The 45,008-nt window shown below is 42.1% G+C and carries 36 protein-coding genes and 1 tRNA gene (1 of these 37 only partly in view); 17 read left to right on the top strand and 20 right to left on the bottom strand.

What is annotated here, in order from left to right:
* Together FXV91_RS11695 and FXV91_RS11690 are read right to left on the bottom strand one after the other, a co-directional pair.
* Positions 1-2,042: DUF11 domain-containing protein (locus FXV91_RS11695; protein WP_229390779.1), on the bottom strand; the 2,042-nt coding region annotated here is incomplete at its 3' end.
* 59 nt (positions 2,043-2,101) lie between these two features.
* Positions 2,102-3,010: a hypothetical protein gene (locus tag FXV91_RS11690; protein WP_229390778.1), complete on the bottom strand. Its 909-nt coding sequence runs from the start codon at positions 3,008-3,010 to the stop codon at positions 2,102-2,104.
* Between the two features lie 678 nt (positions 3,011-3,688).
* On the opposite strand from FXV91_RS11690, the gene FXV91_RS11685 reads away from it, so the two are divergent.
* Positions 3,689-3,901, top strand: coding sequence for a hypothetical protein (locus FXV91_RS11685; protein ID WP_229390777.1), 213 nt, complete (start codon positions 3,689-3,691; stop codon positions 3,899-3,901).
* A 570-nt stretch (positions 3,902-4,471) separates the two neighbouring features.
* Here the strand turns inward: FXV91_RS11685 and porB are convergent.
* The 6 genes from porB to FXV91_RS11655 form a co-directional block, all read right to left on the bottom strand.
* A complete protein-coding gene (gene porB, locus FXV91_RS11680; RefSeq protein WP_229390776.1) occupies positions 4,472-5,362 on the bottom strand; it encodes a pyruvate synthase subunit PorB in 891 nt (296 codons plus the stop codon).
* The gene (porA, locus tag FXV91_RS11675; protein ID WP_229390775.1) at positions 5,359-6,567 is read right to left on the bottom strand and encodes a pyruvate synthase subunit PorA; all 1,209 of its coding nucleotides are present in this window, start codon (positions 6,565-6,567) and stop codon (positions 5,359-5,361) included. Before porA ends, porB begins: the two co-directional genes overlap by 4 nt.
* Complete coding sequence (porD, locus tag FXV91_RS11670) at positions 6,568-6,855, bottom strand: pyruvate synthase subunit PorD (protein WP_229390787.1); 288 nt, start codon at positions 6,853-6,855, stop codon at positions 6,568-6,570. It abuts the gene before it with no gap.
* 41 nt (positions 6,856-6,896) lie between these two features.
* Positions 6,897-7,445 (bottom strand): pyruvate ferredoxin oxidoreductase subunit gamma, encoded by a 549-nt coding sequence (locus tag FXV91_RS11665; RefSeq protein WP_229390774.1) that lies wholly within the window; start codon positions 7,443-7,445, stop codon positions 6,897-6,899.
* 576 nt (positions 7,446-8,021) lie between these two features.
* Positions 8,022-8,993, bottom strand: coding sequence for a tRNA-dihydrouridine synthase (locus FXV91_RS11660; protein ID WP_229390773.1), 972 nt, complete (start codon positions 8,991-8,993; stop codon positions 8,022-8,024).
* Between the two features lie 683 nt (positions 8,994-9,676).
* Positions 9,677-10,234, bottom strand: a complete 558-nt coding sequence (locus tag FXV91_RS11655; RefSeq protein ID WP_229390772.1) for a S26 family signal peptidase — start codon at positions 10,232-10,234, stop codon at positions 9,677-9,679.
* A 957-nt stretch (positions 10,235-11,191) separates the two neighbouring features.
* Here FXV91_RS11655 and FXV91_RS11650 point away from each other — a divergent pair.
* The 6 genes from FXV91_RS11650 (at position 11,192) to FXV91_RS11625 (ending at position 19,447) form a co-directional block, all read left to right on the top strand.
* Positions 11,192-13,162 (top strand): DNA-directed DNA polymerase II small subunit, encoded by a 1,971-nt coding sequence (locus tag FXV91_RS11650; RefSeq protein ID WP_229390771.1) that lies wholly within the window; start codon positions 11,192-11,194, stop codon positions 13,160-13,162.
* Between the two features lie 189 nt (positions 13,163-13,351).
* Positions 13,352-14,398, top strand: coding sequence for a 4-demethylwyosine synthase TYW1 (twy1, locus tag FXV91_RS11645; RefSeq protein WP_229390770.1), 1,047 nt, complete (start codon positions 13,352-13,354; stop codon positions 14,396-14,398).
* Positions 14,399-15,349: 951 nt separating this feature from the next.
* Entirely contained in the window at positions 15,350-16,597 is a 1,248-nt protein-coding gene (prf1, locus tag FXV91_RS11640) for a peptide chain release factor aRF-1 (RefSeq protein WP_229390769.1), read from the top strand.
* Positions 16,598-16,850: 253 nt separating this feature from the next.
* Positions 16,851-18,560 carry an arginine--tRNA ligase gene (argS, locus tag FXV91_RS11635; RefSeq protein WP_229390768.1) on the top strand — a complete coding sequence of 570 codons (1,710 nt, stop codon included), beginning with the start codon at positions 16,851-16,853 and terminating at the stop codon, positions 18,558-18,560.
* Positions 18,557-18,703, top strand: a complete 147-nt coding sequence (locus FXV91_RS11630) for a hypothetical protein (protein ID WP_229390767.1) — start codon at positions 18,557-18,559, stop codon at positions 18,701-18,703. The genes argS and FXV91_RS11630 overlap by 4 nt, the downstream gene beginning before the upstream one ends.
* Before the next feature lie 333 nt (positions 18,704-19,036).
* The gene (locus tag FXV91_RS11625; protein WP_229390766.1) at positions 19,037-19,447 is read left to right on the top strand and encodes a hypothetical protein; all 411 of its coding nucleotides are present in this window, start codon (positions 19,037-19,039) and stop codon (positions 19,445-19,447) included.
* A 573-nt stretch (positions 19,448-20,020) separates the two neighbouring features.
* On the opposite strand, the gene FXV91_RS11620 is transcribed toward FXV91_RS11625, so the two are convergent.
* Positions 20,021-21,790, bottom strand: coding sequence for an asparagine synthetase B (locus FXV91_RS11620; RefSeq protein WP_229390765.1), 1,770 nt, complete (start codon positions 21,788-21,790; stop codon positions 20,021-20,023).
* A 683-nt stretch (positions 21,791-22,473) separates the two neighbouring features.
* On the opposite strand from FXV91_RS11620, the gene FXV91_RS11615 reads away from it, so the two are divergent.
* Positions 22,474-23,517 (top strand): methionine synthase, encoded by a 1,044-nt coding sequence (locus FXV91_RS11615; protein ID WP_229390764.1) that lies wholly within the window; start codon positions 22,474-22,476, stop codon positions 23,515-23,517.
* Positions 23,518-23,683: 166 nt separating this feature from the next.
* Positions 23,684-24,718 carry a methionine synthase gene (locus FXV91_RS11610; RefSeq protein ID WP_229390763.1) on the top strand — a complete coding sequence of 345 codons (1,035 nt, stop codon included), beginning with the start codon at positions 23,684-23,686 and terminating at the stop codon, positions 24,716-24,718.
* Positions 24,719-25,059: 341 nt separating this feature from the next.
* Here the strand turns inward: FXV91_RS11610 and FXV91_RS11605 are convergent, their stop codons facing one another.
* Together FXV91_RS11605 and FXV91_RS11600 are read right to left on the bottom strand one after the other, a co-directional pair.
* Entirely contained in the window at positions 25,060-25,230 is a 171-nt protein-coding gene (locus tag FXV91_RS11605) for a CopG family transcriptional regulator (RefSeq protein WP_048128601.1), read from the bottom strand.
* A gap of 433 nt (positions 25,231-25,663) precedes the next feature.
* A tRNA-Lys gene (locus tag FXV91_RS11600) sits at positions 25,664-25,737 on the bottom strand.
* A 554-nt stretch (positions 25,738-26,291) separates the two neighbouring features.
* Between FXV91_RS11600 and FXV91_RS11595 the strand changes: the two genes are divergently transcribed.
* The 5 genes from FXV91_RS11595 to FXV91_RS11575 all read left to right on the top strand — a co-directional run bounded on the left by FXV91_RS11595 (position 26,292) and on the right by FXV91_RS11575 (position 28,117).
* Positions 26,292-26,498, top strand: a complete 207-nt coding sequence (locus FXV91_RS11595; protein ID WP_229390786.1) for a TRAM domain-containing protein — start codon at positions 26,292-26,294, stop codon at positions 26,496-26,498.
* Positions 26,499-26,562: 64 nt separating this feature from the next.
* Positions 26,563-26,769, top strand: coding sequence for a TRAM domain-containing protein (locus tag FXV91_RS11590; protein WP_048130082.1), 207 nt, complete (start codon positions 26,563-26,565; stop codon positions 26,767-26,769).
* 64 nt (positions 26,770-26,833) lie between these two features.
* Positions 26,834-27,040, top strand: a complete 207-nt coding sequence (locus FXV91_RS11585) for a TRAM domain-containing protein (protein WP_011033303.1) — start codon at positions 26,834-26,836, stop codon at positions 27,038-27,040.
* Positions 27,041-27,099: 59 nt separating this feature from the next.
* Complete coding sequence (locus tag FXV91_RS11580; protein ID WP_229390762.1) at positions 27,100-27,306, top strand: TRAM domain-containing protein; 207 nt, start codon at positions 27,100-27,102, stop codon at positions 27,304-27,306.
* Positions 27,307-27,688: 382 nt separating this feature from the next.
* Entirely contained in the window at positions 27,689-28,117 is a 429-nt protein-coding gene (locus FXV91_RS11575; RefSeq protein ID WP_229390761.1) for a polymer-forming cytoskeletal protein, read from the top strand.
* Between the two features lie 285 nt (positions 28,118-28,402).
* Here the strand turns inward: FXV91_RS11575 and FXV91_RS11570 are convergent, their stop codons facing one another.
* The 3 genes from FXV91_RS11570 to FXV91_RS11560 form a co-directional block, all read right to left on the bottom strand.
* Positions 28,403-29,167, bottom strand: coding sequence for an ABC transporter ATP-binding protein (locus tag FXV91_RS11570; RefSeq protein WP_229390760.1), 765 nt, complete (start codon positions 29,165-29,167; stop codon positions 28,403-28,405).
* Between the two features lies 1 nt (position 29,168).
* Positions 29,169-29,957 carry an ABC transporter permease gene (locus FXV91_RS11565; RefSeq protein ID WP_229390759.1) on the bottom strand — a complete coding sequence of 263 codons (789 nt, stop codon included), beginning with the start codon at positions 29,955-29,957 and terminating at the stop codon, positions 29,169-29,171.
* 134 nt (positions 29,958-30,091) lie between these two features.
* Positions 30,092-31,114, bottom strand: a complete 1,023-nt coding sequence (locus tag FXV91_RS11560) for an ABC transporter substrate-binding protein (protein WP_229390758.1) — start codon at positions 31,112-31,114, stop codon at positions 30,092-30,094.
* 397 nt (positions 31,115-31,511) lie between these two features.
* Here FXV91_RS11560 and FXV91_RS11555 point away from each other — a divergent pair, with 397 nt between their 5' ends.
* Positions 31,512-32,033: a helix-turn-helix domain-containing protein gene (locus FXV91_RS11555; protein ID WP_229390757.1), complete on the top strand. Its 522-nt coding sequence runs from the start codon at positions 31,512-31,514 to the stop codon at positions 32,031-32,033.
* Positions 32,034-32,165: 132 nt separating this feature from the next.
* Here the strand turns inward: FXV91_RS11555 and FXV91_RS11550 are convergent, their stop codons facing one another.
* The 5 genes from FXV91_RS11550 to FXV91_RS11530 form a co-directional block, all read right to left on the bottom strand.
* Positions 32,166-35,654, bottom strand: a complete 3,489-nt coding sequence (locus tag FXV91_RS11550) for an S-layer protein domain-containing protein (RefSeq protein ID WP_229390756.1) — start codon at positions 35,652-35,654, stop codon at positions 32,166-32,168.
* Between the two features lie 178 nt (positions 35,655-35,832).
* A complete protein-coding gene (gene thiL, locus FXV91_RS11545) occupies positions 35,833-36,846 on the bottom strand; it encodes a thiamine-phosphate kinase (RefSeq protein WP_229390755.1) in 1,014 nt (337 codons plus the stop codon).
* A 634-nt stretch (positions 36,847-37,480) separates the two neighbouring features.
* Entirely contained in the window at positions 37,481-38,263 is a 783-nt protein-coding gene (locus FXV91_RS11540) for an anaerobic ribonucleoside-triphosphate reductase activating protein (protein ID WP_229390754.1), read from the bottom strand.
* Positions 38,264-38,331: 68 nt separating this feature from the next.
* Positions 38,332-40,716 (bottom strand): anaerobic ribonucleoside-triphosphate reductase, encoded by a 2,385-nt coding sequence (gene nrdD / locus FXV91_RS11535; RefSeq protein ID WP_229390785.1) that lies wholly within the window; start codon positions 40,714-40,716, stop codon positions 38,332-38,334.
* Between the two features lie 80 nt (positions 40,717-40,796).
* Positions 40,797-41,051 (bottom strand): glutaredoxin family protein, encoded by a 255-nt coding sequence (locus FXV91_RS11530; protein ID WP_229390753.1) that lies wholly within the window; start codon positions 41,049-41,051, stop codon positions 40,797-40,799.
* A gap of 942 nt (positions 41,052-41,993) precedes the next feature.
* Between FXV91_RS11530 and radB the strand changes: the two genes are divergently transcribed.
* On the top strand, positions 41,994-42,716 hold the full coding sequence (radB, locus tag FXV91_RS11525; protein WP_345945509.1) for a DNA repair and recombination protein RadB: 723 nt from the start codon (positions 41,994-41,996) through the stop codon (positions 42,714-42,716).
* 193 nt (positions 42,717-42,909) lie between these two features.
* On the opposite strand, the gene FXV91_RS11520 is transcribed toward radB, so the two are convergent.
* Positions 42,910-44,010 carry an inositol-3-phosphate synthase gene (locus FXV91_RS11520; protein WP_229390752.1) on the bottom strand — a complete coding sequence of 367 codons (1,101 nt, stop codon included), beginning with the start codon at positions 44,008-44,010 and terminating at the stop codon, positions 42,910-42,912.
* A gap of 666 nt (positions 44,011-44,676) precedes the next feature.
* On the opposite strand from FXV91_RS11520, the gene FXV91_RS11515 reads away from it, so the two are divergent.
* Positions 44,677-45,008, top strand: the 5' end (the start) of a protein-coding gene (locus FXV91_RS11515) for a transposase (protein ID WP_229390751.1). It continues 838 nt past the right edge of the window; the window shows 332 of its 1,170 coding nt (coding positions 1-332); it begins with the start codon at positions 44,677-44,679; its stop codon lies off the right edge, out of view.

Raw genomic sequence — 45,008 nt, 5'->3', positions numbered from 1 at the left:
GTGTTTGTTACATTAATCTGGTAGCTGATCACATCTCCAGCTTTTGTCACATTTCCTGTTGGTCCGTTTCCTGCAACATCTGTCACTATTTTATCAATAGTGTAAGAAGCGTTCTGCTGAATTGGCACCTCTTCACTGTCTTCCTGTGGAGGTAACTCTTCCGAATCAACCGTAGCTGTGTTGTCGATGTCTCCATCTCCATTACCGTTACTGTTTATGTCCTGCTGAGTTACCGTGTAAGTTCCAGTGTATGTCCAGGTTTCTCCAACATTGAGAATGTTTAGTGGTTCATTATCTCCTGTTGGACCTGTAAGATTTCCAATCAGAGTATCTGTAACGCTTACATTAGTCAGATCAACATTTCCAGTGTTTGTTACATTAATCTGGTAGCTGATCACATCTCCAGCTTTTGTCACATTTCCTGTTGGTCCATTTCCTGCAACATCTGTCACTATTTTATCAATAGTGTAAGAAGCGTTCTGCTGAATTGGCACCTCTTCACTGTCTTCCTGTGGAGGTAACTCTTCCGAATCAACCGTWGCTGTGTTGTCGATGTCTCCATCTCCATYACCRTTACTGTTTATGTCCTGCTGAGTTACCGTGTAAGTTCCAGTGTACGTCCAGGTTTCTCCAACTTCAAGAATCTCATTTGAATTTATAGATTCAACTGGACCTGTAAGATTTCCAATCAGAGTATCTGTAACGCTTAAATTAGTCAGATCAACATTTCCAGTGTTTGTTACGTTAATCTGGTAGCTGATCACATCTCCAGCTTTTGTCACATTTCCTGTTGGTCCGTTTCCTGCAACATCTGTCACTATTTTATCRATAGTGTAAGAAGCGTTCTGCTGAATTGGCACCTCTTCACTGTCTTCCTGTGGAGGTAACTCTTCCGAATCAACCGTAGCTGTGTTGTCGATGTCTCCATCACCACCACCATTACTGTTTATGTCCTGCTGAGTTACCGTGTAAGTTCCAGTGTATGTCCAGGTTTCTCCAACTTCAAGAATCTCATTTGAATTTATAGACTCAACTGGACCTGTAAGATTTCCGAGCAGAGGATCTGTAACGCTTACATTGGTCAGATCAACATTTCCAGTGTTTGTTACATTAATCTGGTAGCTGATCACATCTSCAGCTTTTGTCACATTTCCTGTYGGTCCGTTTCCTGCAACATCTGTCACTATTTTATCRATAGTGTAAGAAGCGTTCTGCTGAATTGGCACCTCTTCACTGTCTTCCTGTGGAGGTAACTCTTCCGAATCAACCGTWGCTGTGTTGTCGATGTCTCCATCTCCATTACCGTTACTGTTTATGTCCTGCTGAGTTACCGTGTAAGTTCCAGTGTACGTCCAGGTTTCTCCAACTTCAAGAATATTATCGTTATTCAGAGACTCAACTGGACCTGTAAGATTTCCGAGCAGAGGATCTGTAACATTTACGTTAGTCAGATCAACATTTCCAGTGTTTGTTACATTAATCTGGTAGCTGATCACATCTCCAGCTTTTGTCACATTTCCTGTTGGTCCGTTTCCTGCAACGTCTGTCACTATTTTATCAATAGTGTAAGACGGATTAGGCAAGAATGCCGACAAAACATTCGTCGGCTGGTAGTAGGTATTGTTAGCAGGAGTGGGATCATCGGTGATAGCAGTCACTGAGACGAAATTAAGCAGGTCATACGGTATAGTAGGTGGAGTTGCAGAACCTGCCTCCGGGTTTGTAGATATGTCGTTCTCAGTTGGGGCTGTATCGGAGACCGTAGTGACAATAGTGAGAGTCATCGATTCACCTGGGCTCAAAGAACCAACAGTGAAGGTTATAGTATTTCCACTAATTGTGTAAGGAGCACCTGAAGCTGAAACAAAGTTTGTATTGGCATCGAGAGTATCTGTGACCACAACATTATTTGCAACGGCAGGACCATTGTTTGTAACTATAAGGCTATAAGTAAGCTGATCTCCCTGGGTTACAGGGTCAGGGCTGTCGGTCTTTGTAACTGAGACATCGGCATCTGCTGAGAAAAATTCCTGTACTCTCAAAAGAGGAATTGTCTGTTGACCGGTCCGTATTGTATCGTTAGTTGCAGTTTGTGCGCTGACTAAGCTTGTCTGAACGTTACCTGTGGCCCTTTCGGGGATCTGATCTTTGAGTACAACCCATACTCAACGATCACGTTATCGCCATCATCGAGACCCGAAACGGTAAATGTGCCCTGTATAGCTTCGTTTGATGTACCTGGATTAACAAGTGTGGAAGTGAAAGAATCTACTTTCGCATTCTCTCCAGGATCATAGGTTCCGGCATCTGCGGTATCAACGAAAGCACAGTACACCATGTATGCTGGGTCGTAGCCGAAATCATCACCTGTTGTTGTTTTTGTTAACCATTCAGCGGTGAAATTAATGGTACCGTTCTCTGGACTTATGCTGCCGTCGACATTAATCTCTACCTCGAAAGGCACAATCTGTCCGAGAGCCATATACTCTGGTGCCAGTGAAGCCACAGCATCAAAATCAGAAGAACTGTTAGTAGGTCCATAAGCCACAGCATCCTTAAGCGGATCTGGATATCTCCCATCATTTCCTGGACAGGCTAGCTGGGCTGGCGTTAGCTTCTCATAGGTAGGCAAATATGGAGCTTTGCCCGCTTTAGGGTCTGCAGCGGACCATTTCAATGTATATGAGCCTCCAGAAGCTGCTGCTACTGGCACAAACGGAGCTGCAGTAGACATGCAAATCATTAATGAAAACATAAGTGAGAATATCTGACGCTTTAGAGGCTGTCCGATCCTGTGCTGTCTGTTCTTCAATGTATTCCTTGGTGTGATATTGAATATTTTTGGAATCCTATCCAGCAGTTTTAATGTCTTCTCCACAAGGTCTGTATTATTCTTTCTCATTTTTTCACTTCCAAATTTCCTCCCCAAAAATTTGAATCCATATTTCAGAAGTGAAATCAAAAAAATTAGCATTTGTCGAAAAGGTAACCTAAGCTGGACAAATACCAATCTTTAATCCCCCACTCCCCATTGAATATATTTTATAAATAATACTGATAGTAAATGAATTTGGAAACTCGGCTTTTTTAAACCGTAAAGCCTGAGATAAACAAATTCTAAATTTTTACTCTTTTTTCCCTTCCCATTGAGTCTTTAATTGCCAGACTTATTGCATTTACTGGTACAATACTCCTGACAATATTACTATTAGATTCTCAGTGATATATATCTTAGAATCGGAAGTATTTGAAGGAATTTAGCCTGTTATTTAATGCTCAAAAACCCTTATTTTTGATTTCTAAAGCTTATTAATGTTTTTCAAAAAATCATTTTTTTATTATGTGTATTTTTTTTTGTCTTAAATGCTCTTAATTTAATTCACATTGTCTATGGAGGAGAAAATAAATATTTTTTTAAATGAAATTTCCAGACTAAAACATTAAAATTTTATTACAGTTCAACAGCATTCTGCGCATAAAAATACATGAATTCCAAAAAATGATATTAACTCTTCAAATATCCCAATGGGATAAAATAAGAGATATAAAAGAGATATGATCAAAAAAGTATTATCTGGAAATAGTATGCTGAAAACATAAAAATCTAAAAGACCTGCAAAACCCAATAAAAAAATAAAAGAAAAATTAAAGATCAAAATCCTATTTTTTAATAAAGTTTGCATATTTCATGTTCCAATACGCAAAGATTTCCGAATCTCCTGATTCCCGCGTCTTTCTTATTTCTTTCGCCTTTTTCCCTGGCGAAGAGGTGGTTGAAGCGCTTCCGGGTTCTAAGGTATCCCTCACGGCCCCGGACGACCCCGGATACCTGACCTTTCTTACCCAGGAGTTCAAAGACCATCTATACGAAAATTACTTATGGCTGATCAGACCTCCATGAGTTTTTAGTTGATTTTTATAAAAGAAAAGAGGCTCAGGTAGGGCCTGAGTCTGCTTTCATGCTTTACATGGGCTGTTTATTTCTTTGGTACAAGGTCAATACTGTCTTCGCTCTCAATACTGTCTTCGCTCGTAAGGATAACATTGCCATTGAAAGACGCCACGAAAGTATAGTCGATGGTGTTGCTGGCTTAAAGCCCTGCAGGCTACTTAGAGAATACTTAATGCCTAAGTAGTAAAAGTGCTGCGGGCAGATTATCCGCATGAAGGTTGACCTTGGAGCCTCCGAGTGTTACCGTCACACCAGTGATCTTGTCGCAGCTGGCTTCTGACTTTTGTTTCATAAGTTTATCAAATTTAAACAGTAGCCAACTTGTGAAGAAATGGGTGCATCAAAAAAGATGAACTCACGTTAATTAGATCACGTTATTTCCTAAGATTTGGAACCTTCAAGAAGATTAAATCTAAAAACAGTGACATCACGAAATAATATCATGCGAGCTAAAAATAGAAGAGATAAAAAACTTGAAAAGGAAAATTAAAGAAAATTAAAAAGTAGAACTTCAGTTTTTTACTGAAGTCCGAAATGTTTTATGTTCCAGTCTGCGGTAGCCTGGATTTTCTTTATTTCTTCTTCGCCGCCTTCCATTGTGAAGAGGTGTTTGAAGCGTTTCTGAACTCTCAGGTAATCCTCTACAGGTCTCGGATCCTTGACCTTTCTAACCTGCGTGATTTCTCCGTTTTCCATTTCATACATGGGCCAGAGACATGTCTCTACTGCAAGTTTGGCAACTTCCAGGGTCTTGGAGGTATCAAAACCCCAGCCTGTGGTACAGGGGGCATGGGCGTGGATATAAGTAGGGCCCACAATTTCGGTGCCTTTCTTCACCTTGCGCATCATATCTCTCGGGTAGCCGATTGACGTTGTAGCCACGTATGGAGACCCATGGGCTGCCATAATCGCAACCATATTCTTTTTTGGACGCTGGTTCCCGAAAGAGAATTTTCCAGGGGGAGTCGTTGTGGTGCTGGCATCGAAAGGAGTTCCGCTGCTGCGCTGGATTCCCGTGTTCATATAGGCTTCGTTGTCCATACACACATAGGTAAAATCATGGCCGCGCTCAAAAGCTCCTGAGAGGGACCTGATTCCTATATCCATAGTAGAACCGTCGCCTCCGATTGCTACAACCTTAATGTCATCTTTCTTTCCAAGGGCTTTTAAGGCTGCTTCCACACCTGATGCCACTGCGCCTGCGTTTTCAAAGAGGGAGTGGATCCAGGGGACCTGCCATGAGGACAGCGGGAAAGGAGTGGACATCACTTCAAGGCAGCCTGTAGGGTTGACTACAATACAGTTGGGGCCTGCGCCCATGAGTGTGAACTTTGCAGCAAAGGCATCACAACAGCCTGCACAGCCGCTGTGCCCGGAGGTAATATATGTTTTCGGTGCGGGTTTACTCATAGCAACTCCTCCCTGAGGTCCAGGAACTGGCTTTCAACCGATATTCCGGATTTTGCAGCTTTCTTGGTTTCTTCAATAACCTTAGCAATGCTTTCCGCGCGGATGTCACGGCCTCCGTGCCCCACAGTATAGCCCATTACAGGTACACGGATCTTACTATTGTAGAGACAGGACTTCGTTTCGGTAAAGAGAGCTCCTTCATTTGTACCTATGGAAATGTTCTTGTCAAGCACGACAACTGCATGGGCATTTTTGATAGCCTCACGGACCTGCTCCACAGGGAAGGGCCTGAAGGACCTGACCTTTAAGACGCCGATTTTTTCTCCTCTTGCCCTGTACTGGTCAACAACATCCTTAATAGTCCCAAGAATTGAACCCATAGACATGACTATAATTTCAGCGTCATCGAGTTTGTACCCGTCAACAAGTCCTCCATGGAACCTGCCGAAGACTTCCTCGAACTCCTTTGCCGCGGCTTCGATCTTCGGAAGAGCTTTCTGCATTGCCTGCTCCTGCAGGTATCTAAACTCTTCATAGGTATCCGGGGCTGCAAAGGCTCCGAAAGTCTTTGGGTCTTCAGGGTCAAGAACATTTTCTGGCTGGAATGCAGGGAGGAAGCTGTCGGTCAGTTCCTGCTCAAGCAGGACAACAGGCTCATAAACGTGAGACAGGATGAAACCATCCATGCAGACCATACCTGGCATCATGATTTCATTGTCTTCTGCAACCTTGTAGAGCTGAGGTAGGGTGTCAGATGCTTCCTGAACATCTTCTACATAGAGTTGAATCCAGCCTGTATCTCTTTGAGCAATTGAGTCCTGATGGTCGTTCCATATATTAATTGGCGCGCCAACAGCTCTATTTGCCACTGTCATTATAATCGGGAGTCTCATTCCTGAAGCGTTAAAAAGCACCTCATGCATGAGCAAAAGCCCCTGTGAAGTAGTAGCTGAATAGGTTCTTGCACCTACTGCGGATGCTCCTACCAGGGCAGAGATTGCCGAGAACTCTGACTCCACGTTAATGTACTCACAGTTGGGGATTTCTCCATCTGCTATAAACTGAGACAGGTCTTCAACAATATGGGTCTGAGGAGTAATCGGGTATGCTGAGATGACGTTTGGACGGCATATTTTTGCTGAATGGGCTACAGCATAGGAGCCTTCCACTACCACCATTTTCCCCTTATGAGCCGGGTTAATCATTTATTTCTCCTCCAGAATCATTTCAATTGCATCTGCAGGACATTCGTTTGCACAGATGCCGCAACCTTTGCAATAATCATAATCATACTCAAAAAAGCCATCTTCTCTGGGCTTGACAGACATGTCAGGGCACACAATCTCACAGATTCCGCACTTGGTACATTTTTCATATATATACACAGGACGGAAGTTTCTCCAGCCTCCGGTCTTGTTCTTAAGGGTTGAGCCGGGCTTACAAATATTGCAGCGTGTGATGTTTAAGCCATCTTTTTCCTGATCGGTTTTCAGGACTTCCGGACGAATCTTGCGGTCCTGTTCGGTTTCAGAGCTCATTCTTCTTCTCCCCTGATAAGTTGATAGGCTTTCTGAATTGCCTGTGCATTCTTTTCTCCAACCTTTCCGGCAAAGCGAGCCCTGATGGCTTTCTGGATGGATTCCACATTAATCTCTCCGGTTGCGCCCGCAAAAGCTCCAAGGAGGACAGTGTTAACGATGGGGATGCCCATAACGTCCATTGCCACCTTTGTAGCGTCCACGGTCATGACCCTGGCTTTTGTGTCAAGCTTCAGGCTCTCCGGCTTTTCTGTGGTGTTAATTATGATGACTCCATCATCTTTTATCCCGCTTGCAACATTAACCGTTTCAAGCAGTGTGGCATCCTGGACAATAACATAATCCGGGGTGTAAATTTGACTTCGGAGCCTGATTGGATTGTCATTGATTCTGGTGAATGCCTGCACAGGAGCGCCTCTACGCTCTACCCCAAAAGCGGGGAAGGCCTGGCTGAACTTTCCGTCTTCAAAAGCTGCAATGGAAAGCATTTCAGCTGCAGTAACAGAACCCTGGCCTCCTCGACCGTGTATTCTGATTTCCTTCATCTGGATTCTCCTTCTTAAATGCGGTTTTTATTTATTGCTTTTTTACGTTTTTCTACGTTTTTTATTGTTTTTCTAATACTTTCGCTGTTCTCGGCAGTCTGTATGGCATACTTATAATTAGTTGTCGGCACACTGCTGTTGATTGAGTTAACCTGATGTTAATCCTATATTTATTCTCGCCAGATTAAGGACCCCGCACCTGACCCCTGTACGGTTCGATCTGGCTTTTTCTTCAGGCACCTCTGAATGTCAAAGGCGGATTTTTAGCAATTCAATATTTTGAACGGCAAGATTGTTAACCTGAACGTATTCATAATTGATGGATCATGGTTATCCCGAGTATAATATATTTTCAATTATATGTTCACACCGTTTGGTGCCTGATAGTTCATGGATAATAGTGTAGATTATTATTAGTTTTTCGGTGAAAGTCGAGAAATCGTTTATAAATACTTATAATTCAAAATTATTTTTTAGATGTCTTATAATTATTATTTTCAGGTTAACCTGTCTATTGATGACGTTTTTTATTAATGTTGATGTAAACAAAGCCCACTTTTAAAAATTCAGGAGATCTTAATATTGTTCCTGGCAGGAACTCCTTATCAGTTCAGTTATGGCCTTTCCATCCTTCAAACCATTAAGTTTTTCCCTAACCTGCCGCGAGCCGCGCAACCCTTTGGTAAACCAGTGGGCGTGCATCCTGAGGTTTATGGATGAGATCAGGTTGTGTTCCTCAAGGAGAGATACATAAGCGTCAAAATCCTCCAGTTGCCTGGACTGCTTATCTACTTCAAGCTTTTCACCGGTTTCCAGATAGTGCCTGATCCTTTTGAAAATGAAAGGGTTTCCCATCGCCGCGCGTCCTATCATCAGCCCGTCGCAGCCTGTCAGTTCCAGCGTCCTTTCTGCCGATTCCTCGTTTCTTATGTCCCCATTTGCAATGACAGGGATCGAAAGCTCATTTTTGACAGCCTTTATACTCATAAGGTCCGAGTTGCCTGAATACATCTGCGCTGCCGTCCTACCGTGCACGGTCAAAGCTGACGCCCCCGCTTCTTCTATCCGGCGGGCAATTTCAAGAGTTTTTTCCTCTCTTCCAAGGAGGCGGATCTTTGCGCTTACCGGGGTTTTCAGGGTGCCTGTCAGTTCCGAGATTATTGTATGGACAAGTTCCGGAGAATTGAGGAGAGCTGAACCACAGCCAGCCCCTATGATGCATCGTGAGGGACAGCCTACGTTAACGTCTATAACCTCAGGCTTGAATTCTTCTTCAACAAAAAGCGCAGCCTCCCTGAGTTTCTCAGGGCAACTTCCTACAAGCTGAACCCCGAAGGGCCTATCGTCTGGTGAACTCAGCCCTTTAATGAAAGATTTCCTGTTCTCATTTAGCAGGGCATCTGCATTGATCATCTCGGTATATGTCAGGTCAGCTCCGTACCGTCTGCAAAGAAGCCTGAAAGCCAGATTTGTTACATCTGCCATAGGTGCAAGGAGAAGGTTTCCAGGAAGTTCTGTCCTGCCAATTTTCAGTTTTTTAAGTCTCATATTTCTTACTATTTTAACCGTTTTATGACCTTTAGCCGTTTTTATAGTTTTTAGTTGTATTTATAACTTTTAGCCGTTTTTTAATTCTTCGCGTTATTCACTTTCTATTTCTGATCTCTTACCTTCACGTATTTAATTTGCTTCTGTTCTCCAGGTTCGTCTTCAATTTAGATTCACCTGCAACCTGCATTACGGTCTACTCTGGTATTTATGGTCTATCCTGATTTGTTGGAGTTCAAAAAGATTTCACAGAAATATCTGGAAAAGAATAGAATGACTGCTTAGAGGGATAATTGCTTAGAGGAATGACTGCTGAGGAGAATGACTGCTAAAAGATGAATTTCAGGTAACTATTAGTAAAGTAAAGTTTTGGGTGATTATTAGAAGGTGAATATTTGAAGACACTATATGAAAGCGAAGAAAAGAGAAACAAATTCAACTGAAAGAATGAATTACAACGATTTGAATAAAAATAAATTAAAAGTAAGATAACTGAACAGGCATTAAAAATCCGGTTCAGGATCTTGATGCAGAGTACGGTAGTTAATTAAAGTTGAATATAGGTCAAACGGTTATACAACTTAAAGAGAATATGTCCCTTAGTCATACAATTTGAAGATATTATTTCCTGACAGTTACTGATTGTTATATGCTCAACGATCTCATGGATATGCTCAACAGTCTCATGAAAAGAGCAGCCTTATGTGTCCAAGATAAGGAATCCTGTATCTTGCAACTCCTATTACCCATTCATCTTTGACAGGCACATAGTAGCTTATCTGTCCTTCCTGGTCATAGTGCCTGTTGGTCACGGGGTTATCTCCTTTGGTAATGTATCCCGAGTAAGGGGCAGCAGGGCCGTTTTCCCACATTGGCTCTCCGGCTTCAACCCTGTACATCGCTCTATGTATTATAGGAGTTATGCTTTCCTGCCCATAGGGTCGATAAAGAATCACGTCCCCGTAGTCGCCAAAGGTCACATAGCCTGAACCTTTTCCTTCTTCATTGGTAACAAGATCAACTCGATCGATATTTTTGATGAAGATAATATCTCCTACCTGCATATGAGGTTCCATACTTCCGGACTCCACTGCGACCATAGGTGTCCAGAGGCCGAACGCCAGTTTGGAAAGAACCATAAAGGCTATCAGGACAGCCGCAACCGACAGCAAATCCTTTCCAAGGGAAACCAGGAAGCTTTCCTCCTCCTGGGCACTGTTTTGTGTATTAGTTTTGCTCATAGTAAGCCTTTATTCTCTTTATCTTATTCTTCCGGTACTGTTTTATATTTCATTCGGTCTGTATTGTCTGTGCCAGCACTTCATCAGCTATGCAATTTATATTTTTGTATAAATCCCGCTATCTCATTTTTAAGTGTACTGGACTCTTTGTTTTACTGTAAAATTCTTTTCAGTATACTTACCTATACGATTTGTCTTTATCCTATATTAATTTACAATTTATCATCGGGCTATGATATTTATATGAGCAACTATTTAAAAAATAGTCTGAAATTCTATAGAATTCGAACAAATTGTTTAGTCAAGTAAATTGTCTAGTCGAATGAGTTGTTTAGAAGCCTAATTGCTGGCATGATCCGGAAATAACAAAGATAAGCTGTTAATTCAGATATAAAATTATCAGTCCTGTCGATAGATTATTCTCACGCAAACAATATGTAATATCAAGGATAGTAGACACTTTTAAATTAACTTTTCAAAATTAACTTTTTAATTGCCGGAAAAATACGAACCACTATGAGGGCATCACACTGCGATTAATATAACAGTGCTACAGGCATTTAAGGGAAAGGTTTTAAAAGTTAATTATAAAGTTTAAATGAATATTGATGCATGAACTCTAAAATTGTCAATAAGTAATCTTATGATGTATAGTCTATAATTATCAGAGTGTTATCAATGCCTATATTAGGGTATTGTCAGTAATCTACTGATAGTTAACTGGTAATCATGAGAATATTCATCAGTTCTCAATCGATTTCGAAACAAAAAACCTTACTAAAACTGTATGATATTATTTTGTTAGCATCAAAGCAGTTTTGTATGTGTTTAGTTTTTATATTTTAAGCGGGTTTTTGCCTTAAATCTTTTTGATCTCAGGCTAATTGATTCGGGTCAAATAAGATTCAACAGACCCTGGCAGTCATAAGGTCAGGTCGAGAAAGTCAGGTCGGAATTATGAATGAAATCGATATTGTACGGGCAGTTACAGAAGAAGGGTATCAGATAAGCCCGCAAGCAGTAGAACTAATCAAATCAAGTAACTCTCCTGAAAGCCTTCTAAAATATATCCTTTCAACTGTTGATGACTGTGTTTTCGTTATTGAATCCGAACATGTTGACCTGAAGGGTTTTGAAGCTTCTAAAACGGTTTTCGGGATGGTTTCTGGAACATCTCCCGGGACAGGTTCCCAGATAGCTTCAGGTAAAACTTCCTCTCCTGCCTTAGAACCTTCAGACCCTTACATGGTGAAAGCTTTTGATCCTTCTCTGGATGCACTTAAAGGATCAGGATTAATCTCAAGAGTTGAATCGGACGCGGCTTCAGCGTTTGAAATATCGGGATCCAATACGAAGATTGAACCGAATATCCTTTCTTCTAAAGATTTTGCTCCTGATTCCATTGCTAATTCTATTACTAATACTGTTCCTGCTTCTATTACTGGTTCTATTGCTGGCTCTGTTGCTGGTTCTGTCGCTGATCCCGTTCCTGGCTCTGTTTCCAATCCGGTTTATTCCTCTTCTTCAAGAAGTGCAGAAAAGCCCCCCTCCGCTTTTTTCGGACATCCAGGCTCTCCTTCTGTTCCTTCTTCTAACCGTGTATCCAGTACAGATTCTCTTTTTTCAAACCAGGGGAATGCTTTTCCTTTAAATTCCAGGGACGAAGGAGTCAGGTATATTCCAGGCCGCAACCCGGTTACCGTTTTTTCTGACATTACCGGGCATTCGACCTGTGTAGGGGAGTATATGCAGTTTGTTCAGTATTTCAGGGACAGGTACAGCAGGCTCTCTGAAATCATCAGGAACAGAATAAATGCACGCCCTATAGAGAGTTTGAAAAGGAAGAGTTTTCGCCGCGGATCAGGCGGAGAAACTGAGGAGCTATCGATTATAGGGATGGTTTCTGATATCAGCAGCACCACCAACGGACACAAAATCCTTTCTCTTGAAGACCCGACAGGTTCTTTTTCAGTTCTCATCCGAAACAGTGACAAGGAACTTTTTGAGCTTGCTTGCCGGCTTCTTCTGGACGAAGTCATAGGGGTAACAGGCTCGGTTACTAACGATGGGAAGCTTATGCTTGCCACAAAGGTGATCCAGCCAGATGTCCCGAACAGCGTTCAGCGCAGAACAGGGAGCCACGGAAAAGCCGTGCTGATATCGGATGTCCACGTGGGCAGTTCCCAGTTCATGGAAGATTCTTGGCTGGAATTTCTGGATTTTTTGAAAGGAGAATCTGACTCGGAAGACATGCGGGAGATTGCGTCCCAGGTCCGTTATCTCGTTGTTGCAGGAGACCTTGTGGATGGTATAGGGATTTATCCTGATCAGGAAATGGAACTGGACATCCTGGATATCTATGAACAGTACAAAAAAGCAGCAGAGTACTTCAGAGAAGTGCCTGAGCACATACATGTGATCATAAGCCCTGGAAACCACGATGCTGTACGCCAGGCCGAACCACAGCCTGCCCTTCCTGAGAGGATCTGCGCGGACTTTCCGGAGAATGTCACCTTTGTGGGCAACCCTGCTCTTGTGGATCTTGATGGCGTTCAGATCCTTATCTACCACGGCAGGTCGATTGACGATCTGGTGGCAAGCGTTCCCGGTGTCTCGTACCAGGAACCTGCAGGCGCAGTCCTTGAGATGCTTAAACGCAGGCATCTTGCTCCAACTTACGGGAGCAGAGTTTCCATATCCCCGGAGAAAAAAGATTACTTTATAATTGACCCTGTCCCGGACATCATTCATACAGGGCACGTCCATACTCTGGGAGTCCAGCGATACAAAAATGTTCTCCTGGTTAATTCCGGAACCTGGCAGGCTCAGACAGAGTTCCAGAAACGTGTGAATCTGATGCCAGTGCCAGCCCGGGTCCCGGTTGTGGATCTTGCGGATTTTGATGTAAAGATCCTGGCATTTGATTAATTCCGGGCCTGAAAATTCAGATCCGGTTAATTCGGGCGACTGTCAGGGCAGCCAAGTTCGTCTCAAAAACTTCTGATCAGTCCTATAGTCCATGAAATTTTCCTTTTCTCTAAATCCTCCAACCATGCGAAGTTCTCTAAAATTATTTTCCGATCCTTATATATACCACAAAGATTTAATATTCGGGAAATGCCTCTTAAAGAAAAAAAGAAAGAGAAAGAAGAAAAGGAATATTTCGGGGAAAGTTTTTCGGAAGTCCAGGAAAAAAACCGGGATAAAGAGCAGACCTCTCTTCCTTTCGATATCCCTGACTTTGCAACTCTCCTGAAGAAACAGGGCTATGCTCTTGCAGGCTCCCATTCAGCAGTAAAGACCTGCCTCTGGCTCAGAAAAGCTATGAATGACGAGGGTTTTTGTTACAAATCGAAGTTTTATGGAGTCCAGTCCCACCGCTGCCTTCAGATGACTCCTACTCTCCTGTGCAATCAACGCTGCCTTTTCTGCTGGCGTCCGACCGAGGTACCGGTTCCTGCGCCTGGGGAATGGGACTCTCCTGAAAAAATAGTAGAGGAAAGCATTGCCTGCCAGCGCAAATTAATTACGGGCTTCGGTGGCTCTCCAAATGCACTCAGGGAACGCTGGCTTGAAGGCAATGAACCCAATAACGTTGCAATCTCCCTGTCTGGAGAGCCGACCTTTTACCCTTACCTTCCGGAACTCATTGCGGAATACGAAAAGAGAGGTTTTACTACCTTTCTGGTAACAAACGGAACGGTTCCTTCGATGCTTGCAAAGGTCAACCCTTCCCAGTTATACATGAGCCTTGATGCTCCGGATCTCGAGACTTACCTCAGGGTCTGCCAGCCAAAATCTCCTGCACTCTGGGACAGGATTAACGAGTCTCTGGACATTATGAGAGAGAAATGCTCAAGAACAGTCATCCGAACTACGCTGGTCAAAGGCGAAAATATGTTCGGTCCGGAAGGTTACGCCGAACTAATCAAAAAAGCTTCCCCAGATTTCGTGGAAATAAAAGCCTATATGCATCTTGGTTTTTCACGCCTTCGCCTGGATCGCTCTGCCATGCCGACACATGCAGAGGTGCTTCAGTTTTCAAAAGAGCTTGCAAAGCACCTTGGGTACGAGGTCGCAGATGAGTCCGAAATCAGCCGGGTTGTTCTCCTCTCAAAGGACGGAAAAAAATCTCCTGTAAAAAAGGCTTCCTGCTTGGATTAAATGCATATTATCTAACCTTTTTTTACTTTACCTTTTTATCTAACCTTTTTATTTAACCTTTTTATTTAACCTTTTTATTTAACCTTTTTACTTTACCTTTTTACTTTACCTTTTTTATTTTACCTTTTTATTTAACCTTTTTATTTAACCTTTTTATTTAACCTTTTTATCTAACCTTTTTATCTAACCTTTTTAGCTTGCTTTTTCCATATTCTTTTTCCCTAATTTTCTCTACTTCTCTTCTGTCCGGAGGTGAACTCTAAAGTAGAGACCCATGTACAGGAAGATTTTTATAGTCTTATGAATATATAAAATAAGTCGGGGATGGAAACAAATATAAACCTAAGTTTCAATTAGGATATGATCCCGTCATGGGTTAATCCAATCTTAAATTAAACAAACCTTTAATTATCATATACAGTCTGAGTAAGATTATGTCTCATATCTAGTGCGATCAAAAGAATGCGAAACCTGGCAGGTTTGCGCAGCATAAATGCAAGCTTTAGCAACTACTTTAGCGGCTTGCTGAGATGCCGGCCTTCTGAAAGGTGTACTTCTCTCAGATTCTTCGCATTCCAGGCGGTTTTTATACCCGGATTTCGGGTGAGACAGGAACTCACTGTGTGATTTCTCCTTATCAAATCCTCCGGTTATCCGTTGTATGCAACCGATATGCTAAACAAATATCCACTGAATAACTAAATTTGTTATGATGTCGGATTTGATAACTTCTTATTGAAAACCTTAACCATATCCGGTAATTGCAAATTAAGTTAAACAGATAAAGTCCATTGACCTTACACCATTGATCTATTCCATTGATCTTAGATTTGCTAGTTTGAAAATTAGCTTACTTATTTGAAATCTCAAATTTCGAATTTCAAATTTCAATTTACTATCAGACCGCGATAATCGCGAATCTCACTAATTTATTATCGGGGAATTTTTAAAATGACTGAACAATCCGCACATGAAAAATATGAATTTAAAAAGAAGCTTGAAGGCCTCAGGAATAAAAAAGGAAGGAGTACGGAGCTTATTTCCCTTTATATCCCTGTTGACAAGCAGATTTTCGATGTTACAAACCAGTTAAAAGACGAGCACGGACAGGCTGCGAACATCAAGTCCAAGCTTACGAGAACGAATGTGCAGGGAGCAATCGAGTCTCTACTCTCAAGGCTCAGATATTTGGATAAAGTACCTGAGAATGGGATAGTGTATTTTACAGGGGCTGTGGATATCGGGGCCAATAAGACGAGTATGGAAAGCGAGGTAATTGTCCCTCCAGATCCCATTACTGTCTACAAGTACCACTGTGACTCATCTTTTTACCTTGAGCCTCTTGAGGATATGCTCAAGGATAAGAACACCTACGGGCTTCTGGTTCTTGACCGCAGAGAAGCAACTGTAGGGCTTCTGATAGGAAACCGAATCCAGGCTTTCCGAAACCTGACCTCAACAGTTCCTGGAAAGCAGAGGAAAGGCGGTCAGAGTGCGCACCGTTTTCAGCAGCTCAGACTTATTGCAATTCATGAGTTCTACAAGAGGATAGGAGATGCTGCAAGTGAGATCTTCATGGGTGTAGATCATAAAGACCTTAAAGGTGTCCTGATAGGAGGTCCCTCTCCGACAAAGGAAGAGTTCTATGCAGGGGAGTTCCTTCACCACGAACTCCTGAAGAAAATCCTTGGGCTCTTTGATACGGCATATACTGACGAATCCGGGCTTTCCGAGCTTGTTAATGCTGCAGGGGACAAGCTCCAGGACATTGAGCTCATGGGACAGAAGAATGCTGTCAGAGCCTTTTTCAAGGAACTGATTGCTGATTCTGGCAAAGTGGCCTATGGAGAAGCACAGGTCAGGGCAAATCTTGAGATCAATTCAGTAGATGTACTCCTGCTCTCTGAAGACCTGCGGGCAGAAAGGGTAACCACGAAGTGCAGTGTCTGCGAATACGAAAATAAGTGGACGCGGCGATGGAAACCTGGAGAACCCGCTCCCACAGCCGGGAACTGTCCTAAATGCGGCTCTTCCCTTGACGTCACGGATGTTACGGATGTTGTGGACGAATTCTCAGAGCTTGCTGACAAGAGTAATGCAAAGGTAGTCTTTGTGTCTACCGACTTTGATGAGGGTTCCCAGCTCATGAACGCCTTCGGAGGTATAGCTGCAATCCTGAGGTACAATACTGGAGTCTGATCTTACTCAGGGGCAAGGTCCCCTATCCAGTAATTTTTACCCAATACTTTTTTAATTAAATTGTCCTTTAGATCAGTGGATCAGAAGCTGGTAAATAAAGTCTATATCAATCATCAATAGATCAGAATTTGACAGGCTTTCAGGATTCGACAGATTATCAGAGTTTGACAGTTTTAATATTAACATGAAAAGTACGCTAAGGATTTTTAGTTTTTTACAGATATTTATACAAATAATTTATAGGTGATTTATCTTGTTCCTGGAACTCAAAGCGCAGGCTACATCAATCTTAAAAGAAGCTATCAGAAAGGTCGGGTTTGAAGTTGAAGATTCTGAACTTCAATTCGAAACCTCTCCCCATGCTGACCTTGCGAGCAGAGCCGCCTTCAGGCTTGCAGGCATTCACAAACAAAACCCAAAAGAGCTTGCATCCCGTATCGTTTCTGCAATCGAAATCCCTGACGGCTCGTATATCGGAAAAGTGAGCGCTGCAGGTCCTTACATCAACTTCTTTGCAGGCAGACACTACCTGGACAGGACCGTAACTTCTGTACGGGGAGAAAAAGAGAAATTCGGTTGTGGAGCTCCAAAGGATAGGATTCTCCTTGAGCACACCTCGGCAAACCCTAATGGTCCTCTTCATGTCGGGCATATCCGAAACTCAATTATCGGAGATACCCTTGCTCGCATTCTCAGGCGCGCAGGGTACGATGTGGAGGTCCAATACTATGTTAATGACATGGGGAGACAGATTGCAGTAGTTTCCTGGGCATGCGAGCGCTTTGAGCTTGACCTTTTCAGGAAGTCTGACTCTGCAATTGCTGACGTATACATCAAAGCCAATGTCGAACTGGACAAAACCCCCGAGTATATAAAGGAAATTGATGCCCTCATGGAAAAGGTGGAGACTGGGGATGTCAGGACAATTGAACGCTTTGATAAGGCAGTTTCGCTGGCTGTTGAAGGAATAAAAGAGACTCTGCTCCGTCTGAATGTTGTTCATGATAAATTCGTCAGTGAGTCGCATTTCCTTAAATCCGGGGCAGTGCATGATATTGTCGAACGCATCAAGGCTACCGGTAGGACTAAGATGGACAAAGGAGCCCTTGTGGTTGACCTTTCGGATTACGGGTATGAAAAAACCCTTGTTATCCAGCGCTCAAACGGCACCTCCCTTTACACAACCCGCGATCTCGCCTATCACGAATGGAAAGCCGAACAGGCAGACCGAATAATTGACGTGTTTGGAGCCGACCACAAGCTTATTTCCGGCCAGCTAAGGGCTACACTGAACTCAATCGGGATCAAGGAACCTGAAGTCGTAATTTTTGAGTTCGTCTCACTGCCTGAAGGCTCTATGAGTACCCGTCGCGGCCAGTTCATAAGTGCAGATGACCTCTTTGATAGGGTCACTAAAGCCGCTTTTGAGCAGGTTGAAACTCGGCGCCCCGAAACCTCAGCCGAGTTTAAAAAACAGGTTGCGGAAATGGTCGGAGTAGGCGCAGTCCGTTATGACATTGTAAGGGTTTCTCCCGAAAAATCCACAGTCTTCAATTGGAAAGAAGCCCTTGATTTTGAGAAGCAGGGCGCCCCTTACATCCAGTACTCCCATGCCCGTGCCTGCAGCATCCTTGAGAAAGCAAAAGAAGAAGCAGCCTGGAATCCTGCAGAAGAGATTAATCCGTCTCTCCTTATCGAGGACAGTGAAATTGATCTTATCAAGAAAATGGCAACATTTGACAGTGTAATCGACCTTGGAGCCCGCGAACTCAAGCCTCATGTTCTTGCCATATATGCCCGTGAACTCGCCGACGCCTTCAACCAGTTCTACCGCTTCGTCCCGGTTATCGCAGCCGAGGATGAGAATGTCAGGGCTGCAAGGCTTGCTCTTGTAGACTGCGCAAGAATTGTCCTTGCAAACTCTCTTGATACCCTGGGGATAGGTGCCCCCGAATCAATGTGAAAAAGATTAAGGAAAGCGGGAATGGTAAAGAGAAAAAGGAAAGAGAAAAAGGAAAAAGAAAGAATGGAAAAGAAAAAAGGGAAAATAGTGATAAAGTATTCTTTCCCCTTTCCTTTTTCTTTTTATCCTCTCTCTTTTTATAATTTCCCATTATTGGTTTTCGGTTACTGGTTCTCGGTTACTGGTTTCCTGTTACTAGTGTCGCGTCAATCCTCAAGGATTGAACGATTCTGAATAGTTGTAATCGATATTATACGACACGTTACTGTGGACTCGACACTAGTTTCCTGTTGCTTATTTCTTATTACTAATTTCTGTTAGTAATTTCCTGTTATTAAGTTGCTTTTTAGTTTGTTATTTGAAACACTATTAAATAGAAACAACGACAAAATTTTGTACCTAATTTCTTCCAGAAAATATATGATTTTTTATAGCAAACTGATAATATTCTACAAATTACCGTTGCAGCGATAAGTATGATCACAATAAATGAAGCTTTTCGAACATTCTTGAGCGAACAGGAAGCCTGTTTAAAGCCTGATGCCTTCCTGGATTGTGAAGATGTAATTCTTCTTTACGAGGAATTCCTTGAACTCAGTGCTGAGGACTACCTGTCAGAAGAAGACAGGGCTCTTCACACCACAGGGCCCGAACGAGAAAACAAAAGTTACTTTGATGTTTTTGGCCCCGAAGACCTCAGTCCCATCGGAATTAAGGACTTCCTTGACGACTACGTGGTTGAAGTAGGAGGAGGTAAAAAGTTCATCGGGACAGCTGCAAAGGTCCTCCAGAGCTTTTTTGAATGGTCCCGGGAAAAGGGTTACATTGAAGAAAAAGCTTTTGAAGCAAATAGCGAAGTCCTCGCGAAGTACAGGAAAAGGTATTGATTCTGGAAACTGAGGAGATGCTTGTTTTTAAGTAGCCTGCTGTAGGTAGCTGCTTCGTTTCTCTTATTTTTGATCCATTTATCCTTTCTTTTTATTTTGGTTTTATACAGGGGAAGCCCGTTCCCAAGCTAACAGAACAAAAAACAGTAAAGTATGCCATTCCGTTATTTTGAAAACGGTCCAAAAATTTTCCAGAGTTGCCAGAAATTAAGAAAATCTTCAGGAATTAAGAATATATTCTCAAGTATATTATTCCAAAGTATACTGCTTCAATATTCCAAAATATATTCTAGCAAAATCGAGCTGGATGGCTGAAGACTGGTACCTTTTACTTGTAATGAATTTTCAGTTTTTAACTCGAGGGTATATATTGGTAAACGAAGGATAGTTTATTCGAAAAAGAGTCTACTAACAGCGAAGATGAAAAAGGAATTAAACGAAAAAACAAAGAAAAAGAGTATACAGGCCAGAAGAGAGATCGAAGAGGGTAAGCAAATTTCTCTGCTTACCTTTTATCAAACTTGATAATAGATTTTGCTTTACCTGTATTTTTCAAGTTCTATCAGAGTTTCATTAAAGAGGCCTTTTTGCCGGGGAACCGACTGGCTTCAGCACCTTCTTGCTTCTGGGCGAATAAGTTTCTCCTTTGATGCCTGCCAGATATTCCAGAGCACTTATTCCGTTTACTGACATTGGATACTTTTCTTCATTTCTATATTCCAGAATCGTTTTTAGCAGTGGATATTCCTTAATATTTTCATTATCATATCTGGAAACTTTAATTAAAAGTCTTGAGATAAGAGGGTTTTCAAAGTACCTTCCCCATACGGGATTCACTCTTTCATCATAGTAACTGTGAACGAATGTCCTGTAATAAAGGAGTCTTTCATACCTTGAACGCTTATCCAGGGTTTTGAGGTTCAGGATATCAGTAGTACAGTCTATCTTTCTAAGTATCTCCAAATCTCCTAAAAATAGACAATCTCTGGCATGTTTCTTGTAGAGCAACTGGTTTACTCTATATTTTATCGGGACTTTTAAGAAGAACTTAATCAATTCGGTGTCCCAGAATGGAATTCTCCACTCATATCTAAAAAACTCGTAGACCCTGACTGAATTGATAATAAATTTTGCCTGCCTTTCATTAAAATCAAAGTATTCTATTGCATTTGCAAATGTTTCATTATCTTTAATTTCCAATCCTGATGTTGATTTGCTTATCTTCTGTTTGAAGATACTTTCAAACCCCTGTTCATAAGGCCACTGCCAGAGATTATAATGTTTTTTCAGGGAGGCTTCCAGATAGGCTTCCGAACTGAAATCCGCTGAATTATCGAGGCAATATAGAGGAACATGGCTGCCTGCAAGCATATCTCCACTGTGCCCGGGAATGAATACTGAGTTTTCCGGAATTTTCCCCTGGATTTTTAATTCTTTTACTGCCAGAAAGTCCTGCATATGCGGGAGAGATGACAGGTTTCCAGCCCATATCCGGAATAAATCCGCTTCTTTTGAATTATAACACTCACGCCATTTTTTCGCTGTATATTCTACAAAAAGCCACTCATATCCAAGAGCTTCTGCTACGTGTTTGCTTATATCTGATTCCCGGCTACCTTTTTTTCCATAGCTTATGCATATAACATCATTAACTCCAAGTCTTTTCAGCATTGCAACAATGATGCGCGAATCAAGCCCACCGCTTAAAGGCACTATTAGCCTCTTTCCCTGCTTGCTGGTGCTTTCTATAAGCCTTGTGAAGGTATTTACAAGGGTCTGGTCCAGCATCTCAATTAATCCGGTCTCAGGCAGTTCGCAGTAGTCTCCATGTAAAAATCTGAAGTAACAACAGGATTTCAGACGCTTTTCATTTTTCTGATAAATTAAAAACTCCCCGTTTCTTACCTGCTTTATGTCATCAAAGAGTGTTTCATTGCCTGTTACATATCCTGCAACCATAAACTCTGCTGCATTTTTCTCATTCAGGCGCTGATTTATTTTATCTTTTAAATAGTAGGCACTATCTGATACAATAAAACTGCTTTTTGTTTTTATGTAAAACAAAGGAATGCTTCTTGTTTTATCAACAGCACAAAATATAGTGTTTTTAGTCTCGACAACAAGAGCAAACTCCCCATTTAACTTTTCGAGAAAATCTCCGGTTCCTTTTTCCTTTCCCTGATTCTCTTCAAATATTAAAGGGGATATCAACTCGGCAAGTTTTTCCTCGCTCAGGAGTTTATCCTCAAAAAATATGTTTCCTTTTAAATAACATCTGGCTTCCTTAAGTTTTACTTCTCTCCAGGGATAATACTCATTCAGTAACTTTATTTCATTTCTCATAGTTTAGACCCCCAAATTGGACATTTTGCAGAACGTAATTGGTTGAATTCTAAGGATTATTTTAACAACATCAGGAAAAGGCTGGAAAGTGTGAGATTCTAGTTTGGATCTAGCTCTGGATCTAGCTCTGGATCTAATTCTGGATCTAACTCTGGATCTATTTCTGGATCTAGTTTTTAATCTAGCTCTTGATCTTATTTCTGGTCCAGTCTCTGGAAAACTCAGTTTTTGGAACCCCTTCTTCTGGGGAACTTTTTTTAGTCAATTCAGACACTAACTAATCTTTTTGATCCATTTCTCAGAAGTAATTTCAAGAGGATTTTTTATTTTTCTATAAAGTCGTGCGTTTCTAATGAAGTAACACATGTTCTAATTTAGACCAGTTAAGGTCCTATCCAGCTATTTGCCCCCAATCAAGTCTTTATTTATTTCCCTTTAATTGCCATCTTTTTCCCACTCAGAACTTTTCAGGGCATAAGCTCCTGAAACTTCCTTTCATTATATGAACTTCAATGCCTTAAATTTCTTTTTATATTTAATAAGTAAAATATTTTATGTTGTTTTACTTTAAAAAGTCTCAGTATCTATTCTTTAATTAAAAAAGCTTAGTGTCAATTCTTCTTAATTTATTCTCCAGAGTAATTCCAATAGTTATAATACTCGATCTGTCTTACATAACACACATGCAGGACATCACTTTTATCGACGGAGGCAGCCTCCCCTTACCTGAAGGACTCACAAGGGAATGGATGAAAGCTGCAGCTGAAAACCGGAACGAGGACGAAAAACTCTTCTCCCTGGTAAGGGAGACTTTCCAGAGAAAAATCGATGTTGGAATACACGTTCCTACTTATCCCCAGTTCCGGGATATGATCGGGCAGTTTCTGGATATTATTAGAGATGAAAAGAATTGTTATGAGCCTTATGTGGTAAAAGAGGAAAATGCAAAAATCCTTGAGCTGGAAATAATTGATGAGGTTGCGAAGAGGTACAGAGAAGACACAGGGGAAACTCTGGGAGTGAGAGTTTGCATTGCCGGTCCTACGGACCTTTACCTTCAGGCTTTCGGAGCAACTGCTTTTGCAGATGCATACCATGTAATGGCTCTGGATATCGAAAGTTTCATAAAGCAGGCGTTTAAAGCTGCAAAGAATTTCAAAATCAGGATTATTGCTCTGGATGAACCGAGCCTCGGAATGAACGATAGAATCCAATTTCCTGACTCTGATATCATCTCCGCCCTCACTCTGGCTTCGACCTACGCGCGAAAACAGGGAGCCGATATGGAGATCCATCTGCACTCTCCTTTAAAGTACAAACTCGTTTGTGAGACTCCTATTAATGTTATCGGGTTTGAGTACGCTGCAACTCCCTCTTACATAGACCTTATGGATAAAGACGTCCTGGAGGATTCAAACACTTATATAAGGCTCGGAGTTTCGAGGACTGACATTTCCAGCCTTATAGGTATGGTTAACGAGAATTATGGGGTCAATGCCTGGAAGGAAAAAGAGTATATGCAAAAAATTGTTACTGACATGGAAACTCCTGATGTCGTAAAAAAACGACTGGAAAAAGCCTCTTCTATTCTCGGAGACCGCATAAAATATGCAAGTCCTGACTGCGGTCTGGCATTCTGGCCGGACCAGGAACTTGCTTTCAGGCTGCTTGAAAACACGGCAAAAGGCATCAGCGCATTTAATGCAGAAATGAAGAATCAAGAATAACTCTGAAAAATAACTCTGAAAAATAATTCGGGAAATAATCTCATAAATAATCTTATAAATAATCCTGGGATATGAGCAGGATAACTCCTGGCATTTCTCATCTGTTTTTTTATAATTCTATTGTCTTTCCAATAATGATAAATTCTTACAGGTCTACTAAGAGAGCATGCAAGAAATCATCTTTGACGATATCGGAAGCTATCCACTTCCTGAAGGAGTTAGTAAGGAGTGGATCCGAAATGCCTTTAAAACGAGAGCAGAAGATGAGAAACTCTTTACTGTAATCAACGATGCCTTTCAGCAGAAAATCGATGCAGGTGTAGAGATCCCTACTTACCCTCAGTACCAGGACATGAATGAACAGTTCCTGAAGGTTATCCGGGACTCTGACTGCACCGAAAGTCCCTTTGAGGTAAAACTGGAGTGCGCAAGAATTGAAGAGCTTGAGGCTCTGGAAACTGTCGCAAAAGCCTATAAAGAAAAATTCGGGGAAACCCTAAAGGTCCGGATCTGCGTAACCGGCCCAACCGAACTTTACCTGAAGGAGTTTGGGGGTACACGGTATACGGACATATATTCTCTTTTTGCAAAAAACGTAAATAAATTCGTCCGGAATTCAATGAAATCTGCAAAGCATTTCAAGATTGCAACGGTTTCAATTGACGAGCCGAGCATAGGGCTAAACCCTGAACTTGCCTTTGATGAGAACGATGTCGTCTCTGCCCTTACCGATGCTTCCAAGTCAGCGAGTAAGCGAGGGGCTGATGTGGAGATACACCTTCATTCCGCCCTTTATTACAATTTTGCCTGCGAGACCCCTACGATCAATGTGATAGGGGTAGAATCTGCGGGCACTCCTTCCTACCTGGAGCTTATTGACAAAAAAGTGCTTGAAGATACGGATTCTTTTCTGAGGCTTGGGATTGCAAGAACAGATATTTTTTCCCTGGCAGGAATCCTTAATGAGAGATATTGCACCAATATCTGGAAAGACCAGCAGTACCTTCCCGAAATTGTTACGCAGCTCGAAACTCCGGCTGTAATTGAGAAAAGGCTGAGGCTGGCTTACAGACGTTTTGGCAGCCTGATAAAATATGTTGGTCCTGACTGCGGTCTGGGCTCCTGGCCTAACCAGAGGATAGCTTTTATCCTGCTTTCAAACGTTGCGCAGGGTATCAGGGATTTCAGGGAAAGTTGCTAATCCTGAAACCATTTCTTTTTGATAGTCCAGCCGGAAATATTCGGAAATTCTCTGAACTATATCCGGGTCAGCCCTCATTTTTCTCTCCAGTGGAAATTCTGCTGGACAATGGGAATTTCCTAAAATTAGTCCACTGATGTCAAAGCACAGTAGAAATAAAGGGGTGGTCTTTTTCGGCATTTTTCAGCGCTTTTCCGGTTGGATAAGGTTTCTGGTTAAGTTTATGTTTTATTTATGTTTTATTTATGTTTTATTTATGTTTTATTTATGTTTTATTTATGTTTTTACATACCTTTCTGTCTTTGAGTTTTTATGAGTTTATTCATTAACTCATCATTTGTTTACTCATTCAACCTTCCACGCCTTCTGTCTATGTCATCCATCATATCCAGCATTTTTCGAATAGAAGTCCGGATGGCATCAGATTGGCTGACGAATTTTTTGTTATCTCCTACATGCCTGTTGAGGTCATCCAGTAGCTCCTGTGGGATTTCAACACTTACTTTTGGCATCAGGGTTACACTCCATTGTTTTTCTTCTCTTTGTTTTGAATTTTTTGTCTTTCCTGGTTGATAACTTCTTCCTTCAACTTATCTTCGCCTCTTTTGGACCTGATCAGTTCTTTTACCACAGGGTTTCACAGAAATCGTTTAAAACAGTATGCCTGTTTAGAACAGTTAAGATCTGCTAGAGTTATACAATGCCTGGAGAGCTGTGTAATGATTAGGGGAGCATATAGCATAAGGTTTCTCATCAAACATTGCTCAGGTTTCAAAACATTCTTTAGCCAGGTTATCTGAATCGCCTGAGACTGAATAAAAGAGCCAGATGAAGGTTTAAAATTGTTTTCCAAAAGAATTGTGAAAAAATAAAATTATAGGAAAATAAAATTAGAATAAAAAAATTATAAAAAAAGAATATTGTGAAAAAAATTGATGAGATTAGCGGGCCCGAAGGGATTTGAACCCCCGGCCTATGGATTAAGAGTCCATCGCTCTGCCTGACTAAGCTACGGGCCCACGCACTGTTGTTCTCATTTAATGAGCGACTCTCAGAATGTATTTTCAAATATTTATAGGTTGCGCCCTGGAGGGGTACTCTCTATAGTTTTTCAGTATATGTGTACAGAACTTTTACTGTATTTCCTTTGAGGTCCTGAAGAATTCTACTTTCATCTGAAACAATTGCTTTTTATAGTGAAACTGAATTTTATTCTGGATAGTTTTATTTTTCATGTTATTTTATTCTTAATTTGCCACTACTTATTATGTTTTTGAAATAAGAACTAATAACTCCGAAAATCGGGTTTCAGATAATTTCCTAACTCTTTTATTTTTCTTTTTTACCATGCATTAAAGCAAAATATTATATACAAGCGGATATGAGTATGACCAATTAATTGACTTATTCGAGGCTCTATTGGGGACTAGTTCACCGTAATAGATTAAGTAGAATGCGTACTTCCTAAATTTGGTTTTTCAAGTTTGGCCTGTTAAGTACTGTTTTTACTCTTTTCTGTTCTATAGATGGAGCTTTCGTAAGCTGATTAATAGAAGTCAAAGGAATGAATCTGATGTTTAGAGATGAAAGTAATTCTGTGCCCGTTGAAGAGGGCGAAACTTACGACGTAACTATTCAGGATATCGCTCGCCAGGGAGACGGCATCGCCCGTATCGAAGGCTTTGTAGTTTTTGTCCCGAATACAAGTGTTGGCGACGAAGTCCAGATTAAAGTCGAAAGGGTACTTTCGAAATTTGCATTTGCAAGCGTTGTCGAGTAAGTTTGGGTTGAGAAGTTAATTACTATACAAGTTTTAATTAAAGTAAATTAAAGGAATGATTTTAATGTTCAGAGAAGAAAGTCGCTCAGTCCCTGTCGAAGAGGGTGAAGTCTACGATGTTACAATTCAGGACATTGCTCGCCAGGGAGACGGCATTGCTCGTATTGAGGGTTTTGTAGTCTTTGTCCCTAACACCAGTGTTGGAGACGAAGTCCAGATTAAGGTCGAAAGGGTTCTTCCCAAGTTTGCATTTGCAAGTGTTGTCGAGTAATTCCGCAAGGGAATTAAATTAATACTAAAGATTTAACTAAAGTAAATTAAAGGAATGGTTTTTCATGTTCAGAGAAGAAAGTCGCTCAGTCCCTGTCGAAGAGGGTGAAGTCTACGATGTTACAATTCAGGACATTGCTCGTCAGGGAGACGGCATCGCTCGTATTGAGGGTTTTGTAATCTTTGTCCCGGGCACCAAGGTCGGCGATGAAGTTCGCATTAAGGTCGAAAGGGTACTTCCGAAATTTGCATTTGCAAGCGTTGTCGAGTAAATGCATTTGAGAGAATTACCTGGTTATAATAAACTTTAACCTTTAAAGGAATGGTTTTCATGTTCAGAGAAGAAAGTGGTTCTGTTCCTGTTGAAGAAGGCGAAGTCTACGACGTTACAATTCAGGACATCGCCCGCCAGGGAGACGGCATTGCCCGCATAGAGGGCTTTGTAGTCTTTGTCCCGGGCACCAAGGTAGGCGACGAAGTCAGGATCAAAATCGAAAGGGTACTTCCCAAATACGGTTTTGCCAGCCTTGTTGAGTAAGCAGGACAATTTAAAATAAGAAAAACAGGACTGAAAAATTATGAATAAATCATTTTTCAGTCTTTTTATGGCTAATTTCAAATATTCTTAATAATTTCCGGCCTCCTGATGTGCCGGAATCTCTTTTTCTGCAGTCCTATTTTCATGAGCTGGTTTTTTATTCATATTTTATTCATATATAGTCCTTTACCAATCTTTTGCTGAGGCTCTAAGTTGGGATTTCTGAGGTTTTCTGATAATGAACATTCGATGCTATTATATAATAAGTATTCAATCATACTTTGAAATCGAATTGGCAAAGTTTTTATAAATGCCTTAAGAATCAGTTGTTTACGGCTTTCTTCTATCGATAGCCGGGGACATTAACCCGGAGTGATTTTTAATGATGCGCTTTATCAAGTACCACCCCCGGTCCAACACTTACGTGATTGAAAAAAAAGTTTTTCTTGAAGAGGACGTTATTCTGGACGGCAATGTTATTGTCGGGCAGGAAGTAAAGTTCTGGAAAAGTCTCACTGTGTCTGGAAGGCTTGAACTCGGGAAAGGTTCGATTGTTCAGGGCAATGTGAAAGCCGAAAGTGCCCTTGTTTGTGCGGCAGCAAAAATTCTGGGCAGTATGGAAACGGTCTCCGAACTCGTCCTTCTTGACGGAGCGAAGGTAAATTTTGCAGCCTGCGAAGGGGATATCCGTGTAAGACCTGGCTGCTCTCTCGGTTCAGTTAAAGCGGGAGGGACTCTTGAACTTGTGGGAAAAGTTGCCGTAAAAAGAGTAGAGCCGCTAACAAAAGTGATTATTCGTGCCGAACAATGAGTTCGGTTCGCTTATATCTCATGTTAATGACTTATTCTTACTTTTTTTAGAAAATTTCTCTTTAGCAGATTTCTTTTAACAGCTGCTTTCCTTTGAAGGACCCCTTCTTCGATAACTCTTTTTTTGATTACTTTTCTACACAACTTCTTTGATTACTTTTTCTACACAACTTCTTTGATTACTTTTTCTACACAACTTCTTCTGATTACTTTTTCTACACAACTTCTTTTGGTAACTCTCTTTCGGCAGCTTACTCTCTTCATAGCCTGCACTTTTTTCAACAATTCACTTGCTGAATCTTTCTTCTTCCAGAAGTTTGAGGACGTGGTCTCTTAAACGGTTTACTTCCTGACTGGTGCGGCTTCGCGGGCGAGGCAGGTCCACAGTTACAATCTCCTTTATTCTTCCAGGTCTTGAAGTCATGACCACTATCCTGTCAGAGAGGACGACAGCTTCATCCACACTATGCGTTACAAAAAGGAATGTTACATGTTTTTGTTCCCATATCCTCAGGAGTTCATCCTGGAGTACATTTCGAGTCTGAGCATCAAGAGCTCCGAAGGGTTCGTCCATCAGAAGAACCTCAGGCTCGTTAGCAAGGGCTCTTGCAATGGCTGCTCTCTGCTGCATACCCCCTGAGAGTTCATGCGGGTAGCTGTTTTTGAACTGCCTCAGGCCCACAAGCTCTACATATTTCTCCACCTGTTTCCGGGCTTCACTCTTTTTTATCCCCTGCATTTCCAGTCCAAAAGTGATATTATCTATAACTGTCCTCCAAGGAAAGAGAGAATACTGCTGGAAAACCATGCCTCTTTTGGGGTCAGGGCCTGTTATAGGAACTCCATTGAGTGTGATCTCTCCTGAGGTCAGGGTCTCAAGCCCTGCGGTTATTCGGAGCAGTGTTGTCTTCCCGCAGCCCGAAGGTCCGAGGAGGCAGATAAACTCCCCATCCTGCACATCAAAACTTATATTATGCAGAGCTTCGGTCCCGGATCCATCTTCTTTTTTACTGAAGATACGTGAAACGTTTTTTACGCTTACTCTACCCATTTTATACCACAGTTCCTGAACTCCATCTGAGTAGCTTTGAGTCTACATAATTCCTGAAGAAGCGGTCGATCAAAAGACCTATGAATCCCAGCAGGAGCATATAAACAAGTACAAAATCCATCCTGTGCAGATAATAATTGTGCCATATCTGGTAGCCAAGCCCACTATTGCTGACCCCGAACATCTCTGCAGCTACAAGGCACATCCAGCCTACGCCCATTGCAATCCTGATCCCTGCAGCAATTGAAGGCATGGCTGAGGGAATCGCAACAAACCGGATGAGGTCTATGTTTCGGGTACAGCCAAGAACCTTTGCTGCTTCAACATAAACTCTCGGTACATTTTTGAGACCCGTATAGGTATTGATGATAATGGGAAAGATCATTCCTGCAAATACAACAAAACCTGCTGCCCGATGGGTAAGCCCTAACCATACTATTGCAAAGGGAATCCAGGCAAGAGGAGGAATCGGACGCAGGATTTCTATTATAGGGTCTAGTGCCCTGTTTGCTGCTTTAAACCATCCCATGACAATTCCCAGAGGGATTCCGAGTATAAACGCAGCAGCAATACCAATTGAAAAGTGAAGTAAACTTGTCAGGGTATCCGTATAAAGTAATCCGTTTTTGACAATAACGAAAAAAGAGATTACCACGTCATAAAAACTCGGCAGAAGCAATTTGTTCTGTACGATCCTGTCCGCTGCAAGCTGCCATATAGCAACTGCGAATATAAGAGATAATGCTTCAACGCCTTTTTCTTCGATTGTTTTTATGAAATTAATTTTCATGTCTTATTAAAAGGATTCTTAGTTTTTTATCTTTCCGGCATGTTTCATGTTTTTAAAGTAAATTGGAGTTCAAACTGCCCTTTCTACAATAGGGGCAGTTGAACTTATTCAAAAATATATTTTAATTTTCTTTTTTATTCCTCGTTTATAGCTGCTTCATAGAAGCTAGTGTCAAATATTTCTTCTTCTGTCAGAGGTTTCTGAGTGTACCCAAGCTCATACTGAATGTTTGAGTAATTGACAGTTGAGTCTTCAATCAGTGAAGGGTCTGTAATCCAGGCTCCATCCCATCCCTCGATAGATTTCCTAACAACTTCCACATTCTCTGTAGTCTTGTTTGAATAGATCTGGGCGGCTTCATCTTCGTTTGCCTGGTTGTATTCAGTTGCCTTAATATGGGTTTTTACAATCTGCTCTACAAGATCAGGATGTTCTCTGATAAGTTTTCCACTTACTACGAGCACACAGCAGGCATGGTTCGGACTCATCTCTCCAGATTGTACAATGGTACGCCCGTTACCTTCTTCTTCGACAACTGTTGGGGAAGGATGAGGCAGAAATACAGCATCAACCTGTTTTGCTGAGATAGCGCTGACTGCATCTCCTGGACTCATCCCAAGAACTGTAACATCTTTTTCAGGATCAAGTCCGTTTTCCCTGAGCCAGTCTCTGAGCACGGTATCCTGAATTGTTCCTGGTGGAAAAGTAGCTATTTTAAGCCCCTTTAAGTCCTCAGGACTTTCATATTCGTACTCTGGTCGAAGAACCAGACTTGAGCCATTTATCTGTACAGGCACAACAATCTTTGCATCAAGTCCCTGGCTAAGAGCTGGAATCACAGGGGCTGCCCCAACATAGGCTACGTCCAGGTCTCCAGCCATCATTGCCTGCATTTCCGGAGCGCCTGTCGGAAACTGGTATTCGTTTATTTTTGTAATTCCGTAAGGTGCAAGATCTTCCTGCCACCATCCTTTCTCATAGGCAGTCATGTATGCAATCTGGTGGGTACTCGGCTGGTAACCGATGTTCAGCTGGGTAATTGCAGGGGCTTCTCCAGTTACGTTTTCATCTGTATCTTCATCCTCGGATACACAACCGGATGCAAAGATAGATGCGATCAGCAGTAAAGCAAGGATAAGTATGCTTGATTTTCTCAAAACTTCACCTCAATAATTGCCTCTTCTATCAATTCTTCTATCAATAATAGATCTTACCTGCTAAATAAGATATACTGGGATTGAGTTTTCTTCGGGAAAATCTGCAGGTTTTTTCACCCTTTCTTTGCTGGCTTTTTATAAATTTGTTAAAAAAGCCATCCCATCCCATTCTTTCATTTCTTGCTTGAAATGAAAATTCCCGTGAAAATAAAGGTCAGTCTCTTACGCGTTAATATTCTTTGAAATTTACTATATATATTTTCTCAAATACCTTTCCATTATAACCCAAATGTATTAATACATCTGGAGATATTTCTCATTCAGGAACAAAACTCCTGTAAAACGTAGATCCTTAACATTTATTGAAATTTTTTACAGGATCAGAGGTCGAATTTTAATGAATGTTGCAGAGAAGGTCATCAAATCCGCATTCGAATCCGATGAAGTGTTTCAGAAAACACTTTCCGCTGTAATTAAGGAGGATCTTAACCTTACTGCCGTGGATTTTGCGAAAAAGGCAAACATCCCTCCGAGTACTCTCTATAAGATCCTATCAGGGAACCGGGACCCTAACATCAAAACCCTCCGCCAGATTGTAAAAACGATCCGTGATATCAAGGAGTCAGATAGTGGGGACTTTATCGCCGTAATTGCTGCCCGCTCGGTGCTCGATAACATCGTTGAGACGAAGAAAAAGATTGGCGGCAGGCTTATAACCATCAGGGAGTACTCGGCAATCTCTATGGAAGAAGCAATTATTTCAGCCGTAAATGCTGAAAGGGACGGAGCAAAAGCCCTGGTATGTGCCCCCATAGTGGGCCCTACTGTGGAAAAAATCCTGAATATACCCGTCACAACCATCGCCCCGAAGAACAGCTTGATAGATGCAATCGAACGTGCGATTAAGAAAATGGAGTAAACCCGGATATTTTTTAAAATAAAAAAAACCCGCGTTTTTCAGTTAACGCGGGAATCTGAATTTCGTTTTTGTTTGAGCTTCCTGTTTTCTCAGTTTTCTTTCTCAGTTTTCTTTCTCAGCTTTCTGTTAATCTTACTTTTTAAGGTTCGCTGATTTAACAAGTTCATTCATCTTTGCCTGCAAGGTTGCCACAGTCCAGCCGCCTTTGGTAAACATGTAAGCCATCCCGCCGCCCAGTAACAGGATAATAGTCAGCAGGGCATAAAGCAGCATAGAAGACTTTTCTTTTACCGTATAGGTGGCTTCCTGCCCTCCTACTTTGACAGTATAGGTGCCTGGTACTTCTTCGCTGTGTTCGAAAGTCACTGTTGTGCTTTCACCCACATCAAGGGAAATCTGCTGCGAATCAACCGAACTTCCGTTCACAAACAGTTCTACGTCGTATTCTCCTGCAGCATTACCTGTATTTTCTGCATCAATAGTGATTGTTGCTTCCTTCCCGGCTCTGACTTCTATCGGGTCGATTACCAGGTTGGAGAACTCGAAGACAGCTTCGTAGTCCTTTACATTAACCTCAACACTCTTATCAAGAAAACCCTCTCCGGTGGCGCTTATTTTTAATTTGCCGACTTCCTCAGCAGTGTACGTAATTTTTCCGTCGGATCCGGTTTTCCCAAGAGTTTTACTATTGATTGAGACGTTTGCACCTTCAATAGGGTCTCCTCCGATTGTTTTTAAGGCCTCTATAGTAATCTCATCTCCCACATATACTGTTTCAGGAGAGATATTGAGGCTCATTTTCTCTTTCGGAGGAATGACCTTCATGTTCTTGTTTGCTGTAGTGTACCCATCTTTCTCTGCAGTAACCTTGAAAGTTCCTTCCTCTTCGGCAGTGTACTCAACAATCCCATCGGCATTGGTTTTGCCCGTACTTGTTGAGTTGACCTTTACGGTAATGCCTTCTATCGGGTTTTCACCTGCAGTCACTTCAATATCAAAAGTGTCGCCTACAATAATCTCATCAGGCAAATTTATCTTGAGTTCCCTGCTTTCTCCACTTGCAGTTTCAACTTCAACGAATGGGTAGAACCTGAGAGTGTTGGAATCAGCTGTCTTGAACTTGACATCGCCCATAATATCAATGGTTTCATCGTCATCAAGCCCGATGCCATCATCGTTCTTCATTGTAATGCCATTTTCAGAGGAGACACTGCTGATTTCCATCTCATCGAAGGTATCTCCGTTATTAATCTCAATATAATCATCCGAGATCTGGAAGATACCCTGGGTGAAGACAGCAGAGGTCTCAGTACCTGCAAAAACCGTACCGAAATGGACAATAATTATGGGTACGTCCTCTGCTTCTCCGACTTCTGTTTCATAGATGTAGTCGTCATTCGAGGTGACGAATTCGTCATCTACAACTTCTCCGTCCTTTTCAAGCTGGACCCAGACGCTTTCTCCGTTAATATCAACTTCCAGGATGTTCAGAGAATAGCCGTCCTCAAGCACAAGGGCAGAGCCTGAGTACATGGACTCTTTGTCATCACTGTCTGTAAGGACCTTGGAAAGGACATTATCCGAGAGGAGGCTTACACCATCAATTTCTCCATTGACGGTATTATCAGGATATCCTGCAAAGTATTTCTCTGCCATGAACCCGACAACTGTGAAATTGCCCCATTGGTCATGTTCAAATTCAACAGGTTGGGGTGTGGATGTGTAGACAAGTTTTCCCGAGGGAATTTCCCTGCCATCTAACTGTTGGATTTCCAGCTTTTCGGTTCCTATTCCCTCATCTATGTTGTAATAGAAGCCTTCAAAGTTGTAGGGAGTCCAGGTTGGAAGAGAGTCTCCATCGACATCTTTATCATAGACAGTCCCGCGCAGTTCATAAATTCCTTCTTCCGAGGTATCAAGGACCGGGGCAAAGCGCAGTTTGCTGTCATCAGCCACCTGAATCTGTATCTTGCCCATAAGGTCGATTGTGTCCCCTTTATCAAGGCTTATATCATCCTCATTCTTCATTCTTATTTCACTGCTACTGATGGACGTTACTTCCATTTCCCCATAGGAATCGTCTTTTGTAAGTTCTATATAGGTGTCTGAGACCTGGAAGATACCCTGTATGAAGACAGCAGAGGTCTCAGCGCCTGCAAAAACCGTGCCGAAATGGACAATGATTATGGGTACGTCTTCTGATTCTCCTACTTCGGTTTCATAGATGTAATTACTATCCGAGGTGATGAAATCATCATCTACTACGTCTCCATCCTTTTCAAGCTGGACCCAGACGCTTTTTCCATTGATATCAACTTCCACAATATTCAGGGCATAACCGTCTTCAAGCTCAAAGGAATCTCCTGAATATGCGGACTCTTTATCATCACTGTCGATCAGGATCTTGGAAAGTACGCCGTCGGATATCAGGCTTACATCTTCCCCTATAACAGTGGAGTTAGTTTTACTGTAACCTGCGAAATATTTCTCTGCCATGAATCCTATTATCTGGTATGAACCCCAGCTCCCGTATTCAAACGCAGTTTCGGTAGGTTTTGTGGTATACTCGATGTCTCCGTCATCTATGTTTCTGCCTATTCCCGTAATGGTCATTTCTTCAGAAGACTCTCCGGTATCAAGGTCATAGTAGAAGCCTGAGTAACTCTGAGCGTTCCATGTGTATGTAGTGGATAACCCAAGGTCTTCATCCCAGATCCTGTTCCCGCTTAAATAGTACTTAGACTGGACTGTTATATTCCACGTTTTTGTCGATGGAGCATAAGTACCGCTGGGGTCAGTTACCACTGCTTTAAGAGTGTAGGGGCCTGAAGTATCTCCTTTAAATTCATATAAAGACGAAGTTATGTCGCTTCCGCTATCTGTTTTCTTCGTTTCGTTACCGACAATCCAGTCTACTTTGATATTTGAGATGCTTGTGGTTGTAGAGTTGGCATAGAAAGTCTGTGACGCTCCCTGAGATATCTCAACTTTTTCATTTTGAGGATTAAAGTCTATGGACATGTTATTTGTTGAAGAACCTACTGTCCACGTCCATTGATAGCTGGCGGTTTCTGTACCATTCTGTGCTATAACAGTGACGTTATGTGTGGCTGCTGAAGATGAAACATTTTGATATGTTTCTGATGTTACTCCAGTGGCCGAATCAACGAGGGCTCCATTCATGTACCAGGTAATATCAGCGACCTTATTTGTCTCAACACGGAATTCTTGAGACTCATTTATTCCTGTGCTTTTATCTTTCTCAGGAGATGTGCTCGTAATTTCTAGTTGAGTGTTCTCAATAGTCCAAGTTCTGCTCTCGCCAGTTGATTGAACAGTGGCTATAATATTGTACGGGCCGGTCTGAACTGTATGTTCGAGATAAGAAGTGTTCGTTCCAGCATCATATGAGGTTTCTGATACCGAGGATCCACCAACCAACCACTCAATCGTTGTTGATTCGTTTGTTTGGATACTGAACGTTTTAAGTTCGTCCACTATCCCTTGCACAGTCGAATTCTCTGCGGGTGCTACTATACTTGGAACTGCACTTGCAGTCCCGCAGAACAATAGCCCGAGCGCCAGAATTGCTGTAAATATTTGTAGACTAGCTTTTTTCATATTCTATCCTTCTGAACCTTGTGCATAAATTATATAGTTACGAATTTAGTCAGTTTAACCTGAAGTTTGTTCTATTTTTGTGATCGTGTGAATTTTATCAGCCAATAATTTTTAATTTTCCTTCTCTCACTCCAGGCTTTTAGTTTATGGGGGGTTAACGTCAGTTTATTCAGGAAGGCTAATTAGCCGTTTCAGCTTTTAGCTGCTGGTATCCCCGCTGTTCTATAGCTGTCAGCCTGAATTCCGGGGATTCGAGCATAATGCCCGTTTCATACTTTGTGCATTCCCCTATGATAGTCAAGTTACATATATTTTGTACTTTTTTCAGCCGTTCAGGGTCAACTGTGAAAATAAGTTCGAAGTCTCCGCCTGTGTAAAGGGCAAATTCCAGCAGTTCCTCCGGACCTGAGGCAAACTCTCTGACTTCCGGGAGGATGGGAAGGGCATTTTCCCTTATCTTGAAACCTATTTTACTCTGCCTGGCAAGGTCATGAAGAGACATAGCAAGTCCGTCACTTGTATCCATCATGGATGTGACTGCACCCGACTCAGCCAGTTTCCGGGCTTCCTGTGTTCGGGGAATAGGTTCAAAAAGAGCCTTCAGGACGGTTTCGCTGACCGACTTTTTTGACTGAATCGCCTTAAGGGCGGCTCCGGCTGACCCTGTATATCCTGTAACGCAGACAAGGTCTCCGGGCTTTGCCCCTTTTCGAAGGAGGAGCTGGCTTTTTTTAACTCTTCCCAGGGCTGTCCCTGTAATTGTCAGTTCTGCATGGGTATCGAGGTCACCTCCGATAACAGCAGTACCGCAGAACTCGGCACACGCCTGTATGCCTCTTGCAAGATCTTCGACAAAAGCAATCTCAGTATCTGCAGGCATGCCTATAGCCATCAGGAGCCCTGCAGGCTCTGCACCCATGGCTGCAATATCGCTCAGGTTTACGGCTGCGGACATCCAGCCCATCTGCCAGGGAGTCATCTCTGCCGGAAAATCCGTGGTCCTGTGCAGCATATCAGTCGTAGCAACCAGGCAGTCTTCACCTTTCAGGTCAAGGACAGCACAGTCATCGGAACCGGCACCTATAATGATTCCTTTCTGTCCTCTATCCTTTCCTTCAGGGGCATTGAAAATCTCAGATAAGCGGGAGATTAGAGCGCGCTCTCCGACGGAAGATACTTTTATTTCTTTCATGGTCATTTTTTGGGAGCGATTACTTCTGCTTTCCTTTTTTATAGATACGTCCCTTTCTCCGGGTTAAAATGGACTGAGTTCCTCTCCTTTATTTAACTTTTGTAACCCTGAAGGTTACACAAAAGTTTGGTGGCGTGCATACAGGAGTTTTCGGTATTATGCAGGAATACAGAAGGGATATTGCCGGAGAAACTATAGGGAAACTTTCCGGATATCTGTACTTTCCGGTACAGTGTATTGAATTCCAAGCAAGTGGGGTTTTACCAGGGGTTTAATCAGTGTCTTTTATGCTTTGGCATGTATAAGACTTTTGTAAACTTCAAATGAATTTGAACCTAAAGCATACTTTTTCTGTAAAAATTGGTAGGTAGAAACCTGTAGGTAAAAACTTGGTAGGTAAAATCAATGAGATAGGAATCAATGAAAAGGTGGAAAGGGTTAATGGATCAAAATATGTTTAGAAGAATATAAGCAAAAATGCAAAAATGCAGTAGAATGCAGCGAAAAATACCATAAATATATAATAAGTTCTGGTAAATTATCAGCTGCCAGTAAAATTGCTTGATGATCAGGTCAGGATAAAGTTACTTGATGATCAGATTAGAGTAAGGTTATTTGATGATTCCAAATCGAATCAAACAATTTCTTCTCCTTCTTCTTTTGTCCTTATCCTTACTTTTCCCAGGAAGCCTTTTGCTATTTCTCCAAGTTTTAGAAGTTCTTCCCTTTCCAGAACCCTGATTTTCCTGAGATCCTCCTGAAGGCTGTGTTCCGGGATTCCCTGCTGCAATACATAGGTAACTTCCCTGTTTTTCACGTTTTTCGAAATCCAGGCAACTACACTGGCAATGTCTTCTTCGCTTCCGATTAAACCCCTTATTACTGTCGTCCGTAGCTCCAGTTCCACGCCGCTGGCATCTGCAGTCTCTATCGTTTTTGCAACGGCTACAATGATCTCCTCTGGAGTTTTTTTGAAGACACTGCTTGCCCCTTTATATTCCTTCCATCCTGCGACCTTTCCATAGAGCTCTGGATCATCAAGAGGGGCTTTTATGTCGATAAATAACTTATCAACCAGTTTTCGCTCAACAAGCTCATTCACTCTTTCAGGGTAGCAGCCGTTTGTGTGGATTCCAACTAAAAGCCCGAGACTCTTTGCAAACTCAGCCAGGGGAATAACAGCTTCCTGCATAAGGGGCTCCCCTCCCGAAAAAACAACCGTGCTTACAAAAGGTTTTGATGTTTTAATCTCCTCCTTCACAAAGTCAAGTTCTACCAGACTCGATCTTTCAAGGTACGGATGGTTCTGGCAGTAAGGGCAGCGAAGAGGACATCCTCGAAAAAAGATGGTGATCGCAGCCTTTCCTGTCCAGTCAAGAGTTGAGATCGGGACAGTGCCTGCGTAATTCACTTTCATAGCAGTTACCATTTCCAATTTACATAATTACGATTTCTATTTTGCGTAAAAAAAGAGTTTAAGGGAACTCACCTGAGTTCCCCTGTGTTGTAGCGCTTCCTGTCCTTAAGTTCCTGGCGCTTGCCCCTGTTCCAGCCTTCTACGGACTGGAGATAGCCAGTAATCCTTGAGAGGTGCTGCACGTTTTCAGACCCGCACTTCGGGCATTTGTCCAGCAGGCCAGTGGCTACATATCCCTCGTCAGTGCATACTGTCATGTCCCTTGTGAAGGCAAAGTAACCCGTCTGTGTGTTCTTTGCTATATGCATGGCAAGCTCCTGCAGGCCGTCAGGGTCAGGTTTCCCTTCTCCAAGCCAGATATGCATGATATTTCCGCCATCTACTATCGGGAAGAAAGTGTGTTCGTACTTTATCCTTTCAGGCAGGGAAATATCGGCTCCGGGAGGAATGTGAGTTCCGTTGGTATAGTAAATTGGCAGATCGCGCGTCTCGTTGAACTCCTTCATTGCGGTCTTCAAATCCCCTTTAATTGTGAGTTCGGCTTTGTCAGCGTATTCCCTGTGCAGGAGGTCTGAAACTGCAAAACGCTGGGCTGTAGTTTCTGCAGGAGTCCTTGCAAGGGCAATTTCCATGCCGTTTTCCTTCGAGAGCTTCTGAGCATGCATTTTCATTTCGAACATAGCCCTGATGGCAAGCTTATACGCAGCAGGAGACTCGTGGATCTGGTAGCCAGTGTGGTACTGGACCATCTCATTGATCCCTACTATTCCAATAGTATACACAAGGCTGTCGAAGTCCACAGCCATTGCCCCTTTCTCCCCGGTGTTCGGGTCCTTGGGGCACTGGGCTGCAAAGGGGATCCTGTTTTTCTTGATCAGGCTGTTCATCCATCTTCTCTTGATCTTGAAGACTTCCACACCTCTGTTCATCAGGGTCTTGAGCTCATTGAATAGTTTTTCGTCATCATATTCAGCTCTGTATGCTGCCCTGGGACAGTTTAAAGACAGGACCATCCATGAGCCCATGGAGAAATGTTTTCCATCCTTGAAACGAAGCTTATCACCGAATTCTTTATCGTCGGTAGGATTTGCAGAGAACTGGTAGGCACAGCACTGGTAGCATGAAATTCCTTCTCCTGCGCCTCTGTACTCCGGAAGCTGGTTATCAAAATAGGGGGTTCCGAATTTGGCAGCCAGTTCAAAGGTCATCCTGTAAAGTTCTTTGTAAGTCGGAAGCTCGGGGTGAACCCTGTTAAAACTCTCGTCCTCTTCCATGAAGTCGGGTTCGAGAGAGATTTCTGGTTTCGGGAAGCTGAAAGGTTTGCCCCAGGCGTCTCCTTCAAGCATGACATCCATAAGAGCCCTGAACCCGAGACGGACCTCTTTTTCGAATTCTCCGTAGGTTCTGAGAGGAGCCTGCTTTCCGTCCCAGACTTTGCCCATGGCCACGATAGGAATGTTTTTCCAGAGCCTCGGAACTCCGGGGGAAAGCTGCACAGAAGAAAAGACAGTCTGTCCGCCTCTTGCACACATCATCTGCATCATTTCATAAACGAACATCTGCATAAGCTGCCTGATCTCAACTTCGGACTTGCCTTCCAGATAAGGGGCGATAAAGGTCAGAAAATTGTAAAAGCCCTGCCCGCCTGCGAAATTAGTCTGGGCTGAGCCCATCGCCTTTACAGCATGAAGGAAAGCTACTTCGGCATTCTTTGCGGGTTTTGCAACACTTGATTGTGTTCCTACTCCGTCAGGCATAAGCCCGTAATAAAAGAAGTAGCGAAGGTCCCAGTCCTGGCAAAAAGGTCTTGTGCCCATGTATTCGAGGTCATGGATGTGGAAGTCGCCATTAAGGTGCAGGTCTGCAAGCTCTTTTGGCATCAGTAGGAGATTTTGCTCTTTGGACATTTTGTCGGCTTTTCTTTTATGCGAAGTCTCAGCATTGTTCAGCTGGTTTGCATTATCGTTTGCCCCAAAGCCGTATCCGGAGTCGATTTCATAGGCATCGTAAACAGACGCCCCGACTCTTGTCATTATATTTCTCCATTCCACATGCCCTCTGTCAAGAAGAATATTGTTTACTATTTCACGGATAAGAGGCCCTGACAGGAACTTAATATTCATCTTTCGGATGATTCTTTCCGCTTCTTTTGCAATATCAACGGCTTCTTCTTTTGTGATTGAGGGTTTATTATAGAAGATCTCGCTTAATTTTGTTTCTTTCAGGAGCTGGCTTACAATGATATTCCTGTCCCAGTTAAGAATGAAACCTTCTGTTGTCCTGACTCTGGGGAGAGGAGAGACGGACAGCCCATCAAGTGTCTTTTGTACGGGCTGATTGTCAGATAACTGGTCATTTTTGGGGAGGGAAGAGGTAGAGAGCCCGATAAGTGCCTGTTGCACTGGCTGGCTGTCAGATAATTCGTCATTGGTTAAGAAAATCTCGCCTGTCATTTTCTCATCTTCAGCAGTTGTATAGGATAGGATGGAATCTGCAAAGTTTTTAATTGTTTTTATATTTTCAGATGCCTGCATTATACAATTCCCAGGAGTTTTTCCGAGTCCACTTCTTCCCCGCGGAAGAGCTCTTCATGTGTCAGGAACATGTCATTATTAATCTGTAAAACAGGCGCTGTCACTGTAAAGACTCCATTGAAGCGCAGTTCAGTCAGGGCTTCCGGTGTAGACATATCTGCTACTTCGAAAGGTACTGAATTTGATTCCAGAAATTTCTTCAATTTATTGCACTTAGGACAACGTTCCGTTGTGTATACTATTATTTTTGCCATGCTTTGCGCCCCTCTATTTATTGTACAGTATTTATGGTACAGTATATTTTTGCATTTTTTCTCGTATCTTGCATGTTTTTTACATGCATCTTTCTGACATATCTCTTTTATTTTCAGTGTGTCGGGAATGAGTATGCTGGTGCAGAGCATCGCAACAATAAAACAAAACTCCACACGGGTACCATTCCTTAGCCAACCCTATTAATCGTATAATAACTCTCCCAAACTAGTCAGCAATATCGGAACAGGGCATGCAGTTTCCAAAGAGTGCCCTTTAGATATCATTTTTCACTCTATTGAGTGAGGTTATCTTTATTTCCAGGTAATTATTCTAAATGCCCGATCTTACTTATAATGGTTTTTCAACCCATCTTTGGATATAATAACCCTCTTACTTTGTATACAAAGATAGCTATTTGTTATCAGATCTGGTGACAAACTTAAGGGCTTCTGTTTTTAAAAAAATGCCTGATTTGTGAAAACATTTTCAAGTACAGAAGACTTTATCTGGTGTGGAAGGCACTTTAATGGATATAGTTATGGATATCATATATATGGCTTTATTCCTTGAGAACATTATAATATATTAGTGAAGGACGTCTCCAGTGTATTTTTGCCGCGTAAAAAAATGTGACCTGTAGCAAAAGACTATGGTTATAAATAAAGAGAGACTCTTTTATGACATATTCTTTTATATGTCTTCCATAGTTTTATTTCGTTATAGAACCTTTGAATCTTTCGGGTTTCCTAATTTAGATCCTGAATTTCAATTCTCCATTTCTTAAACTCCCTCTTTTTTAACTCTTCGGTTCAGTGTTCCTCTTTTTATGATTTCATGTTCTTCTTTTCCCTATCTCTATCTTCCTCTTCTCCTGTTTCTTTTACCTTTTTATGTCTCCGCAGCTTTATTTTTAGAAAAAGACAAAAAGTGACGAAAAAAGCATTATATCATGGGTCTTTCATACCTCTCTCAAGTGCAAAAAGAGGTGTCACGTCATAGAGAAACTATTACCTTCCGGTTGTAAGCCCCTTGACGACCTCCTGGGAGGAGGTTTCGAGAGAGGGATCGTAACTCAGGTCTTCGGAGCCGCAGGGACCGGAAAAACAAACATCTGCATCCAGCTTGCAGTGGAATGTGTAAAGCAGGGGCAGAAAGTCATTTTCATAGATACTGAAGGGCTTTCTCCTGTTCGTTTCAAACAGATCGCAGGAGAAAATGCAAAGGAAATAGCCAGGAGCATAATTATCTATGAACCCCTGAGTTTTGAAGAGCAGTATGCAGCTGTAAGAGAGGTGGAGAGAATAGCAGGTGAGAATATCGGACTCGTGGTTCTGGACTCTGCGACTTCATATTACAGGTTTGAACTCGAAGATGAGGAGACCGGCATAAAAAACCGTAGAGAACTTGCTAACCAGATAGGGTTCTTGCATGCCCTTTCTCGTAAATACGGTTTTACCGCAATTATAACAAATCAGGTATATTCAGACATGACTGCAGGAGGAGTGCGCCCATTGGGGGGAACTTCTCTGGAACACATTTCAAAGACAATCATCCAGCTGGAAAAAACAGGTACAGGTACAAGACGCGCCATTCTCTATAAACACCGCTCACGTCCTGAAGGCTCAAGCGCAGAATTTACAATTACAGCAGAAGGGATTCGTTAAATCGGTAAAAAGATTGAGTGAATTCCGTAGAAAATTTCATTTAATAAAAAAAATTTCTGAACAGAAAAAATAAAAGTCCTGAAAAAGTAAAAGTCCCGGATTTTTCCGGGATTTTCTGGCATTAAAATCGCTTTTATAGGAATTTTTTTCCTTCTAGAATCTTTTTCCTTCTGGAATTTTTTTACCTACTGCTTTAACGCTCCCTTGTACCAGCTATAAATTCTTCAGTTCTGCGATATGCCACATCATCAGGGTACTGGATAGCCGGATGTTTCATGAAGTAGGAAGCCGGGGAGTATAGTACGCCTCCTATCCCGCGGTCAAGAGCAAGCTTGCAACAGCGGACAGCATCAATAACTACGCCTGCGGAGTTGGGGGAATCTTCCACAGAAAGCCGGAGTTCTATATTCATAGGTACATCTCCAAAGAGCTTTCCTTCCATTCGGAGGAAGCAGACCTTGTTGTCTTTCTGCCAGGCAACGTAGTCGCTAGGTCCTATGTGAATATTTTCATCCGCAAGCTTATGAGAGAGCACGGACTGGACTGCTTCAGTCTTTGATTCACGCTTGGAAGCAAGCCTGTTCCTGTTGAGCATATTGAGGAAATCGGTGTTTCCTCCAGTGTTCAGCTGATATGTCCTTTCGAGCTTTACACCACGCTTTTCGAACAGGTCTGCAAGGACCCTGTGGGTAATCGTTGCCCCAAGCTGGGCTTTGATATCATCGCCTATAACAGGAATATTCTTTTCTTCAAACTTCTTTGCCCACTCGGGGTTGCTTGCAATGAAAACAGGCATATTATTGATTAGAGCCACTCCGGCTTCAAGGGCGCATTCGGCATAGAAACGGACAGCTTCTTCAGAACCGACAGGGAGATAATTAAGAAGCATTTCAGCGCCTGAATCTCTCAGCTCTTTTACAACTTCTGCTTTTGTGGCTTCAGGCTCCCTGCTGACGACAAACGTGTAATTTTCCCCGTAGTTCTTCATGTGGTCGGAGACCCCGTCAAGAACCCTGCCCATCTTAACCTTCACACCTGCGGGAGGGATATCAGGACAAAAAACCGCTGTGCAGTTCGGGGGAGCAAATATGGCCTCGGAAACATCCTTTCCTACCTTCCTGGCATCAATGTCGAAGGCAGCAACAACTTCGATATCGCCGGGCCTGTACCCTCCGATGTCCCTGTGCATAAGTCCTATGGGATCTTTATCCTCGGTTTTATAGTACTCGATGCCCTGTATCAAAGAGCTTGCACAGTTCCCGATTCCTGCAATTGCTATTTTTATTTTTGTCATAAGCGCTTACTCTCCGATGAATACCCTGACTCTCATAAACCACAACTTGCACGAAACGACAGATTCTCAAAACCTTCAAAATTTACGGATCCAAATATTTACGGACCCAAGGATTTACGGATTCAAGGTCCTTGAAGTTATGAAAGTATAAATTTCTGAAATTACAAATCTTCCTGTATCTCAGCTATGGATTTAAAATCTTCTCTTATTTGTACTGTAACTTTATAAATCTATTATATCTAACTTTGCCCCTCGTGAAAGAAATTTTACATTTCTTTATATACCTCTAAAATGTATCCAAAATTTACTAGCTTATAATGGAATAAAATTATTAACCTGATGTCCGGCTTCTGAACAGCTAACTTATATCTATTTTTACTAGAATTTTTAATCCCAGACATAGGTTTTTTAATTTAAACTTCCTTATTAAGGTTTTTAGGTTTCCAGGTTTTCAGGTTGTCTGATAATGATCTGGAAGCGAAACATTCACCTCCTGTAAAAGGAAAGCTCGAATAGGTTTTTATCTCGTAAGGCGAGATGACCCCTCCTCAGGAGATCCGGTTTACCGGATCGAACAGGTGAGGGATGGAAGCCGTCAACTTTCTGACATCTTACAGATAGTAAATCTGTTAATCTTAACATAGTTTCAAAACATATATAGTGCTAATGAAACGAGGAAATCGATACAGGATTTACCCTAACAAAGAACAAAAAGTTCTTATGGAAAAACACTTCGGTAGTACTCGGTTCGTCTATAACAAACTTCTAAATATTAAATCTACATTATATAGAAAGTGTAGAATAAGTATTTCTGAATTTGATCTTAATAATCACTTGTTAGTTCTAAAAGAAATATATCCCTGGCTAAAAGAGATTAACGCCGGGGCACTTCAGCAAGCAAGCCGAAATCTAAATAAAGCTTTCACAAACTTTTTCAATTTCGGATTCGGTTATCCTCAAAGAAAAAGCAAAAAGGATCATCATTTTTCTTTCCAGCT

It is taken from the genome of Methanosarcina sp. DH2, assembly GCF_020804225.1.
Lineage (GTDB): Archaea > Halobacteriota > Methanosarcinia > Methanosarcinales > Methanosarcinaceae > Methanosarcina.
The sequence above is the reverse complement of the archived record's forward strand: the minus strand, read 5'-3'. Positions and strand labels throughout refer to the sequence as shown.

What these genes read in the sequence shown, in the direction of transcription:
- FXV91_RS11625 (WP_229390766.1), top strand. Translation starts at nt 19,037, where the DNA reads ATGATCACAATAAATGAAGCTTTTCGAACATTCTTGAGCGAACAGGAA.
- FXV91_RS11580 (WP_229390762.1), top strand. Translation starts at nt 27,100, where the DNA reads ATGTTCAGAGAAGAAAGTGGTTCTGTTCCTGTTGAAGAAGGCGAAGTC.
- FXV91_RS11650 (WP_229390771.1), top strand. Translation starts at nt 11,192, where the DNA reads ATGAATGAAATCGATATTGTACGGGCAGTTACAGAAGAAGGGTATCAG.
- FXV91_RS11590 (WP_048130082.1), top strand. Translation starts at nt 26,563, where the DNA reads ATGTTCAGAGAAGAAAGTCGCTCAGTCCCTGTCGAAGAGGGTGAAGTC.
- FXV91_RS11585 (WP_011033303.1), top strand. Translation starts at nt 26,834, where the DNA reads ATGTTCAGAGAAGAAAGTCGCTCAGTCCCTGTCGAAGAGGGTGAAGTC.
- FXV91_RS11605 (WP_048128601.1), bottom strand. Translation starts at nt 25,230, where the DNA reads ATGCCAAAAGTAAGTGTTGAAATCCCACAGGAGCTACTGGATGACCTC.
- FXV91_RS11660 (WP_229390773.1), bottom strand. Translation starts at nt 8,993, where the DNA reads ATGAGACTTAAAAAACTGAAAATTGGCAGGACAGAACTTCCTGGAAAC.
- FXV91_RS11595 (WP_229390786.1), top strand. Translation starts at nt 26,292, where the DNA reads ATGTTTAGAGATGAAAGTAATTCTGTGCCCGTTGAAGAGGGCGAAACT.
- FXV91_RS11685 (WP_229390777.1), top strand. Translation starts at nt 3,689, where the DNA reads ATGTTCCAATACGCAAAGATTTCCGAATCTCCTGATTCCCGCGTCTTT.
- FXV91_RS11665 (WP_229390774.1), bottom strand. Translation starts at nt 7,445, where the DNA reads ATGAAGGAAATCAGAATACACGGTCGAGGAGGCCAGGGTTCTGTTACT.
- thiL (WP_229390755.1), bottom strand. Translation starts at nt 36,846, where the DNA reads ATGAAAGAAATAAAAGTATCTTCCGTCGGAGAGCGCGCTCTAATCTCC.
- FXV91_RS11520 (WP_229390752.1), bottom strand. Translation starts at nt 44,010, where the DNA reads ATGACAAAAATAAAAATAGCAATTGCAGGAATCGGGAACTGTGCAAGC.
- FXV91_RS11550 (WP_229390756.1), bottom strand. Translation starts at nt 35,654, where the DNA reads ATGAAAAAAGCTAGTCTACAAATATTTACAGCAATTCTGGCGCTCGGG.
- FXV91_RS11555 (WP_229390757.1), top strand. Translation starts at nt 31,512, where the DNA reads ATGAATGTTGCAGAGAAGGTCATCAAATCCGCATTCGAATCCGATGAA.
- FXV91_RS11620 (WP_229390765.1), bottom strand. Translation starts at nt 21,790, where the DNA reads ATGAGAAATGAAATAAAGTTACTGAATGAGTATTATCCCTGGAGAGAA.
- porB (WP_229390776.1), bottom strand. Translation starts at nt 5,362, where the DNA reads ATGAGTAAACCCGCACCGAAAACATATATTACCTCCGGGCACAGCGGC.
- FXV91_RS11530 (WP_229390753.1), bottom strand. Translation starts at nt 41,051, where the DNA reads ATGGCAAAAATAATAGTATACACAACGGAACGTTGTCCTAAGTGCAAT.
- FXV91_RS11570 (WP_229390760.1), bottom strand. Translation starts at nt 29,167, where the DNA reads ATGGGTAGAGTAAGCGTAAAAAACGTTTCACGTATCTTCAGTAAAAAA.
- FXV91_RS11575 (WP_229390761.1), top strand. Translation starts at nt 27,689, where the DNA reads ATGATGCGCTTTATCAAGTACCACCCCCGGTCCAACACTTACGTGATT.
- twy1 (WP_229390770.1), top strand. Translation starts at nt 13,352, where the DNA reads ATGCCTCTTAAAGAAAAAAAGAAAGAGAAAGAAGAAAAGGAATATTTC.
- porA (WP_229390775.1), bottom strand. Translation starts at nt 6,567, where the DNA reads ATGATTAACCCGGCTCATAAGGGGAAAATGGTGGTAGTGGAAGGCTCC.
- FXV91_RS11615 (WP_229390764.1), top strand. Translation starts at nt 22,474, where the DNA reads ATGCAGGACATCACTTTTATCGACGGAGGCAGCCTCCCCTTACCTGAA.
- FXV91_RS11565 (WP_229390759.1), bottom strand. Translation starts at nt 29,957, where the DNA reads ATGAAAATTAATTTCATAAAAACAATCGAAGAAAAAGGCGTTGAAGCA.
- FXV91_RS11610 (WP_229390763.1), top strand. Translation starts at nt 23,684, where the DNA reads ATGCAAGAAATCATCTTTGACGATATCGGAAGCTATCCACTTCCTGAA.
- prf1 (WP_229390769.1), top strand. Translation starts at nt 15,350, where the DNA reads ATGACTGAACAATCCGCACATGAAAAATATGAATTTAAAAAGAAGCTT.
- nrdD (WP_229390785.1), bottom strand. Translation starts at nt 40,716, where the DNA reads ATGACAGGCGAGATTTTCTTAACCAATGACGAATTATCTGACAGCCAG.
- FXV91_RS11655 (WP_229390772.1), bottom strand. Translation starts at nt 10,234, where the DNA reads ATGAGCAAAACTAATACACAAAACAGTGCCCAGGAGGAGGAAAGCTTC.
- FXV91_RS11540 (WP_229390754.1), bottom strand. Translation starts at nt 38,263, where the DNA reads ATGAAAGTGAATTACGCAGGCACTGTCCCGATCTCAACTCTTGACTGG.